The organism is Pseudoclavibacter endophyticus, assembly GCF_008831085.1.
Lineage (GTDB): Bacteria > Actinomycetota > Actinomycetes > Actinomycetales > Microbacteriaceae > Pseudoclavibacter > Pseudoclavibacter endophyticus.
In genome coordinates this window covers 286,094-343,764 of sequence record NZ_WBJY01000002.1, presented here as the reverse complement: position 1 = coordinate 343,764, position 57,671 = coordinate 286,094, and the positions used below count along the sequence as shown (strand labels likewise).

At 70.7% G+C, this 57,671-nt stretch carries 44 protein-coding genes and 3 tRNA genes (2 of these 47 running past the window's edge); 24 read left to right on the top strand and 23 right to left on the bottom strand.

Features of this window, described 5'->3' with window-relative positions; translation table 11 throughout:
* Positions 1–689: the 5' portion of a dihydropteroate synthase gene (gene folP / locus F8O04_RS11235; RefSeq protein WP_158029466.1), read on the bottom strand. 217 nt of this gene lie to the left of the window's left edge; the window shows 689 of its 906 coding nt (coding positions 1–689); it begins with the start codon at positions 687–689; its stop codon lies beyond the left edge, outside the window.
* Between the two features lie 79 nt (positions 690–768).
* Positions 769–4,344, bottom strand: coding sequence for a DUF7507 domain-containing protein (locus tag F8O04_RS11230; RefSeq protein WP_188726405.1), 3,576 nt, complete (start codon positions 4,342–4,344; stop codon positions 769–771).
* 193 nt (positions 4,345–4,537) lie between these two features.
* On the opposite strand from F8O04_RS11230, the gene F8O04_RS11225 reads away from it, so the two are divergent.
* Positions 4,538–5,788 (top strand): MFS transporter, encoded by a 1,251-nt coding sequence (locus F8O04_RS11225; protein WP_188726404.1) that lies wholly within the window; start codon positions 4,538–4,540, stop codon positions 5,786–5,788.
* Here the strand turns inward: F8O04_RS11225 and F8O04_RS11220 are convergent.
* From F8O04_RS11220 to F8O04_RS11205, 4 genes are all read right to left on the bottom strand, one after another.
* On the bottom strand, positions 5,692–8,046 hold the full coding sequence (locus F8O04_RS11220; protein ID WP_158029463.1) for a helix-turn-helix transcriptional regulator: 2,355 nt from the start codon (positions 8,044–8,046) through the stop codon (positions 5,692–5,694). The genes F8O04_RS11225 and F8O04_RS11220 overlap by 97 nt on opposite strands.
* Positions 8,047–8,060: 14 nt before the next feature.
* Positions 8,061–8,705, bottom strand: coding sequence for a GTP cyclohydrolase I (folE, locus tag F8O04_RS11215; RefSeq protein ID WP_158029462.1), 645 nt, complete (start codon positions 8,703–8,705; stop codon positions 8,061–8,063).
* 10 nt (positions 8,706–8,715) lie between these two features.
* Complete coding sequence (ftsH, locus tag F8O04_RS11210; protein WP_158029461.1) at positions 8,716–10,740, bottom strand: ATP-dependent zinc metalloprotease FtsH; 2,025 nt, start codon at positions 10,738–10,740, stop codon at positions 8,716–8,718.
* Positions 10,741–10,935: 195 nt separating this feature from the next.
* Positions 10,936–11,376, bottom strand: coding sequence for a VOC family protein (locus F8O04_RS11205; RefSeq protein WP_158029460.1), 441 nt, complete (start codon positions 11,374–11,376; stop codon positions 10,936–10,938).
* Positions 11,377–11,489: 113 nt separating this feature from the next.
* Here F8O04_RS11205 and F8O04_RS11200 point away from each other — a divergent pair, with 113 nt between their 5' ends.
* Positions 11,490–12,155, top strand: coding sequence for a TetR/AcrR family transcriptional regulator (locus F8O04_RS11200; RefSeq protein WP_158029459.1), 666 nt, complete (start codon positions 11,490–11,492; stop codon positions 12,153–12,155).
* A gap of 49 nt (positions 12,156–12,204) precedes the next feature.
* Here the strand turns inward: F8O04_RS11200 and hpt are convergent, their stop codons facing one another.
* The 3 genes from hpt to F8O04_RS11185 form a co-directional block, all read right to left on the bottom strand.
* A complete protein-coding gene (gene hpt / locus F8O04_RS11195; RefSeq protein ID WP_158029458.1) occupies positions 12,205–12,768 on the bottom strand; it encodes a hypoxanthine phosphoribosyltransferase in 564 nt (187 codons plus the stop codon).
* A 106-nt stretch (positions 12,769–12,874) separates the two neighbouring features.
* Positions 12,875–14,164 carry a tRNA lysidine(34) synthetase TilS gene (gene tilS / locus F8O04_RS11190; RefSeq protein ID WP_225735020.1) on the bottom strand — a complete coding sequence of 430 codons (1,290 nt, stop codon included), beginning with the start codon at positions 14,162–14,164 and terminating at the stop codon, positions 12,875–12,877.
* Between the two features lie 56 nt (positions 14,165–14,220).
* Positions 14,221–14,454 carry a PLDc N-terminal domain-containing protein gene (locus F8O04_RS11185; protein WP_158029457.1) on the bottom strand — a complete coding sequence of 78 codons (234 nt, stop codon included), beginning with the start codon at positions 14,452–14,454 and terminating at the stop codon, positions 14,221–14,223.
* Between the two features lie 118 nt (positions 14,455–14,572).
* On the opposite strand from F8O04_RS11185, the gene ppa reads away from it, so the two are divergent.
* A complete protein-coding gene (gene ppa, locus F8O04_RS11180) occupies positions 14,573–15,061 on the top strand; it encodes an inorganic diphosphatase (RefSeq protein WP_158029456.1) in 489 nt (162 codons plus the stop codon).
* A gap of 82 nt (positions 15,062–15,143) precedes the next feature.
* On the opposite strand, the gene F8O04_RS15165 is transcribed toward ppa, so the two are convergent.
* A complete protein-coding gene (locus tag F8O04_RS15165) occupies positions 15,144–16,979 on the bottom strand; it encodes a peptidoglycan DD-metalloendopeptidase family protein (RefSeq protein WP_158029455.1) in 1,836 nt (611 codons plus the stop codon).
* Positions 16,980–17,399: 420 nt separating this feature from the next.
* On the opposite strand from F8O04_RS15165, the gene F8O04_RS11170 reads away from it, so the two are divergent.
* The 5 genes from F8O04_RS11170 to F8O04_RS11150 all read left to right on the top strand — a co-directional run bounded on the left by F8O04_RS11170 (position 17,400) and on the right by F8O04_RS11150 (position 21,498).
* Positions 17,400–17,472, top strand: a tRNA-Glu gene (locus F8O04_RS11170).
* 84 nt (positions 17,473–17,556) lie between these two features.
* Positions 17,557–17,630 (top strand) — tRNA-Asp (locus tag F8O04_RS11165).
* A 127-nt stretch (positions 17,631–17,757) separates the two neighbouring features.
* Positions 17,758–17,830 (top strand) — tRNA-Phe (locus F8O04_RS11160).
* 630 nt (positions 17,831–18,460) lie between these two features.
* Positions 18,461–19,864: a purine-cytosine permease family protein gene (locus F8O04_RS11155; protein WP_158029454.1), complete on the top strand. Its 1,404-nt coding sequence runs from the start codon at positions 18,461–18,463 to the stop codon at positions 19,862–19,864.
* Positions 19,861–21,498: an amidohydrolase gene (locus F8O04_RS11150; protein ID WP_158029453.1), complete on the top strand. Its 1,638-nt coding sequence runs from the start codon at positions 19,861–19,863 to the stop codon at positions 21,496–21,498. The genes F8O04_RS11155 and F8O04_RS11150 overlap by 4 nt, the downstream gene beginning before the upstream one ends.
* 64 nt (positions 21,499–21,562) lie before the next feature.
* On the opposite strand, the gene F8O04_RS11145 is transcribed toward F8O04_RS11150, so the two are convergent.
* Complete coding sequence (locus F8O04_RS11145; protein ID WP_158029452.1) at positions 21,563–22,465, bottom strand: MBL fold metallo-hydrolase; 903 nt, start codon at positions 22,463–22,465, stop codon at positions 21,563–21,565.
* Positions 22,466–22,965: 500 nt separating this feature from the next.
* Here F8O04_RS11145 and F8O04_RS11140 point away from each other — a divergent pair, with 500 nt between their 5' ends.
* Positions 22,966–25,467, top strand: coding sequence for an Ig-like domain-containing protein (locus F8O04_RS11140; protein ID WP_158029451.1), 2,502 nt, complete (start codon positions 22,966–22,968; stop codon positions 25,465–25,467).
* A 292-nt stretch (positions 25,468–25,759) separates the two neighbouring features.
* Here F8O04_RS11140 and cutA read toward each other — a convergent pair whose 3' ends face one another.
* Entirely contained in the window at positions 25,760–26,089 is a 330-nt protein-coding gene (cutA, locus tag F8O04_RS11135) for a divalent-cation tolerance protein CutA (protein WP_225735019.1), read from the bottom strand.
* Between the two features lie 178 nt (positions 26,090–26,267).
* Here cutA and F8O04_RS11130 point away from each other — a divergent pair, with 178 nt between their 5' ends.
* The gene (locus F8O04_RS11130) at positions 26,268–27,707 is read left to right on the top strand and encodes an MFS transporter (RefSeq protein ID WP_225735018.1); all 1,440 of its coding nucleotides are present in this window, start codon (positions 26,268–26,270) and stop codon (positions 27,705–27,707) included.
* A gap of 23 nt (positions 27,708–27,730) precedes the next feature.
* On the opposite strand, the gene F8O04_RS11125 is transcribed toward F8O04_RS11130, so the two are convergent.
* The 4 genes from F8O04_RS11125 to F8O04_RS11110 form a co-directional block, all read right to left on the bottom strand.
* Positions 27,731–28,747 carry an aldo/keto reductase gene (locus F8O04_RS11125; RefSeq protein ID WP_158029448.1) on the bottom strand — a complete coding sequence of 339 codons (1,017 nt, stop codon included), beginning with the start codon at positions 28,745–28,747 and terminating at the stop codon, positions 27,731–27,733.
* Between the two features lie 34 nt (positions 28,748–28,781).
* On the bottom strand, positions 28,782–29,153 hold the full coding sequence (locus F8O04_RS11120) for a MerR family transcriptional regulator (RefSeq protein WP_158029447.1): 372 nt from the start codon (positions 29,151–29,153) through the stop codon (positions 28,782–28,784).
* A 124-nt stretch (positions 29,154–29,277) separates the two neighbouring features.
* Entirely contained in the window at positions 29,278–29,967 is a 690-nt protein-coding gene (locus F8O04_RS11115; RefSeq protein WP_225735017.1) for an alpha/beta fold hydrolase, read from the bottom strand.
* 10 nt (positions 29,968–29,977) lie between these two features.
* A complete protein-coding gene (locus F8O04_RS11110; protein ID WP_158029649.1) occupies positions 29,978–30,847 on the bottom strand; it encodes a DUF817 domain-containing protein in 870 nt (289 codons plus the stop codon).
* Between the two features lie 172 nt (positions 30,848–31,019).
* Between F8O04_RS11110 and F8O04_RS11105 the strand changes: the two genes are divergently transcribed.
* From F8O04_RS11105 to F8O04_RS11080, 6 genes are all read left to right on the top strand, one after another.
* Positions 31,020–31,745, top strand: coding sequence for a lysophospholipid acyltransferase family protein (locus tag F8O04_RS11105; protein ID WP_225735016.1), 726 nt, complete (start codon positions 31,020–31,022; stop codon positions 31,743–31,745).
* Positions 31,746–31,824: 79 nt separating this feature from the next.
* Positions 31,825–33,915 (top strand): sensor histidine kinase, encoded by a 2,091-nt coding sequence (locus F8O04_RS11100; RefSeq protein ID WP_158029446.1) that lies wholly within the window; start codon positions 31,825–31,827, stop codon positions 33,913–33,915.
* Positions 33,912–34,595 (top strand): response regulator, encoded by a 684-nt coding sequence (locus F8O04_RS11095; RefSeq protein WP_158029445.1) that lies wholly within the window; start codon positions 33,912–33,914, stop codon positions 34,593–34,595. The genes F8O04_RS11100 and F8O04_RS11095 overlap by 4 nt, the downstream gene beginning before the upstream one ends.
* A 157-nt stretch (positions 34,596–34,752) precedes the next feature.
* A complete protein-coding gene (locus F8O04_RS11090; protein WP_158029444.1) occupies positions 34,753–36,336 on the top strand; it encodes a hypothetical protein in 1,584 nt (527 codons plus the stop codon).
* 116 nt (positions 36,337–36,452) lie between these two features.
* Positions 36,453–37,388 carry a quinone oxidoreductase family protein gene (locus tag F8O04_RS11085; protein ID WP_158029443.1) on the top strand — a complete coding sequence of 312 codons (936 nt, stop codon included), beginning with the start codon at positions 36,453–36,455 and terminating at the stop codon, positions 37,386–37,388.
* Positions 37,389–37,537: 149 nt separating this feature from the next.
* The gene (locus tag F8O04_RS11080; RefSeq protein ID WP_158029442.1) at positions 37,538–37,888 is read left to right on the top strand and encodes a carboxymuconolactone decarboxylase family protein; all 351 of its coding nucleotides are present in this window, start codon (positions 37,538–37,540) and stop codon (positions 37,886–37,888) included.
* An 86-nt stretch (positions 37,889–37,974) separates the two neighbouring features.
* Here F8O04_RS11080 and F8O04_RS11075 read toward each other — a convergent pair whose 3' ends face one another.
* The 3 genes from F8O04_RS11075 to F8O04_RS11065 are packed head-to-tail and all read right to left on the bottom strand — an operon-like array spanning position 37,975 to position 41,461.
* Complete coding sequence (locus F8O04_RS11075; RefSeq protein WP_158029441.1) at positions 37,975–39,027, bottom strand: LLM class flavin-dependent oxidoreductase; 1,053 nt, start codon at positions 39,025–39,027, stop codon at positions 37,975–37,977.
* Positions 39,024–39,992, bottom strand: a complete 969-nt coding sequence (locus F8O04_RS11070) for a hypothetical protein (RefSeq protein WP_158029440.1) — start codon at positions 39,990–39,992, stop codon at positions 39,024–39,026. The genes F8O04_RS11075 and F8O04_RS11070 overlap by 4 nt, the downstream gene beginning before the upstream one ends.
* Positions 39,989–41,461 carry a CynX/NimT family MFS transporter gene (locus F8O04_RS11065; RefSeq protein WP_188726402.1) on the bottom strand — a complete coding sequence of 491 codons (1,473 nt, stop codon included), beginning with the start codon at positions 41,459–41,461 and terminating at the stop codon, positions 39,989–39,991. The genes F8O04_RS11070 and F8O04_RS11065 overlap by 4 nt, the downstream gene beginning before the upstream one ends.
* Before the next feature lie 109 nt (positions 41,462–41,570).
* Between F8O04_RS11065 and F8O04_RS11060 the strand changes: the two genes are divergently transcribed.
* From F8O04_RS11060 to recQ, 6 genes are all read left to right on the top strand, one after another.
* Positions 41,571–42,971: a M20/M25/M40 family metallo-hydrolase gene (locus tag F8O04_RS11060; protein ID WP_158029438.1), complete on the top strand. Its 1,401-nt coding sequence runs from the start codon at positions 41,571–41,573 to the stop codon at positions 42,969–42,971.
* A 195-nt stretch (positions 42,972–43,166) separates the two neighbouring features.
* Positions 43,167–44,660: an MFS transporter gene (locus F8O04_RS11055; protein WP_158029437.1), complete on the top strand. Its 1,494-nt coding sequence runs from the start codon at positions 43,167–43,169 to the stop codon at positions 44,658–44,660.
* Positions 44,661–44,771: 111 nt separating this feature from the next.
* Entirely contained in the window at positions 44,772–45,077 is a 306-nt protein-coding gene (locus tag F8O04_RS11050) for a rhodanese-like domain-containing protein (RefSeq protein WP_158029436.1), read from the top strand.
* A 116-nt stretch (positions 45,078–45,193) separates the two neighbouring features.
* Positions 45,194–45,847, top strand: a complete 654-nt coding sequence (locus F8O04_RS11045) for a TetR/AcrR family transcriptional regulator (RefSeq protein WP_158029435.1) — start codon at positions 45,194–45,196, stop codon at positions 45,845–45,847.
* Between the two features lie 256 nt (positions 45,848–46,103).
* Entirely contained in the window at positions 46,104–48,902 is a 2,799-nt protein-coding gene (locus tag F8O04_RS11040) for a hypothetical protein (protein ID WP_158029434.1), read from the top strand.
* A gap of 9 nt (positions 48,903–48,911) precedes the next feature.
* Positions 48,912–50,948: a DNA helicase RecQ gene (gene recQ / locus F8O04_RS11035; RefSeq protein WP_158029433.1), complete on the top strand. Its 2,037-nt coding sequence runs from the start codon at positions 48,912–48,914 to the stop codon at positions 50,946–50,948.
* Positions 50,949–50,960: 12 nt separating this feature from the next.
* Here recQ and ypfJ read toward each other — a convergent pair whose 3' ends face one another.
* On the bottom strand, positions 50,961–51,857 hold the full coding sequence (gene ypfJ / locus F8O04_RS11030; protein WP_158029432.1) for a KPN_02809 family neutral zinc metallopeptidase: 897 nt from the start codon (positions 51,855–51,857) through the stop codon (positions 50,961–50,963).
* A 284-nt stretch (positions 51,858–52,141) separates the two neighbouring features.
* Here ypfJ and F8O04_RS11025 point away from each other — a divergent pair, with 284 nt between their 5' ends.
* Positions 52,142–54,280: an acyl-CoA dehydrogenase family protein gene (locus F8O04_RS11025; RefSeq protein WP_158029431.1), complete on the top strand. Its 2,139-nt coding sequence runs from the start codon at positions 52,142–52,144 to the stop codon at positions 54,278–54,280.
* 31 nt (positions 54,281–54,311) lie between these two features.
* Here the strand turns inward: F8O04_RS11025 and F8O04_RS11020 are convergent, their stop codons facing one another.
* From F8O04_RS11020 to F8O04_RS11010, 3 genes are all read right to left on the bottom strand, one after another.
* On the bottom strand, positions 54,312–55,103 hold the full coding sequence (locus F8O04_RS11020; protein ID WP_188726401.1) for an alpha/beta hydrolase: 792 nt from the start codon (positions 55,101–55,103) through the stop codon (positions 54,312–54,314).
* Positions 55,104–55,224: 121 nt separating this feature from the next.
* Positions 55,225–56,331 carry a PucR family transcriptional regulator gene (locus F8O04_RS11015; RefSeq protein WP_158029429.1) on the bottom strand — a complete coding sequence of 369 codons (1,107 nt, stop codon included), beginning with the start codon at positions 56,329–56,331 and terminating at the stop codon, positions 55,225–55,227.
* Between the two features lie 49 nt (positions 56,332–56,380).
* Positions 56,381–57,307: a VOC family protein gene (locus F8O04_RS11010; RefSeq protein WP_158029428.1), complete on the bottom strand. Its 927-nt coding sequence runs from the start codon at positions 57,305–57,307 to the stop codon at positions 56,381–56,383.
* A gap of 159 nt (positions 57,308–57,466) precedes the next feature.
* Here F8O04_RS11010 and F8O04_RS11005 point away from each other — a divergent pair, with 159 nt between their 5' ends.
* On the top strand, positions 57,467–57,671 hold the 5' end (the start) of the coding sequence (locus F8O04_RS11005) for a glutamine synthetase family protein (RefSeq protein WP_158029427.1). It continues 1,196 nt past the right edge of the window; the window shows 205 of its 1,401 coding nt (coding positions 1–205); its start codon is at positions 57,467–57,469; the stop codon falls past the right edge of the window.

The window sequence follows — 57,671 nt, the reverse complement described above, 5'->3', positions numbered from 1 at the left end:
CCGGTGAAACGGTCGAGGTTGCGGAGCACCGCCCAGTTGTCGCCGGCGCCCTTGGCGAAGCCGAGGCCGGGGTCGAGAATGATCTGCTCGGGGGCGAGCCCGGCCTCCACGGCGCGGTCGCGCGCCCCGGCGAGCTCGTCGAGGATCTCGGTCGCCGGGTCGGCGTAGTCGGCGCGGCTGTTCATCGTGATCGAGTGGCCACGCCAGTGGCTGAGCACGAAGGTCGCGCCCGTCTCCGCGAGCAGCGGGAGCATGCCGTCGTCCGCCTGGCCACCCGAGACGTCGTTAACGATCGCGGCGCCGTCCGTAATGCGCAGGGCGTCGCGTGCCGTCTGCGCGTACATGGTGTCGATGCTGACGGGGATACCCGCGTCGGCGAGACGTTCGATCGCGGGGAGTACGCGACCGGCCTCCTCGGGCTGCCGAACGCGTTCCGCCCCGGGACGGGTCGACTCGCCGCCGACGTCGACCATGGCGGCGCCCTCGGCGACGAGCCGCTGCGCCTTGGAGACGGCCGCGTCGGTGCGCGCCTCCGCGGTCGCGCGCTCGACGTCGCCGCCGTCGCTGAACGAGTCGGGCGTGATGTTGAGGATGCCGACGAGGACGGGCCGGCGCCCGGCACGAGGCGATGCCTCGACGCCGCGGCCCGCGCTCGGGGACGGGGGTTTGCTCGGGGACTTGTACGTCATCGTGCCGTCAACCGTACCGGTCGCGACGGGCGATGGCCCCCGCGGGAAGCATCCTGCGAGGGCCATCGTGTCGTGTGCGCTACGCGCGTCGACGATGCAGGAGGAGTGCCCCTCCGCCGATCGTCGCCAGGACCAGCGTGATGACGAGCGCCATCAGCGTGAGCTGAGCATCGTCGCCCGTCTGGGCGAGATCGTCATCGGCCGCCGGGGGCGCCACCGTGGGTGCCGGCGTCACGGGTACCGGGGGCGTGTCGATGCGCACGGTGTCGACGTCCTCCACGCCCGGGCCGATGGGCGGAACACCCGTGGCCGTGGCCGTGTTGGTCACGGCGCCCGCGGTGAGGTCGGCCGCGGTCAGCGTGTAGCTGGCCGTCGCCGTCACCGACTCGCCCGGAGCGAGCACGCCCGCCTCGCCCGGCCACTGGCCGAACTCAAGGGCCGAGAGGCCAGCGAGCTCATCCGTGATCGAGACGCCGGTGAGGGTGACGTCGCCCGTGTTCGTCACGACGAACTGGTACGCAATGACGTCGCCGTCGAGCTGACCCGTCTTGTCGAGCTGGATGCCCGGGGCCTGCGGCACCGGCTGCTGGAAGTCGTCGTCGTCGCTCACCTCGGGGCCCGACGGAGGCGTGCCCGTTGCGGTGGCGGTGTTGACGACCGAGCCCGCGTCGCGATCAGCCTGCGTCAGCGCGTACGAGGCCGTCGCCGTCACCGACTCACCCGGCGCGAGCACGCCGGCCTCGCCCGGCCACTGGCCGAAGACGATGTCGGAGAGTCCATCGAGCTCGTCGCTCACCAACACGTCGGAGAGCGTCACGTCGCCCGTGTTCGTCACGGCGAAGGTGTACTCGACGGTGTCGACGTTCAGCACGCCGCTCTTGACGAGGTGGATGGCGGGCGACGGCACGAGCGGCTGCTCGAAGCTGTCCTCGTCGCTCACCTCCGGCCCCGACGGCGGGGTGCCCGTCGCGGTGGCGGTGTTGACGACCGAACCCGCGTCGCGGTCGGCCTGTGGGACCGCGTACGACGCGGTTGCCATCACCGACTGGCCAGGCGCGAGCACGCCCTCGGCGGCCGGCCACGAGCCGAACGCGATTTCCGAGAGACCTGCGAGCTCATCGCTCACCGACACGTTCGAGAGCGTCACGTTGCCCGTGTTCGTCACGAGGAACTCGTAGGCGATGCTCGAGCCGTCGAACGTGCCGGACTTTGCCAGATCGATGCCAGGGGCGGCCAGCAGCGGCTGCTCGAAGTCATCCTCATCGGTCACGTTGGGCCCCGACGGCGGCGTGCCCGTCGCCGTGGCGGTGTTCACGACACCGCCGGCGTCACGGTCAGCCTGCGTCAGCGTGTAGTCCGCGGTCGCCGTCACCGACTGACCGGGGGCGAGCACACCCGCCTCACCGGGCCACTCACCGAAAACGATCTCCGACAGCCCCGCGAGCTCATCGCTCAGCGAGACGCCGTTGAGCGTCACGTCGCCCGTGTTGGTGACGGTGAACTCGTAACCGATCACGTCGCCGTCGAGCTGGCCCGACTTCGCGAGCTCGATGCCAGGCGCCTGCGGCACCGGCTGCTCGAAGTCGTCGTCGTCGGTCACGTTGGGGCCCGACGGCGGCGTGCCCGTCGCGGTCGCCGTGTTCACGACCGAACCCGCGTCGTGGTCGGCCTGCGTCAGCGTGTAGTCCGCGGTCGCCGTCACCGACTGACCGGGGGCGAGCACACCCGCCTCACCAGGCCACTCACCGAACACGATCTCCGACAGACCCACGAGCTCATCGCTCAGCGAGACGCCCGAGAGCGTCACCTCGCCGGTATTCGTCACCGTGAAGGTGTAGGCGATCGCATCGCCGTCGAGCTGACCGATCTTGACGAGATCGATGCCGGGGGCCGAATCGAGCGGCTGCTCGAAGTCGTCGTCATCGGACACGTTGGGGCCCGACGGCGGCGTGCCCGTCGCCGTTGCCGTGTTCACGACCGAACCCGCGTCGTGGTCGGCCTGCGTCAGCGTGTAGTCCGCGGTCGCCGTCACCGACTGACCGGGGGCGAGCACACCCGCCTCACCGGGCCACTCACCGAAAACGATCTCCGACAGACCCGCGAGCTCATCGCTCAGCGAGACGCCGTTGAGCGTCACGTTGCCGGTGTTCATCACGAGGAACTGGTAGCCGATGGTGTCGTCCGTCAAGACGCCGGTCTTCTCGAGATCGATGCCAGGGGCGGCCAGCAGCGGCTGCTCGAAGTCGTCCTCATCGGACACGTCGGGGCCCGACGGCGGCGTGCCCGTCGCGGTCGCCGTGTTCACGACCGAACCCGCGTCGTGGTCGGCCTGCGTCAGCGTGTAGTCCGCGGTCGCCGTCACCGACTGACCGGGGGCGAGCACACCCGCCTCACCAGGCCACTCACCGAACACGATCTCCGACAGACCCACGAGCTCATCCGTGATCGAGACGCCAGAGAGTGCCACATCGCCCGTATTCGTCACCGTGAAGGTGTAGGCGATCGCATCGCCGTCGAGCTGACCCGTCTTCACGAGGTCGATGCCGGGCAGAAGCTCGGGGAGCACGACGTTCGCAGCCGACTCATCGGTCACGGGTTCGCCCGCGGGCGGCGTGCCCGAGGTACTCGCGAGGTTGTCGACCTGGCCCGCGGCGATGTCGTCGGCGGTAAGCGCGTACTGTGCCGTCGCGGTGACCGACTCGCCGGGGGCGAGCACGCCCGCCTCCACCGGCCAGGGGCCGAACACGATATCGGAGAGCCCGGCCTTCGAGTCGCTGAGGGTCACGTCAGTGAGCGTGACGCTGCCCGTGTTGGTGACCGTGAAGCCGTAGTCGACGAGATCGCCGGCGACGCCCGTGGCCCCCGGAGCGAGCTGCCCCGTCTTCTCGAGATCGATCGTGGCGCAATTCACGTTGACGATGTTCTGCATCGCGGCCTGCAGCCCGGCGAAGCCGGCGAGGAAGTAATCGCTGCCCTCCTCGGTGCCCGAGACCTGCTCGATGTGCTCGCGGAACTGCTGCAGCATGTCGCCCTGCAGGTTGTCGCTCACACCGATGGGCATCACGCGGGTGCCCTTGGCCTTCAGCGCGTTGGCGCTTGTCACGGACGCATCGATCGTCGCGCGGTCGGTCGAGTTGCCTGGGCCTTGTGCCGGGCTGCCGTACTGGGTCGGGTTGCCGTCCGTCAGGAAGACGAGGGCGTCGTACGACTCGGCCGAGGCCGTGACCGCCGCGAAGGCGCGATCCCAGTTCGTGCCGCCCTGCTGGCTCGCCGGGCGCTGGATGCCGTTCAAGTACGACTCGATGGTGGCGACGCCGCTGGCGTCGGACAGCGAGGTGAGCGGCAGCGGCGCGTTGGCGGCCGACGAGGTCGCGGGCGCGTTCGACGCGAAGGTGTGCACGGCGATCCTCACCGGGTACCCCTCGAGCGACCCGGCGAGCGCCGTCAGCTGGGCGCGGGTCTGCGCGAGCTGCGGATCGGTCACCGAGTTCGACAGGTCGACGCTGATCGCGAGGTCGACCTCGCAACGGTCGGGCATGGTCGGGTTCGGCGCAGCAGGGATGTCGGATTGGACAGCCTGCGCCGCGCTCGCGCCCGAGAGGGCGAATACGGTACCGACCGCCGCCGCGAGCACGCCGGCGACGAGAGTCCTCACCCGCCCTCGGCGCAAGGAACGTTGCGGGAAAGAACTCACGGGGGGAAACTCCTCGGGTAGCGGCGCGTGCGAGTGGATGCACACAGCTATGGACCAGACTTCGCGACGGTACCCATGCGTCACTGCGCCCCGTCGGGCTTCGCCCGACGTTCACCCTGAGTTTCATCCCAAAGCCTGCTGGGAGAATGCCGGGGTGTCTCGGATCCGGTCGCTGTGGCCTCTGCTCATCGCCAGTCTCGTCCTCAACGCCATGTACGGAGCGTTCGCGGGAGTGCTCGTCCCCGCTCAGGTCGCCATCGCCGAACCCGCGAACAAGGAGCTCGTGCTCGCCGCGATCATGACCGCGTCGTCGTTGCTGACGATCGCCGCGCATCCCATTGCCGGTGCGCTCTCCGACCGCACCCGCAGCAGGTGGGGACGCCGCAAGCCCTGGGTCGTGGGAGCCTCGCTCGCGAGCGCTCTCGTGATGGTCTGGCTCGGCGAGGCCGATGCCGTCTGGGCGATCGCACTCGGATGGCTCGTGCTGCAGCCACTGCTCAACGCCGTCGAGGCGCCGCTCGACGCGGTCGTCGCCGATCGCGTCGAGCGGCGCGATCGCCCTCGCGCCGCCGCCTCCTACGGCGCCTCGGCCGCCGTCGGTCTCGCGCTCGGTGCAGCGGTCGCCGGCGTCTGGGCCGCGACACCGGCGGGGCTCTCCCCCTGGCTCGCTGCGGCGCTGCTCGCGGCCGCCATCGTGTTCGCCGTGGCCATGCCGCAGCGGGCGCCCCACCCGGCCGGCCGTAGCGCACATCCGCATCCACTCCCACGGCCGACCGCGCCGATCCCCGCGCGCAGGGCCACGCAGCCCCTGCTCGCAACGCTGCGCATCCCCCGGTTCCGGCTCGTCTTCATCGCTCGGTTCCTCCTCGTCCTCGGCCAGCACCTCGTCATGGGCTACCTGCTCTACGCCGTCATCGCGATGACCGGCGCCTCGGTGGGCGAAGCCGGAGGCGCGGTCAGCCTGCTCATCGGCAGCCACATCGCCGCTGTCGTGCTCGGTGCCCTCGTGGGCTCCCGCTTCATCGGCTCCCGCCGCGTGCCGTGGGTGATCGGCGGCTCGGTGACCATCGCCGCCGCCCTCCTCGTGCCGATCGCGCTGCCCAACCTCTGGGGGCTCGCGGTCTTCGCCGTCGTCGGGGGCATCGGCCGCGGCGTCTACCTCAGCGCCGACCTCGCGCTCATGATCGATGTGCTGCCGTCGCCGGGTGACCACGGGCGCGATCTCGGCGTGTTCGGCCTCGCCACGATCGTGCCCCAGGTGCTGGCGCCCGCGCTGGCGGGGGTCGTGCTCACCGTCTCGGGCGGGGCCTACGCGGTCCTGTTCGGCCTCGCGTCGCTGTGCGTGCTCGCATCGGTGCCGGTGATCGCGCGCATCGGCCGCTCCGGCGCGTCGAGCAGTCCGTAGGCGATCGCGCGGGCGATCGCCTCCTCTCGCGAGCGTGCTTCGAGCTTGCGGTAGAGGGCCCGGCACTGGCTCTTGACCGTGTTCACCGAGACATGCAGGCGAGCCGCGATGTCGTCGATCCGCGAGCCCGTGACGAGCTCGCGCAACACCACTCGCTCCCGCTCCGTCAGCCTGGGAACCACGGGCGTCTCGGCCACCGACGGCAGCGGCGCGGCCTCGATGCCGAAGAGCGTCGCATCGGCGCCGCGCAGCAGGTCGAACGAGGTGCTCAAGCCCGCGCTGTTGGCGAGCGCCCGCGCACGGGCCGCGACGATCTCCGCTTCGCGCGGCGATCCCATGCGGGCGAGCAGCACACTCTCGATCACGCAACGCTCGAGCCGGTCGCGCGGGGTGCAGGTCTCGACACCGCCGACCAGCTGCAGCGCGCGCTCGTTCTCGCCGCCCGCGAGCGCGACTCGCGCGGCGAGCAAGCGCGTCCACGAGCCGTCCGTCGGCCGGGCGCGCAGCGAGCGCGCGGCCACGACGTCGCCGGAGGCGAGCTCGAGCGTGATCGCCGACAGGTCGAGCGCGCGCGCCGCGAGCGTGGTCTGACGCGGGCCCGTCCCGCGCCGCCGCCTCAGCAGCCGCAGACGCTCGAGCCCCTCGGCTGCCTCGCCGCGGCGCAGGTCGATGAGCGCGTCCACCCACGCCAGCAGCGGCCAATGCTCGATCGTGTCGATGTGCGCTCGAACCGGTTCGATCGCTTCTTCGGCCCTCGCGATGTCGCCCCCCTCGATGGCGACGAGCGCATCGGCGATTCGGAGCATGCTGCCGGCGTAGTCATCGGCCAGCTCGCTCGGCCAGTTGCGCTCCCACGTCGCATCGACGAGGCGCCCCGCCTCGTGCATGTCTCCCTCGACGGCGAGCAACAGCGCCTCGCAGCCCGCCGCCATGAGCTCGACCCCACCTCGGGATGCACGGGAGCGCGCCCATTCGAACTGCGCCCGCGCGTCGGCGAAATGACCGCCGTAGAAGAGGCTGATGCCCGCGTGCACGTGCAGGTCGCCGATCAGCCCGCCGATGCTCTCGAGCTCGGCCGGCGGCAGCTCGTCGAGCATCCGGGCCGCGGCCGTCGCGGCGGCGACGCCCCCGTCGCCGATGCCGATGAGACGCCTCGCGACACTCTCGATCGTGCGCAGGATGGGCCGGTCCGGGGATGCCTTTCGCGCCGTGCCGATGCCCACCAGCGCGACGCCCATGAGCTCCGCCGCTCGCAGCGAGTGCCCGCGATGGGCGTTGAGCACGAGCGCCTTCGCCATCGCGATCACTGGCCAGCGCGCCAGCGAGGGCGCCGAGGTACCGTGCAGCGCCCACACGATCGCGGTCCCGTGGGCGCGAAGGAACGGCATGCCTCCGTTCTTCAGCGCGCGATCAACGAGGTCGAGCCGCCCCGCTGCGACCGCCTCGATGACCGCTTCGAGCCAGGCCCCCTCGTCGAGCAGCGACAGTGCGACGCGCTCGCGAATTGCCCGCCGCTCGTCCGCGGTGCGGGGAAACGCGGCCCGCGTCGCGGCGCGGAGCGGGGGCGGGATCATCAGCACCGACTGCGGCGCCCCGGCCACGCGCGCGAGCGCACCGTCGCGGACGGCGCGATCGAAGGCCTCGCCGTCGCCCCCGAGCTCGACGAGGAGCTCGCGAGTGATCACCTCTGGAACCGCCGCGTCGGCCCACGAGGCATCGAGCACGTCACGATCGAGCTCCGCCAGCACCCCGTCGAAGCGCTCGATCCTCGTCACGCCGCTCTCGAGGATCGCGCGCACCGAGCGCGCATGGCCGCGCGTCGCGATGAACAGCGCGGCCACGTCGGTGCGGGAACCGGAGGTCGCAACGTGCTGTCGCAGCTCGCTCGCCGTGAACGAGAGCTCGCGCACCACCTCCACGTGCCAGCTCGAGGGCAGCGACGCCTCGCTCACGAGACCGAGCCGCAACCGCAGCTCCGACCCCACTCCGAGGTGCGCACCGAGCCGATCCCAGTCCTGCGGCTCAAGGCGCTCGGCGTCGTCGATGACGAGCGTTCCGCGCAGCGCTTCATCGGGGAGCGTCGCCACCTTCCAGGACGGAATCCCGACCGCATCGTCGTGCGCCGTGAGCCACTCCCGCAGCAGCGGCGTCACTCCGGAGCCGCGGGGGCCCACGACCGCGACGACCTCGGCGGGGCTCGAGAGCTCGGCGAGCAGCCGCGGCGGCGGGAATGCCGGCGAGCCCTGCATCGGAGCCATCGGTGGCGCGCCCTCTATATTCCGACGGGGGTCGCGCTTGACCCGCCCGTCGTGATCCCCTTGCCGAGCAGCGCCATGACCTCGGCCCGGCCCGCGGGGTCGGCGAGCGTGCCGCGGCCCGACACCGTGATGGTCTCACCGCGTTCCTGCCGGGAACCCCGCAGGCCGACGCACCCGTGGGTTGCGACGATGACGGCGAGCGCGCCGCGAGCATCCAACCCCTCCATGAGCGCGTCGACGAGGTCGTCGCCGATCCGCTCCTGCAGCGTGAGGCGAGTCGACACGATGTCGACGAGGTCGTAGATGCGGCTCAGCCCGATGATCGATTCGGAGGGCACGTAGGCGACGTGCACGGTTCCCGTGAACGGCAGCAGATGGTGCTCGCAGGTCGACCGGAATGCTGCGCCGCGCACGAGGACAGGCTGGTCGCTCGCACCGGCGGCCTCGCTCGCCGGATCGTCGAGCGGGATGCGCCCGGCCGTCAGCATGGGCACGGGGTCGACGCCGATGCCGCCGAGCAGTTCGAGCGCCGCTTCGGTCACGCGCTCGGGCGTGCGGCGCAATGGCCCCCGCCTCGGATCGTCACCGGTCGCCGCGAGAAACTCGGCGATGGCGTTCGCCATACGCTCGCGATCGAGACGCGGGGCCCTGGCAGTCATGGCCGCGAGCCTACCGCCCCTCGCGGCCGTAGCCGTCGGACGAGCCCGGCGAACCCCGGTAGCTCGAGTAGCCGGAGCCCTCGCCACTCGACGTGCCGCCGCCGGCACCGATCTCGTCGACCGCGTGGCTGGGCTGCAGCGACACCGGCGGGCGGGAGCTCACGGGGCGGTCCGGGCTCGAGAGCCACTGCGGCCGCTCGGGCAGCTTGCGTACCGGGGCGAAGATCTGCTCGAGCCGCACGTGGTCGATCGTCTCTTTCTCGAGCAGTTCGGCGGCGAGGTTGTCGAGAATGTCGCGGTTGTCGTTGAGCACCTGCCACGCCTCGGTGTGCGCGTTGTCGATCAGCTGTCGCACCTCGCGGTCGATCGACTCGGCGACGGTCTCGGAGTAGTTGCGCGCCGACCCGGTGTCGCGGCCGTAGACCTGCTCGCTCGACGAGTCACCGAGCTTGACCGAGCCGACCTTCGTCGACATGCCGTACTCGGTCACCATCTTCCTGGCCGTCTTGGTGGCCTTCTCGATGTCGTTGGATGCTCCGGTGGTCGGGTCGTGGAACACGATTTCCTCGGCCACTCGCCCGCCCATTGCGTACGCGAGCTGGTCGAGCAGCTCGTTGCGCGTGACCGAGTACTTGTCTTCGAGCGGCAGCACCATCGTGTACCCGAGCGCCTTGCCGCGGGGAAGGATCGTGATCTTGGTGACCGGGTCGGTGTTGCGCATCGCGGCGGCGGCGAGCGCGTGCCCGCCCTCGTGGTACGCCGTGATGAGCTTCTCCTGGTCGTTCATGACGCGGCTTCGGCGCTGGGGCCCGGCGATGACGCGGTCGACGGCCTCGTCGAGGGCGCGGTTGTCGATGATCTGCGCGTCGGAACGGGCCGTGAGGAGCGCAGCCTCATTGAGCACGTTCGCGAGGTCGGCACCCGTGAAGCCGGGCGTCTTGCGCGCGATGACGGCGAGGTCGACCTCATCGGCGAGGGGCTTGCCCTTCGCGTGCACCTGGAGGATCTGCTTGCGGCCCACGAGGTCGGGCGCGTCGACGCCGATCTGCCGGTCGAAGCGGCCAGGGCGAAGGAGCGCGGGGTCGAGCACATCAGGGCGGTTCGTTGCGGCGATCAGGATGACGTTGGTGGTCGAGTCGAACCCGTCCATCTCGACGAGCAGCTGGTTGAGCGTCTGCTCGCGCTCGTCATTGCCGCCGCCGACGCCGACGCCGCGATGGCGGCCGACAGCGTCGATCTCGTCGATGAAGATGATGGCGGGAGCATTCGTCTTCGCCTGCTCGAAGAGATCGCGCACGCGGCTCGCGCCCACGCCGACGAACATCTCGACGAAGTCGGAGCCCGAGATCGAGTAGAACGGGGCACCCGCCTCGCCCGCAACGGCCTTCGCGAGCAGCGTCTTCCCGGTGCCGGGAGGGCCGTAGAGGAGCACGCCCTTCGGGATCTTGGCGCCGACCGCGAGGAACTTCTGCGGCTCCTTGAGGAACTCCTTGATCTCCTCAAGCTCCTCGAGGGCCTCGTCGGAGCCGGCGACGTCGGCGAAGGTGACCTTGGAGTCTTCCTTCGAGACCATCTTGGCCTTCGACTTGCCGAACTGCATGACGCGCCCACCGCCACCGCCGAGCATGCCCGAGAACATGATCCAGATGAAGAAGCCGATCAGCATGAGCGGCAGCAGGATCGACAGCGCGCTCGAGAACCAGCTCGGCTGCGGCACCTCGTCATCGAAGCCACCACCGGGCGCCGCCGTGTTGACGGCGTCGACGACGGCGTCGGCACGCGCCTCCACGAAATAGAACTGCACCCGCTCGCCGTACTCCGGGTCGGGTTCAGTGAGCTCGACGTCGACGCGGTTCTCGCCGTCGGTGATCTTGATCGTCTCGGCCTTGCCGTCCTCGATCAGCTCGAGGCCCTGCTGCGTCGTGATGCGCGAGGCGCCCTGCCCATTGAAGAGGGCGAAGCCGATGCCGATGAGGATCACCGCGAGCGCGACGATGACGAGGGGATTCTTAAGCAGCTTGACGATGGTCTTCATGAACGGGCGGGCTCGAGCCTTCCAAATACGGCCGCGCGCCGGATGCGCGGACAGCGACCGCGCGGCGCTCCCGGCCCGCGTGGACTGCGACCGAGCGTACCGGAGGGTGGGCGGGGGTGAGCTGGCTGTTCGCTCACGGCGCGGTGCGGCACCGCGGGGCATCCGCGGGCCGCACCGCGGCGTGGATGCTCGTGGCTAGTCGCCAGCGCCAGCGCCCTCGGCGCTCTGCACCTCGATGTTGACCATCCACGGCACCCCGAACTTGTCGGTGAACGAGCCGTACCTGTCGCCCCACACCTGCTGCTCGAGCGGCATCTCGACCGTGCCGCCCTCCGACAGCCTGTTGAAGATCTCGGTGAGCTGCTCCTCCTCAGGGCCGACGAGCGAGACGGCGTAGTTGTTGCCGTAGGTGACGGGAGGACCGAAGCCCTCCACGACGTCGGACGCCATGAGGCGAAGCGTGTCGTTGACGAGCTGCGCGTGCATGATCTTGTCGAACGCGGGGCTGCCCTCGGGAGCAGCGCCGAACTCGCCGTAGGTCGAGAACCCGACCTCGCCGCCAAGCGCCTCGTGATAGAAGGTCATGGCCTCGCGGGTGGTGCCGGGAAAGTTCAGGTAGGGCATGAGGTTGGTCATGGTCGGTCCTTTCGTCTGCGCGCACGAGCACCGCACGGCGAGTGCGATCCCCTTCGATCGCCGCGATGTCCACGGCGTGGACTTCTCGGCGACGTCCAGCGTAGGCTCGTCGCATGAGCGAGGCAAGAGATCACGGCGAGTCCTCGCGCCCAGCGCGGGCCTACCACCACGGCAACCTCCGCGAGGCCCTCGTCGCCTGCGGCATCGACCTCGCTCGCGCAGGCGGTCCCGACGCACTGGTCCTGCGCGAGGTCACGCGGCGCATCGGCGTGACCCCCCGCGCCGCCTACCGTCATTTCGCCGACCGCGATGCCCTGGTCACCGAGATCGCCCGGGTCGCCCTCTCCGAGATGGCGACACTCGTCGGCGAACGAATGACGAGCATCCGCGCCGATGACGCGCTCGAGCACGCGTGCGCCTCGCTGCGAACGCTCGGGATCGGCTACATCGACTATGCCCTGGACGAGCCCGGCCTGTTCGCCGTCGCGATGTACGGCCTCGATCGCATGGTCCTCGCCAAGCCCTCGGAGGAGGGGCACGCGGCCACGTCGCCGTACGCGGTCCTCGAGCAGATCGTAAGCGCATTCGTCGCCGAGGGCGTGCTGGCGGCCGAACGCATGCCCGCCGCCGTCACGATGTGCTGGTCGTCGGTGCACGGCTTCGCGACGCTCGCGACGCAGGGGCCGCTGCGTGAGGTGCGGCGCGCGCGGGCGAGGGAAATGGCGGAGGAGATGGTGACGCTCGTCGTCGACGGTCTGGCCGCCGGACGACGGCCGTGAACCGTAGAGCGGTGCAACACGGCGGCGGAGCGCAGGGAGACGCTGCTGCCTAAGCTTCGGCCGGGGCGTACACGTGGGGCTGCAGCACCACGAGGTCGCGGAGGTTGCGATACCGCTCGTCGTAGTCGAGCCCGTACCCCACCACGAACTCGTCGGGAACGTCGAAACCGACGAACTTCAACTCGATGTCCGACTTCAGCCGAGCCGGCTTCCTGAACAGCGTGCAGATGTCGACAGACGCCGGGCCGCGCGACTCGAGGTTCGCCTTCAGCCACGACAGCGTCAGGCCGGAGTCGATGATGTCCTCGACGATGAGCACGCGCCGACCGGTGATGTCGGCATCGAGGTCCTTCAGGATGCGCACGACGCCCGACGAGGTCGTCCCCGACCCGTACGACGACACCGCCATCCAGTCCATGTGCACGGGGAGGCGCAGCTCGCGAGCGAGGTCGCTCACGACCACGACGGCACCCTTGAGCACTCCGACGAGCAGGGGCGGCTCGTCGGCGTACTCCGCTTCGATCTCACGCGCGATCTCGGCGAGGCGTTCGCGCAGCTGCTGCTCGGTGAAGAGCACCTCGCGCACGTCGTCGCGGATGTCATCGGTCTGCACAGGAACTCCCTCTTCGTCGTGCGTCGTCGGCTTGCGTTCGTCCTGTCGCCCGTCTCGGCCGCGGCGCTGCGGGCCCGCGCGGACTCGCGGCTCGCGGTGTTGCTCGCTAGCCGGTCGCGCCGGCATCCACGACGTCGTCGCCGCCGTCGCCCGCGGCCGCCTCGGTCGCGCCGAAGAAGATCTGGTCGCGCTCGCGCTCGACGCGGATGCCGGGCAGATCGATCGCGCCCTGCCCGCGGTACTCGGTGGCGAGTGCCGTGACGGCCATCGTGTGGCGCCGGGAGAGCGACACGCCGAAGCCCTGCTCGGCGACGATGCGGCAGATGCGCTGGCGCAGCGCTGGCGGCTGCGTCACGATGCCGCCCACGTCGAGCGCGATGCGCCCGTCGGCGTCGGTCGACACGACCTCGCGCGCCCACTCGTGGGCGAGGTCGTCGAGGGTCTCAGAGTCTTCGCGCAGCGTCGTCGCGGTGCGAGCGAGCGCCTCGGAGATACCGGGACCGAGCTCGCGCTCGAGCATGGGGAGCACCGCGTGGCGCACCCGCGAGCGGGTGTACTTGGGGTCGTCGTTGTGCGGGTCGTTCCACGGCTCGAGTCCCTGGTCGAGGCACGCCTGCAAGGTGTCGGCGCGACGGATGCCGAGCAGCGGACGAAGCAGCGACCCCGTCTCGGCGGCCATGCCATGCAGGCTCTTGCCGCCCGAGCCCCGGGCGAGCCCGAGCAGCACGGTCTCGGCCTGGTCGTCGAGCGTGTGACCGAGCAGCACCGCATCGGCGCCGAGCTGCTGCCGCGTGGCCTCGATCGCTTCGTAGCGGGTGACGCGCGCCGCGGCCTCGGGGCCGTCGCCCGTCTCGTCGACCGACACGCGCACGACCATGACCGGCTCGAGCCCCAGCTCGCGCGCCTGCCCGGCCGCGCGGGCCGCGATCTCGTCCGAGCCGTCCTGCAAGCCGTGGTCGATGATGACGGCGCCCGCGCGCATGCCCGCGCGCGGCGCCTCGAAGGCGGTGCCCGCCGCGAGGGCCAGCGAGTCAGGCCCGCCACTGAGTGCGATCAGGACGAGTGGGCCGGATGCTTCGGCCGCCCCCGCGTCCGTGTCCGGGCCCGTATCCGCGCCCGTCGCATCGGCCGGGGTCGTGACCTCGGCCGCCCCCGGAGCCACGCCGGCGTTCTCGCTGACGCCCGCGACCCGGAGCGCGTCCGATGCCGCGTGCAAGGGTCGCCGCTGCGGGTCCGCCTGCGTGGCCTCGTGCGCCGCCACACCCTCCCGGGGCCGCGACGTGACCGCAGTGCCGCCCCGGGCATCCCCCGATTTTCGCGCGACGCTCGCCAGCGCGGCGCGAACGGCGCGGCGGATGTCGGCGACGGGCGGGGTCAGGCGCGGGCGATTGGTCACGGGTCCACTTTAGGCGCTCGGGCGCTCGCTGTCGGGCGCCGGTTTGCGGCCGGCGGTCACCGCGTGATCTTGCGCCCGCCGAGGAGATACGCCGCCGGGCCGACATAGTTCACGAAGCTCGCGAGGAACCAGAACCACTTCGGCCCGTTGAGGTGTTCGGGCCGGCGACGAACGAGGCTCGCCCAGGTCGCGGCCTGCAGAGCGAACTGCACGAGCGAGAGGATGACGAGGCAGGCACGCTTGGCCCGTGACGGCGCGTGGCGATCGATCTGACGGTTGCGAAGGCTCATGCTCTCAGCGTGCCAGGTGCGGGGCGCCAGCGGAACCAGCCGGGCCGCGGCGGCTCCCCCCGCCGCGTGTGGCCTACTCTGGGCTGGAATTCTCCGACTTCACACTGCAAGGAGCAGCATGGGCACGTACGACGTCGTCATCGAGATCCCCCGCGGCAGCAAGAACAAGTACGAGGTCGACCACGAGACCGGTCGGGTGTACCTCGACCGTGTGCTGTTCACCCCGTTCGTCTACCCCGTCGACTACGGGTACTTCGAGCACACGCTCGCCGACGACGGCGACCCGCTCGACGCGCTCGTGCTGCTCGAGTACCCGCTGTTCCCGGGGGTCGGCATCAAGGTCCGCCCGGTCGGCGTGCTGCGCATGTCGGACGACGGCGGCGGCGACGACAAGATCCTGTGCGTGCCCCACAAGGACCCGCGCTGGGCGCACATTCAAGACCTGGGCGACGTCGACCAGTCGACGAAGGACCAGCTGCAGCACTTCTTCGAGCACTACAAGGACCTCGAGCCCGGCAAGTGGGTCAAGATCGACGCCTGGGGCGGCGCGGCCGAGGCCGAGGAGATCATCGAGCACTCGCTCGCGGCCTACACGCCCGCGGGCTGACGCCGCGCACCGCAGACGGGAGGGGCGCCGAGTCGATCGACTCGGCGCCCCTCCCGTTTCCGTGCGCTGGATGCTCGGTGCGTCAGGTGTAGACGGTGCCGATCTTGGCGAGCCAGGGCTGCGGGTCGAGCAGCTGCCCGAAGTACTTCACCTCGAAGTGCAGGTGGCAGCCGGTTGAGGTCCCGGTCGTTCCCGCAAAGGCGATCACGTCGCCGGCCTTGACCTGCTGACCGACGTAGACGTTGAGGCCGCCCTCCATGATGTGCGAGTAGCTCACGACGACGCCGCCGCCGATGTCGAGCACGACGTGGTTGCCAAAGCCGCCGTTGTAGCCGGAGTAGGTGACGGTACCGGCGTGCAGGGCATAGAGCGGGGCGCCGCAGGTACCGCCGGGCACGACCAGGTCGAGACCGTTGTGCATGCGGTAGCCGCCCATCACTGGGTGCCAGCGCATGCCGAAGGGGCTCGTCACGACGCCGGCGCTCACGATCGGGTGGTAGCCGGGAAGGATGCCGGGAGAACCCGGTTCCGGTTGCGGCTCGGGCTGCGGCTCAGGCTCCGGTTCGGGCTCCGGAACGACCTCGATGTCGGGGCGCTCCGGCGGCACGTATGGGTCGATGATCGGCTTGCCCGGGTCGACCGGTGTCGGGTTGACGGGCGGTGTCGGGTTGACGGGCGGTGTCGGGTTGACGGGCGGTGCCGGGTTGACGGGCGGAGCCGGATCGACGGGCGGAGCCGGATCGACGGGCGGAGCCGGGTCGACGGGCGGAGCCGGATCGACGGGCGGTGCCGGCGACGGCTCAGGGTTCTGCGTGGCGTCCGGGTCCTGCGAGGGCTCGGGCGCGTCGGGCTGCGGTGAGCCGGGATCGGCGGGCGCCGTCGGGGTCGTCGTCGGCGTGGGACCGGGCACGGCCGCGCCGCCCGCGCCGTCGCCGGTGTCGAGCGTGCCATCGGGCTTCGTGGGCACGTTTTGGGGCACCACGACGGGTGGCGCTTCAGCGGGGATTTCGGGGGCCGGAGGGGGCGTGACTCCCGCGGCCTCGGCGGCCGCGACAGCTTCGTCATGCGCCTGCTGCTGGGCGGCGGCCGCTGCGGCGGCGCGCTCGGCAGCCTCCTGCTCGAGTTGATCGGCCCAGTACTGCTCGGCCGCGGCGTAATCGGCGGCGAGCACGTCACGCTGGTCGATCAGGGGCGCAAGCATCGCCTGAAGCTCGGCGCGGCGCTTGTCCGCCTGGACCTTCTGCGTCTGCAGGGAGATCTGGGCGATCTGCGCACTGTCGAACTCGGCCTCGGCATCGGCTTCGAGTTTCTGGAGTTCCGTCAGTGCCTTCTCGGCCTGCTCACCGAGGGCGGCCGCGTTGTTCTGCTCGGCGACAGCCTGGTTGTAGATGCCGTTCGTCTGTTCCGAGAGCTTCGAGATCGTTCCGAGCTGGTAGAGCAGGGTGTCGGCGTTCTCGGGGTCGGTGAAGAGCGCGAGCGACGGGTCGCCGCCTCCTCGGCTGGCCATGGCGGCGGCGAGCTGGCCCGCGTGTTCGCGCGACTCGTCGGCGGCCTGCTGCGCCGCGGTGGCCTGCTCCTGCAGCGCCGAGACCTCGGCCTGCTTCTGGTTCGACGCGCGCTGGGCCTCGGCGTAGGTCGAGCCCGCGGCGTTGGCGGTCGAAGTCGCCGTGGCGAGACCCGCGTCGAGCGCCGCGATCTCGGTCTGGATGTCGGCGATGAGCTGTTGCTGTCGATCGATGCTGTCCTGCGCCGCGACGACGTCGTCCCACGTGATCGATTGATCGAACTCGGCGATCGCGGGTGCCGCGACGCCGCCGATCACCAGTGCGCCGGCGATCGTGAGGCCGAGCGTGTGGCGCCACGAGCCGAGACGTCGCCGGAGGGCGCCCCCGGGGCGTGCCGTCGAATCGGCGCTCATGCGTCCTCCTTATGCGTGCCGGCCCTGTTCCACATGCACAACTTCGGGGCACATGCACCCCGCGAAGCGCACGGAACCCTTCCGTTCACTTAGATCACAGCAACAACTCAAGTCACAGTAACAACTTGGTCGCGGATTGCCTAGCGCCGGCCGCGAATTGCCCCACCCCTGACCTGCCCTTCGGGGCGCAGCAGCGACCACCCACCTCAACACGACCATCCACCATCGACACACAGCCGCACCCCTTCGAGCCCACACCCCAAGGCACACCCCGTGAGGCGCGCGACATCACTCACCGTGGAGCGGAGCTTCCGGGCCCGGCCACGCGGTGCGCGACCACCACACCCGACCGCGCGCGCCTTTGCGCAACCCCGCCCATACCTCTATGCTTACTTCTCGGCAGTCAGGCCGTTTGCGGCTGGCCCCATCGTCTAGTGGCCTAGGACGTCGCCCTTTCACGGCGGTAACACGGGTTCGAATCCCGTTGGGGTCACGACCGAAGACGGTGCACCGGGCAACAAACCTGGTGTAGACTCGCCGGGTTGCCGAAACGGCAGCAAGCACAATTCAACAGTTTGGCCCTGTGGCGCAGTTGGTTAGCGTGCCGCCCTGTCACGGCGGAGGTCGCGGGTTCAAGTCCCGTCAGGGTCGCGATGCGACGCCCTTTCTTCGGAAGGGGCGTTCTGCATCCGGCGGTTCGCGAGAGCCGTCGGGTTCACGTCGCCGTGCTTCACCTCGGAACTGCGGTTGGCGAGTACCACCGGAGCTCCGCGCTCCCGGCTCTGTAGCTCAGTTGGTAGAGCGTTCGACTGAAAATCGAAAGGTCACCGGATCGATGCCGGTCGGAGCCACAACAGCCCCGGATTTCCACGGAAGTCCGGGGCTTCTTCGTCGCTCCCCGTCGGCGCCCGCCGCCACCGGCTTGCCCCCCGGCAAGCGCGGCCAGGCTGCGGTCATGTTCGCCGTCACGTAGAAACGGATCGCAGTCACGATCCTTCGCCCTTCTGGCCCAGCGCCGAGGAGCACGCTTGCGCCGACGAGGGTCGCATCACCGGCGGCAACGGGCATGTCTGCCGAAGCGCCGAGCAAGACGGCCGAGGCGCTCGCTCCCGTGCCCGCTGCATGCCGGTCTCTGTGCCAGCAGAGGACACGGCCACGGTCTTGCCTCTGAGGGGAGGAGACTCGCCCGACTCCACACAGCACCGGTGCTGTCCCGCTCGTCGGGACGAGGTCCATGCAGGAAGCATGCGGTTCACGACCGAGTGCCCCAACGGCGATGCCGACGATCAAGGGGTCATCTCTTAAGTTGATGCAACGCATATGGAATATCTGCGTAACAAATATGCAACAGGCGTCGCGCAAGCTGGCAGCCCTTGCGACCATCGAGCATCCGATGCCCCACCGCCGGTAGCCGACCTGGCGTGAGGGCCTGAACGGGCCGTCCGCAGCCACGATGGCCAACGTCATACGAAGGAGTAGTGATGAGCGCATCTCCCCGGCTCGCGACGAGCACGAACAGAATCGTCACGTTCGAGCGACGCCACATCCGTCCCATTCCCTCGACCGAGCGCCACGGCTCGCCACGCGGCCTCTTCTTCATCTGGCTCGGCATCAACATGCTGCCGCTGACGGTCGTGACCGGCGCGCTCGGCACGACCGTCTTCGCGCTCCCGCTCGGGTGGACCATCCTCGCCATTGTGCTCGGCAACGTGATCGGGGGGCTTGGCGCCGCACTGCACGCGTCGCAGGGACCGCAGCTGGGTGTGCCGCAGATGCTGCAGGCGCGGGCGCAGTTCGGCTATCACGGCGGAAGCCTGCTCGCCTTCCTCGCGCTGCTGATGTTCCTCGGGTTCTTCGCCTCGAACCTGGTCGTGGCCTCCCAGAGCTTCGCGGCCGTGATCCCAGGGCTGTCGCTCGACGTGGGCATCGTCGTCTGCGCGGCGATTGCGCTCGTGGTCGCGATCTTCGGGTACGACCTGGTGCGCAAGGCAATGGCGGTCTTCTCGATCGTCATCGGCGTCATCGTGGTCGTCTCACTGATCATGGTCGCGGCGACGCCGGCGACATTCGAGATCTCCCGGGAGCTGTCGTTCACCCCGGCGGGCTTCTTCGGAGTGCTCGCGATCGGCGTGACCTGGCAGCTCGCCTATGCCCCGTATGTGTCCGACTACTCGCGTTATCTCCCCGAGGGCAGCGGCGCCAAGCAGGCCTTCTGGGCGACCTACCTCGGCCTCGTCCTGGGCACCGTGCTCGTCATGATCCTCGGCGCGGTCGTGGGCCTCACCACCGGGGAGGACGGCAACGCGATGGCCGCCCTGGGGACGCTGCTGGGCGGGTTCGGTCCGTTCGTCCTCCTCGCGTTCGGCGTTGCGTCCGCCGTGATGAACTCGTCCAACATCTACTCGGGCGTGATGTGCTCGCTCACCGTCGTCGAGACGCTGTGGGCGCGGATCCGGGTGAACACCGGGTTGCGCGTGGGCATGACGGTGTTCTACGCGGTCCTCGCCGGCGCCGCGGCGGTGTTCGGGAAGGACGACTTCCTCCTCGTGTTCAAGGACTTCGTGACGCTGCTGCTGTACGTGCTGATCCCCTGGTCGGCGATCAACCTCGCGGACTACTTCATCCTGCGCAAGGGGCACTACGCCGTCGACGAGATGTTCGTCCGAAAAGGCGGGCTGTACGGGGAGTGGAACCGGGTGGGACTGCTCTGCTACCTGATCGGCCTGGTCGTCCAGATCCCGTTCATGGTGACGACGCTCTACACGGGTCCGCTCGCCGCCCCGCTCGGCTTCGTCGACGTGGCGTGGATGGTCGGCTTCATCGTGCCCGCGGCGGTCTATATCGTGTGGGAACGCTCGCGACGCGGGCAGGAGGCGCTGGCATGACCCCCTTCCCCGATCTCGTCGTCACGGGCGGGCAGGTTTGGGATCCCGAACGCACCGATGCGACGGCGGTCGCGATCCGTGACGGCCGTATCGCTGCCGTCGGCCCCGACGCAGAGATCTTGGCGGCGGCGTCGCCCTCGACCCGGCGCCTGGACGCCGAAGGGGGCGCGATCGTGCCCGGGTTCCACGACGCGCACGTGCATGCCGTCGCGGCGGGGCTCGCCCTGCTCGGATGCGACCTGTCGGACGCGCACGACGTGGACGGGTACGCGCACATCATCCGCCGGTTCGCAGCCGGCACCGACGATGAGTGGATCGTCGGTGCCGGCTGGTTCGGCGACGCGTTTCCCGGGGGCCTGCCGCATCGCCGGCTCCTCGACGAGCTCGTCCCCGACCGGCCCGCCGTGCTCACCAGTCACGACGCGCATGGCGTGTGGGTGAACTCGCGAGCGCTCGAGCGCGCCCGAATCACGGACGACACCGCGGATCCGCCGGCGGGGCGCGTCGTGCGCGACGCCTCGGGGCGGGCGACCGGCGTGCTGTTCGACGCCGCGGGGGAGCTGGTGACGCGGCTCATCCCCCGGCCGGACGCGCAACGGCATCGTGACGCGCTCCTCGCCGCGCAGGAACGGCTTCTCTCGTTCGGCATCACGTCGTGGCACGACGCGATCGTCGGCGAGTACCTGACGATCGCGGACCCGCTGCCGACCTACCTCGAGGCCCTCGCCGACGGCTCGCTTCGTGCACGCGTGACGGGGTCGATATGGTGGCCCGCCGACCGCGGAGCAGCTGACGCCCCGGAGATCCTCGAGCGCGTCCACTCTGCGCGTGCGGCCGGCTTCGAGGCCACGGGCGTGAAGATCATGCAGGACGGCATCTGCGAGAACTGCACGGCCGCCCTCCTTGAGCCGTACCGCGACGTCCATCCGCTCACATCCGGCGACTCCGTCATCGCGCCGGGAGAGCTCGCGGAGATCGTGACGGCCGTCGACAACGCCGGCCTCCGCGTCCACTTCCACGGCGTCGGGGACCGCGCCGTCCGAGAGTGCCTCGACGCGGTCGAGACCGCTCGCCAACGGAACGGGCAGGGGCAGCGCCACCAGATCGCTCACCTCGACCTCGTCTCCCCCGAAGACATCCCGCGTTTCGCGGAGCTCGGAGTCACGGCGAACCTGCAGCCGCTCTGGGCGCGCGCGGATCAAGAGATCCTCGAGCGCAAGCTGCCCTTGATCGGCGAAGACCGCGCGCGCTGGCACTTCCCGTTCGGCTCGCTGCGCGCCGCGAGGGCGCACCTCGCCATGGGCAGCGACTGGCCTGTGACGAGCCCGGATCCACTGTGGGGCCTGTACACCGCGTGCACCCGCACTGCACCGCCCGACGACGTCCACGCCCTCAACACCGAGTCGCGGGAGACCATGAACGTGGCCGAGCGCCTGGACCTGGCGACCGCCCTGCGCGCCTACACGCAGGGCTCGGCGGAGGTCATCGGCGCTCAGGACTCGGTGGGCCGCCTCACGCCCGGCCACCTCGCCGATATCGCGATCCTCACCGGCCCGCTCTCGGACGCCGGGTCGCTCGCCGAGGTTCGCGTCGCCCACACCCTGGTGGGCGGAGATGTGCTCTACTCGCGCTGAACACGACGGGTCTCGGCGACGAACCCGACGGCCGACACCGGGAAGTACGTTTGCTGTGGCCCTGTCAGGCCATGTCCATCGTCCAGGTGAGCTCGGGGTGCACGCCGCGGTCGCGGAAGGTGGCCGCGGCGTTGAGCAGACGAGGGGCGAGCATCTCAATGTCGGGCGCGCACGGGCGCGGGACCGGGACCGACTCCACGGCGAGGTGCCACTCGCGCGGGCTCAGGCCGGCACGGTGCGCCTCGTCGGCCACGCGCTCGACCTCCTCGAAGTACGCGAGGTCGGCCTCGCCGACCTCGCTCGCCTCGTCCGCGGACAGGAGCGGTCCGTGACCCGGCACGACGCGCTCCGGCTGGAAGCTCTCGATGGCCTCGAGCAGTCTCTCGGTGGAGCGGCGGGCCTCGGACAGCGACCACCACACCATGGGGTGCTGCGACTTCATCAGGTAGTCGCCGACCGCGAACAGGCCTTCCTCCTCGATGAACAGACCGAGCCCGTCGTACGCGTGACCCCTCGCGGCGACCGTGCGTACGTGCAGGCCGCCGACCATGAACCGCTCGGCGGGGCCGACGATCTGGTCCACCCGGAGCCGTGGCTTGAGATCGAGATTCCATTTGGCGCTCTCGGCCGCGAGGTCGTGCTCCGCCGATCCGTTGGCGAGGCGCTCGGCACCTTCCGGGCTCAGCACCACCCGGGCATCGGGGAAGAATCCGACGCTGCAGATGTGGTCGATGTCGGCGTGCGTGACGAGGAGCGTCGTCGGGACATCCCCGGCCCGGTCACGCATGACTTGCACGTCGTGGTCGTTCCAGCACGAGTCGATGAGCACGGCATGGTCGCCGCGATGGATCAGGATGCAGTTGCATTGCCAAACGGTGCCCTGCAGGTGGGTCACCGTGGGGCTCAACTCGCTCAGGATGCCGGGAGCGCCGGCCTTCGCAAGCGGGTGCGGACTCGTCGACCTCATCTTCCCCTCCTCCTGTCCAAGGACCTCGCCGAGCGGCTGCTCACGCAGAGGCAGGGTGTGAGTCCGGTCGGCACGCTGTCGTGGCGAAACGCAAGCGGCACCCCGATGTCGCCGACCAGATCGTACCGACGCTGACACGGCGCGGGCTGACCGTCGGGACGATCGTGGCCCACTTCGACGAGGTCTACGGGGCCGCCATGATGCTACGGCAGCCCCGCCGCCGCGGCATCACGTCGCGCGCGGCTCGCGCGTGCTCTCGAGCACCCACGCGTGATACCCCGGGGCTGACCGCCGGGGGCGCTGCTGGCGGCAGGATCGGCGACGCTCCTGCCGCCGCGCCGATGCGCGGAGCGCTCGTCCCGGCGCGACCCCTGGAAGCGAGCGGTCACCTTCGCGGGTGGCCGTCCGCTTTCCGCTTCCGGCGCGCCGCGACTCGGGCGCAAAGCGCGTGTGTCGATACGCTGTCACAGACAACGTTCAGCTTCCAGATTTGGGATCCCATGAACCGCACCCTTGCGACTCACCCATCGCGCGACCGAGGGCACAACGCCTCTCGTCTCGCCTTCACCGTGCTCGCCACCGTCGCCGCCGCGACGGTGGGCGTGAGCGGCTTCGCGCCTGCCGCCAACGCCGCCCCCACTGTCATCTCTGCACCGATGCAGGTGGTACAGCCCGTGCCTGCGGCGACCTGCCCGGCCGACCTGACCCGCTCTACCGAGCGCTTCTGGTTCTTCGGCGACGGCGGCGCGATCGATTTCGGGACCTCCGGCACGACAGCCACGCTGCTGCCGGACACCGGCAACCTCTCCCACGAGGGCACCACGGTCGTCACCGACTCGTTGGGCCAGCTCCAGTTCTGGAGCAACGGACAGCAGGTCTTCGATCGCGACAACAATCCCATGCCGAATGGCTCGGGCCTGCTCGGCAACCCCTCGGCGACGCAGACGGTTGCCGCGTTTAGCGCCCCCGGCCAGCCCGGCGTGTTCTTCATCGTCACCACCTCGACAGATGTGGCGCACCCCGCGAAGAACACCCAGCTCACCTACTCGGTCGTCGACATGAGCCTCAACGACGGGCTCGGCGACGTGACCGCGACCAAGAACGTGCCCCTGGGTGCGCCCGCCACCGCCTCCGAGGCGATCACCGCGGTGCCGAACGCCGACGGCACCGGCTTCTGGGTGCTGACGTACACGAACGGCTCGGCGAACATGCTGGCCTACGAGTTCGACGCGGACGGCCCGGTCACGGGCGAGGCCGTGGTCAGCACGATGCCCACGACGAACGGCAACCACTTCGGCTCGATCGCGGTGAGCCCCGACGGCTCGCGCCTCGTGGCCGTCTCCGGCGGATACGGCGCCCAGGTGTCGAGCGTCGTGCGCGTGCTCGACTTCGATGCCGCCAGCGGCGCGATGACCCAGACTCACGAGTGGAGCTTGCCAACGGGCGCCGGCACCGGCGAGAGCATTTACGGCGTCGACTTCTCGCCCTCGGGCCGCTACATCTACGCCACCAAGATCTTTGGCAACGGACAGCTCTACCGCTACGACCTGCAGCCCGGCGGGGAGGACGCCGCTGACGGCGCCGCGGTGAAAGCCACCGAGGAGAGGCTCGGCACGATCGGCGTCAGCGGCGGCCAGGTGCGCCGCGCGCCCGACGGCAAGATGTACGTCGCCAACGCCGGCGGCACGAGCCTCAGCGTCGTGAACACCCCCGACGAGGTCGACCCCGGCTTCGACAGCCTCGGCTTCCCCCTGGCGGACGGCACGAGCAGCCGCTTTGGCCTGCCGCAGATGGTCATTGGCTGCCCGCCCCCCGTGTCGGGGCCGCCGACGGTAGTGGACGACGAGTTCGAGGTGGAATACGGTGTCCCGGCGACGCTGAACCCTCTGGAGAACGACCAGGCGATCGGCGAGGGTGTGACGCTCACGGGCCTCGAGCTTGAAGGCGCGGTCGACGGCGTGCTGACGACCGACGCGGGAACCTTCGAGGTCCAGGACGACCTCACCGTGGTGTTCACCCCCGCCGAAGGCTTCTCCGGCGAGGTGCCCCCGGTGACCTACACGGTGACCGACAGCAACGGGCAGTCATCGATCGGCACCTTCGTGGTGACGGTAAACGATCCCGCCTTCGAGGCCCCGATCGTGGTGGACGACACCTTCACGGTCGAGCCCGGCACCCCGGCAACACTCGACCCGCTGGCCAACGACAGCACGGTCGGCGAGGGAGTCACCTTCGAGCAGCTCGTGCTCGAAGGCGCCGACCCCGAAACCGGCGTGCTGACGACCGACGCGGGAACCTTCGAGGTCCAGGACGACCTCACCGTGGTGTTCACCCCCGCCGAAGGCTTCTCCGGCGAAGTGCCCCCGGTGACCTACACGGTGACCGACAGCAACGGGCAATCATCGACCGGCACCTTCGTGGTGACGGTAAACGATCCCGCCTTCGAGGCCCCGATCGTGGTGGACGACACCTTCACGGTCGAGCCCGGCACCCCGGCAACGCTCGACCCGCTGGCCAACGACAGCACGGTCGGCGAGGGCGTCACCTTCGAGCAGCTCGTGCTCGAAGGCGCCGACCCCGAAACCGGCGTGCTGACGACCGACGCGGGAACCTTCGAGGTCCAGGACGACCTCACCGTGGTGTTCACCCCCGCCGAAGGCTTCTCCGGCGAGGTGCCCCCGGTGACCTACACGGTGACCGACAGCAACGGGCAATCATCGACCGGCACCTTCGTGGTGACGGTGGAGGCGGCTGCGGGCGGCGAGACGCCCGCTCCCACCGAGACACCCGCCCCCACCGAGACACCCGCTCCCACCGGGACGCCCGCTCCGACCGAGACGCTGGTTCCGACCGAGACGCCCGCCGCCAACGACCAGGACGGCAGCGGCCTGGCGAACACCGGCCAAGAGAGCGCCTTCGCAGGCCTGCTCGCGGCCGGGGCGGCGATCATGGCGGGTGCCGCGGCGCTCCTGATGTCGCGCCGCCGCCGCTCGGAGAGCTAGGCAGCGCAGCGCCGAACGGGCGGTCACCTTCACGGGTGGCCGCCCGTTCGGCGTTGCTCAAGGGCGCGCGACCGATACGCTGATCTCCGCCTGGCTGGGCCGACTACGGGCCGGGAAACTCACGAGGAAGCGTGCGCGTTGCGCACCGAGACCACGCTCGAGATCCACCGGTCCTCGCCACCCACACTCTGGCCACCGAGCTCACCCTCAGCACATCCCCCGCGACTCGCTGCCGCCCGGTTGCGGGCCGAACGACAGGAACACGGCGGCGACGAAGCCAGCGCCTGAGCACTCACGTCGCGCGCGGCTCGCGCGTGCTCTCGAGCACCCACGCGTGATACCCCGGCGCCGCCGCCAGCACCGGGATGGCCACGATCTGCGGCTCGTCGTAGGGATGCAGCACGGTGACGCGCTCGATCAGGTCGGGCACGAGCGACGCGCGAGTGTGGAGCACGACGAGCGTCTCGGGCTCGTCGGCGACATCGCCCTCCCACCGGTAGATCGAGTGAACGGCGGCGATGTTGCCGCACGCCACCAGGCGGTCGTCCACGAGCTGCCGGGTGAGCGTCTCGGCTTCGGCGCGCGTCGCGGTGGTGACGGTGACATCGGCGAGTTGGTCCACGGCTGGCTCCATCGGGTTCGGCGACGGCGTCATCCGTCTGCCGCTGAAACGATCCTTCCCTCGTGGCGAGGGAATCGCCACCTGTGCGAGGTTCGACCGCAGGAAAGCCTCGAAGCTTCCTTCCACCTGCGCCGTCACTGTGTCGGACCACTTCTCACGCAGGGGTAATGTGAAGCGAGTGGGTGACGAGGCGAACAGGCGGAGGCTCACGTACTCGGTCCCCAAATGGCTGACGGTGCTCGCGCTCGCGTTCACCGGCCTCACGTCGGCCTACATGTTCACGCTCGTCGTGCCGATTCAGTCGGAGCTCCCCCACCTGCTGGACGCGCCCCGCGAAGACACGGCGTGGGTCGTGACCATCACACTGCTCGTCGCCGCATGCGCGACGCCCATCTCGGGCCGACTCGGTGACATGTACGGCAAGCGCCGCATCGTGCTGATCCTGATCGGGTTCCTGCTCCTCGGCTCCGTCGTCGCCGCGCTCTCGACGAACATCGCAGGGGTCATCGTGGGCCGCGGGCTCCAGGGCGCCACGACCGGCGTCGTGCCGCTCGGTATCGCCATCATGCGAGACGTGCTGCCGCGCAAGCGGCTCGGCAGCGCCGTCGCGCTCATGAGCGCCACAATGGGCGTCGGCGGCTCGGTCGGCATGCCCGTCAGTGCCTTCATCGTCGAGAACTTCGACTGGCATGCGTTGTTCTGGGTGGCCGCAGGTCTCGGGGTCATCTCGCTGGTGCTCGTCATCGCCCTCGTCCCCGAGAGCGTGCTTCGGACCGCCGGACGTTTCGATTTCCTCGGCGTCGTGGGTCTCAGCATCGGCCTCGCCGGCATCCTGCTGGCGATCTCGCGCGGCGCGGACTGGGGCTGGTTTTCACCCGCAACACTCGGTTCCGGCCTCGGGGGCGTCGTCGTGCTCCTGATTTGGGGCTGGTACCAGCTGCGAGCATCCGCCCCGCTCATCGACCTGCGCGTCGCCGCGCGCCCGGCGGTGCTGTTCACCAATCTCACCGCGATCTGCATGGGCTTCGCCCTCTTCGGCAACAACGTGCTGCTGCCGCAGTTGCTCGAGCTGCCGACCGAGTCGGGTGCGGGCTTCGGCCTCGGCATGTTCGAGACGGCGCTGCTCGTCATGCCTGCGGGGCTGCTGATGATGCTGATTTCACCGATCTCTGGCTGGCTCGAGGGCAAGATCGGCGCCCGGGCCATGCTGGCCATCGGCTCGGGCGCCGTCGCACTCTCGTACGTGTATCTGCTGATCTGGTCGGACGAGATCTTCCATCTGTTCATCGCGAACCTTATCGTCGGCGTCGGCATCGGCCTCAGCTTCGCCGCCATGCCGATGCTCATCATGCGGTCGGTGCCCGCAGAGGAGACGGGCGTTTCCAACGGCATCAACGCGCTCGCCCGCTCGCTCGGCACCTCGACGGCCTCGGCGGTCATGGCCGCCGTGCTCGCCGCCGTGTCGATCGACTACAACGGGGTTGCCGTGCCGACGGCGACGGCATTCAACATCAGCTTCTGGATCGGCGCGATCGTCGGCATTGGCGCAATGGTGCTGTCGCTCCTCATTCCCCTGCGTCCGTTCCAGCAGCACCACCCTTCGGTCCCCCGCGACTAGGCGACCAGTCGGCGAGCCGGCGGTTACCGGTCGATCGTCGACATGTCGCCGTACCGGTCGCCTACGACCGCCTCGCGCGGAACGGCCCGCTCGAGTTCGGCGACGACCTCCGGCGCAAGCGTGATGCCGGCCGCCGCCGCGTTCTGCTCGAGGTACTCGACCCGCTTCGTGCCGGGGATCGGCACGACCGTCACGCCGTCCCGGCCCGAGTGGCTCATGACCCACGCGAGCGCGAGCTGGCCCGGCGTGCATCCGAGGCGGTCGGCGATCTCGCGCACCCTGGTGACGAGGGCGAGGTTGGCCTCGAGCGCGTCGCCTTGGAACCGCGGAAAGTACGCCGACGAGCGCGCGTCGCCGTCGGGCAGGTCGGTCGGTGCGGCGATCGAGCCCGTCAGCAGGCCGCGCCCGAGCGGCGAATACGGCACGAGGCCGATTCCGAGCTCGGCCAGCACGGGCCACACGGCGTCTTCGACGTCGCGCGAGAACAGCGAGTACTCGGTCTGCACCGCCGTGATCGGATGCACGGCGTTGGCGCGTCGAATCGTCTCCGGACCCGCCTCAGACAGGCCGAGGTGCCTCACCTTCCCCGCCGCGACGAGCTCGCTCATGGCACCGACGGTGTCTTCGATCGGCACGTCGAAGTCGACGCGGTGCTGGTAGTAGAGGTCGATGACGTCGACGCCGAGGCGCTGCAGCGACGCGTCGCATGCAGCCAGCACGTACTCGGGCTTGCCGTTGACGCCGAGCATCGTCCCGTCGGGTAGACGCTCGTTTCCGAACTTCGTCGCCAGCTGCACGCCGTCGCGACCCTGGCGGCTCGAGGCGATCGCGCGCCCGACGAGTTGCTCATTCGTGAAGGGCCCGTACATGTCGGCCGTGTCGAGCAGCGTGACGCCGAGGTCGAGTGCCCGGTGGATCGTGCGCATCGCGGAGGCTTCGTCGCGATCGCCGTAGAAGTCGGACATGCCCATGCAGCCGAGCCCGAGTTGCGAGACGGTGAGTGAAGAGGCGGTACCAAGCGTGGTGTGCTGAATGCTCATGGACCCGAGTCAATCGTTTCGAGTGCGCTCGAGGTCAAGCGGTCACGGAAACCCGTTCGGCATAGATCGCGATCTTGCCCTCGATCGCTCCGAGGTGCTCGGTCACCTCGGCGAGCCGGCCCAGTACGACCTTCCGGTGGGCGGTTAGCAGCGCGAGCCGTTCCGCCTCGTTGCCGTCGCCCGCGCGCACGAGCTCTGCGTACTGACGGATGCTCGAGATCGGCATCCCCGTCGCGCGAAGGCGCGTGAGCATCACGATCCAGCGCAGGTCACCGTCGTCGTAAACGCGGCGCCCGCCCGTGTCGCGGGCGACGGGCGTGAGGAGCAGGTCGTCGCGTTCGTAGTAGCGGAGCGTGTGGGCCGTGAGCCCGGTCGTCTCGGCGACCTCGGCGATGGAGTAGGCCATGCCACATTGTTGCGCTTCGAGCGCACTCAAGGTCAAGCACGGGCAGGAACGGTCAGTGCAGCCGCCGAACAGCGATCGGCGGAGCGGGGAGCGGGGAGCGATGGTCAGCCAAACTGCTGGTCGGTCAGCGGGATGCCAAGACGGAGGCGTAGTCAGCCGCGACCGCACCAAGGCGACCGTCGAAGGAGTGCCCACCGGCCGGATGCTCGACCACACGCGCCCGCGGAAGCCGCGCCGCGAGCAGGGCCATGTGCGCGAACGGCACGATCTCGTCGTCGGTGCAGTGGTGGAGCGTGATCGAAACAAGCGGTTCTGGCCCGTCGAAGGCGTAGTCGGCGACGTTCCACCCGTCGGGCGTCCACTCGGGCGGGGCGAGCAGCGCGATCGGCGGAACAGCGCGGATGCGTTCCTCGGACACGAGCTTCAGAAGCGTGGACGCACTGAACGAGTGCGCGAAGACGGCATCGCGCTCGCCGAGTCGTCCGAGCTCCGCGCGGGCAACGGCGGCCCAGGCGCCGTAGGACATGTCGTCCGCCGGGAACCGCGGAACGACGGGCTCGACGCCCACCGTCGCGCCGGTCACGGCCCCGACGGCAGGCGACCGGCCGGCGGCGGCCGCGGAAAGCTCTCGAGCGAGCTCGGCGGCCATCCGCACGCCCTCGTCGTACCCGTCGGCCCCGTGCAGGAAGAGCAGCTTCACGTGCGTCACGGTACTCGCGGCACGCGGTGAGGCGGTGAGCGAGGCGGACTCTTGCCGCAGCGCGAGCGCATCCTGCGGGTCGGCCGTGGCCGTGACCATGTGCCGGCCGTTCATGCGGGATTCCTCATTCGTGATCGCGGCGGTCGGCGGCCGTTGACGCCAGTGGTCTCGGCGGATACACGAACGTCACGAGCACAACGCTGATCAGCATGAGCAGGAACCACGAGACGAGCTTCGCCCACGAGACCGGGTGCCAGCCGTCGACCTGGTCGGGGTAGGCCCAGGCGCCCGCCCACGTGGCGATGTTCTCGGCGAACCAGATGAACAGCGCGACGAGCCCGAACGCCAGTAGGACCGGCATTCGCAGCGTGTGCCGGAACACGCGGTAGTGCATCCACGTGCGGCAGTAGACGACGGCGACGGCGGCGAGGAGCAGCCAGCGCGCATCCAACACGTAATGGTGGGCGAAGAAGTTGGCGTAGGCGGCCAGCGCGAGCAGGGCCGTGATCCACAACCGCGGATAGCGATCGAACCGCAGGTCGAACAGGCGGTACACACGCACCATGTACGAGCCCACGGCCGCGTACATGAACCCCGTGAAGAGCGGAACGCCGCCCAGGCGCAGCAGGCCGCCGTCGTCGTAGAGCCACGAGCCGACCTGGGTCTTGAAGAGCTCCATGACCGTGCCGACGAGGTGGAACAGCACGATCACCCACAGCTCTCGGCCGCCCTCGAGGCGCGTCACGAGCATGAGCACCTGGATCGCCACGGCCGCGATCACGAGCAGGTCGTTGCGCGCGAGGCCGGCGTCGTCGGGCCACCACAGGCGGGCCGCGACGATCGCGACGAGCATGAGCGCCCCGAACAGGCACGCCCACGCCTGCTTGAGGCCGAACACGAGGAACTCCACGAGCCAGGCTCGCCAACCGGTCGCCGGGCTGCGCTCGAGGAGACGGTTGGCCAGGCGATCGACTCGGCGCTCGGTGCCGGTCAGGGTGCGTGGGGACCGGTTGCTCGACGCGCGACGATCTGCGGCAGCGTCGTCTGGATCAGGACGGTTCACGCCCGCGATCGTGGCACGGTCCCGGTGCAGGGAGGCGGGGAGTCCGCGCCGGCCGACGTACCGCTCAACCGCGCGATATGACGCCCCTCGCTACCCTCGGAGCGTGACCTCGAACGACGCAGTGCCCGTCGGCAGCACCCCGCTCCCCCGTCCCGGCGCGGTTTACTTCATCGGCCGCGCGGTGCTGCGACCCCTATTCTGGATGCTGTACCGACCCCGCGTCGTGGGCCGCCGCAACGTGCCCGCGGCCGGCCCCGTGCTGCTCGCGAGCAATCATCTGTCGTCCTGGGACACCGTGCTGATCCCCGTGACGGCGCCGCGGCCCGTGCAGTTCCTCACCAAATCGTCGTACTTCACGCGAAGCGGCCGGCTCGGTGCGCTCATGAAGTGGTTCTTCCAGTCGATCGGCGGCGTTCCCGTGCTCCGCGCCGCCGGGCGCGACGCGAGGAGCGCACTCGACGCGGGCAGCAGCATCCTGCGAGCCGGCAGCGCCTTCGGCGTGTTCCCGGAAGGCACCCGCTCCCGCGACGGCAAGCTCCACAGGGGCCACCCCGGCGCCGCGTGGATGGCCCTCGACACGGGCGCGACCGTCGTGCCCGTCGGGCTCATCGGCACCGACGCCATGCGCGCGTTCCGGCACCTGCTGCCCCGCCGGGCGGGTGGCATGCGGGCGGAGGTGCGCTACGGGACGCCGATCGACCTCAGTGACCTCGCCGCGCTCCCGGGCGGCAGGGCACGCGCGATCGCGACGGAGCGCATCATGGCGGCCATCGCCGCCCTCACCGGCCAACAGGGCTCTGGCGAGGTCAACGCGAGCTCGCGCGACTGAACGGCACCGTACCGAAGACCCACCAGCGAACCGCAGAACCACCGCTGACGCGAGGCCAGCACGTCTCTAGAGTGAGGTCATGACACCGTCGGAGACCCCGGCGCCCCGGCCCCCTCGCGGCGTGCAACCGGGCACGGGGTCGATGAACGGTGCCTCGACCATGTTCCCGAACCGGTGGATCACCGCGGGCGCGACAGCGGCGTGGATGGCGTTCTTCCTCCTCCCGGAGCCCCGGCTCGCGTGGCTCGCCGTGCCCGCGTGCGTGCTGGCCATGCTCGTCATGCCCGAGCGGCCGATCGTCGCGACGGCGATCGTGCTCGCGTCGAGCGGGCTCATGGCGATCGACGGGCGGCCGTTCGGCGACGTCGAGCTCCTCCTGCCGACGTTCGCCTCGCTCAACTGGCTCGGCCGGTCGGGGCGGCCGATTCCCATCGGCATCGTCGCCGTCGCCGGCTTCACGCTCACCTCGATGCTGCGGCCATCACTGTGGCTGTCCGCCCTGCTCTCCGCCGGAACCGTCTACGGCATCGCTTGGGGCTTCGGCGTGCTCGTGCACCGGCGCGCGGTGGCGGCCGCGGCCGCCGTGCGCGTCGCGGAACAGGCCGCGGCCGTCGACATCGAAGAGCTCGCCACCGCCTCCGCCGCCGGCGAACGGCGCCGGCTCGCGAAGAGCACCGTCGGCGATCTCCAGGCATCACTCGCGTCCATCGCCCGGCTCGCCAGGAGCGCTCGCGAGTGGCCCGAGCTCGAGTGGCTCTCGGCGATCCGACGGGCGGCCGACGAGGCACTCGTCGCGCTGCACGCCGACCTCGCCACCCTGACCGGCGACCGTGCGCGGCGCTCGAGCGTCGCGGCGGCACCGACAGGCTCCGCCGCGCCGACACACGAGGACGCACCGCCGACAGCACCGTCACCCGCCGGCGCCACCGCAGCTCGCCGAGCACGAGCACTGCACCGCGCAGCGCCCCTCGCCCGGCGCGTCGCGGTCGGCGCCGCATTCGCGCTCGGTGGGAGTGTGGCGATGCTCGTCGGCACGGAACTCCTCGGGGGCGACTGGACGCGCTTCGCCTACGCGCTGCTTGCCGCCCTCCTCCCGCTCGCCGCCGTTGCGGCACGCCGGACACCGCTGGTGGCTGCCGGCCTCGCGGCGACCGCGTTCATCGGCGCCGCCCTCGACATGCCGCACGCACCCGAGGCGCTCGTGCCGACCGGCGTCGCCCTCCTCACGCTGTGCTGGCGTCTGGCGAGCGCCATCGATCCGCGTCGTCCATGGCGCGACGGCTGGCGCACGTACCTCGCCCTCGGCGTGACCGTCGCCTCCGGCGTCGTCCTCGGCGTACAGCACGGGCGATCGAGCGCCGGCTTCATCGTGCTCGCCGCCCTGCTCACCCTGTTCGGGGCGCACGCGTGGGCGGAGCGGGACCACGTGACCCAGGCGGAGGAGGCCAGGGCGGCGCGCCTCCTCGCCCATGCGGCGACCGCCCGGCTCGAGGCCGAGCGGAACGAACGGCGCGGCATGGCGCGCGAGCTTCACGACGTGGTGAGCCACGCGATCGTAGGAATCAGCCTGCAGGCCCAGGCCGCAGCAGGTGCCAGCCGCGCGGGCAGGCGAGCAGCGCTCGACGCCATCGCCGACGTCGCGGCCGCGTCCTCACGCGAGCTCGGCGGGTTCGCCGAGCAGCTCCGCCCGGACACATCGGCGCGATCCATCGCCGAGCTCGCCCGCACGGGTCGCTCGCTGGGCCTCGAGATGAGGATCGACGAAGGGAGGATCGCCCCGGACCCGCTCGCCGTCCGGATCGTGCGTGAGTGCCTCACGAACGCCGCAAGGTACGCGGCGGGAGCGACGGTCGACGTGCGCGTCGCCGCGAGCGACGGGATGCTCGAAGTCTCAGTGCGGAACGGTCCCGCCTCCTCCACCGCCCTCATCCCCCTCCGGCCCGGCCGCGGATCCGGACTGGCCGGGCTCCGTGACGAGGTCACCGGGCGCGGAGGCACCTTCGAGGCCGGACCGGACGCATCCGGGTTCCTCGTCGTGGCGCGCTATCCTGCCCTCGACACCCCGGCACCGCCGCCGGCCGAGCCGCCCCCGCCTCCCCGCTTCCCCGCGTCACCCGGCCCGATCCCCGCATCCCCCGCATCCCCCGCATCCCCCGAGGAGGACGCATGATACGCGTCGCCATCGCCGACGACCACAAGCTCGTGCGGACGGGGCTCGGCGCCCTCCTGGACGCTGAGCCCGACGTCGAGGTGCGCGCGCTCTTTGCCAACGGGCAGGAGGCCGTCGACTATGTCGCCGAGCACGACGTCGACGTGCTGCTCATGGACATCGAGATGCCCGTGCTCGACGGCGTCGAAGCGACGAGGCGGGTGCTCGAGCTACGCCCGGAGACGGCGGTGATCGTGCTGACGACGTTCCACGACGACGCGTACCTCGCCGGCGCGTTGCGGGCGGGCGCGTTCGGCTACCTCCTGAAGACGGGGTCGACCGAGGAGCTGAGTCAGGGGGTGCGGGACGCGCACGAAGGCAGGAGGGCGTTCGCCCCGGAGGTGCTCGATCGGCTCGCGAAGCAGTTCGCCGACGGCGACGCGGCCGGGCGCCGCGGCGGACCCCCGGCACGCGGCGAAGTTCCGGCACCACTCGCCGCGCTGACGCGACGCGAGCTCGACGTCTTCGTCGAGGTGGGGAGAGGGCGCTCGAATCGTGAGATCGCAGAAGCGCTGCACCTCAGCGAGGCGACCGTGAAGACGTATGTCACGCGCATCCTGGCCAAACTCGACGTCCGCAGCCGCGTGCAGCTCGTCGTGCTCGCATTCGAGACGGGAATCGTGACGCGCGCGGTCGGCTGACCGACGCTTCGGACGCTCGCCCCGACCGCACCATCACCAAAAGTCGTACCGACTGTCTGCCTGCGGTGATTCCCGGGTCCGCGCGCCCCTGTGAAGGTGGTGTGCGGGCATCCAGGCGGCACACGGCTGTCGGTCAGTCAGGTACAGGGAGTGCGACGTGACGGAGACGACGACGAGCAGGTGGACGAGATGGCGCGGCACGGTCGCGTTGAGCGCCGCGACCGCGATCGCCGGGGGAGGGATGCTCGCCGTCGCATTCGCAGCGCCGGCCACGGCCGCGGAAGGCGACGCATTCATCTACCAGATGTTCGCCTTCGATGAGAGCGACCCCGACAACCCCATCGTCAACCCCCCGGGGTACGCGTGGGATGTCGTCGCGACAGGACCGGCGACGTACACGAACGACGAATCCCCAACCGCGCTCGTCGTCGAAAACGTCGCCGGCGGCACCTACACCGTCACCGCGACGCCGAACGCGGAAGCCGAGGCCGGTTCCTCCTTTGACGAGATCTGGTGCCAGCGGTGGCGCTCGGACATCCCGGCCGACGAGCTCGACGAGTCGGACTACGAGTACTTCACGCCGGCGAACACCGGCGGGGGCTTCCAGGTGCCCGTACTCGACGGCTACTCGACCGCCTGCGCCGAGATCTGGAGCATCGGGGAGGACGTTCCCGCGCCCAACGGCAGCGTGACCGGAGCCTTCGACGTCCGCCCGAGCCCGGACCTCGTCGGCGCCAAGAGCGACTTCGACATCGTCCTGCAGGATGCATCGGGCATATCCCTCGGCTCGTTCAACGAGACCGAACTCGTCGTCCCGCCTGGCACCTACACCCCTCTCGTCGTGGCGTCAGCAACCGCGCAGGCGGGCTTCGACATCGACGCCTGGGACCGGAGCTCGTGGAGGTGTTCGAGTGTTCAGACCGGCCCGTTCGAGGTGACGTACGGCGCCTCGTTCACGGTGCCGTCCGGCGCAATGGTGCAGTGCTCCATCGAGATCGCGGAGCACTTCGGCGATATCCAGCTGTTTCCACCAGGCGGCACTGTCGAGGGTGACGTCAACTACGAGTGGGGCGGCGTCTACGGAGAGTCGGGCACGCCCTATTCCTTCGGGTACGAGGTGCGCCTGCCCGAGCCGGCGGGCGGCGGGCCGGACCCGATCAGGGTGGTCGTGACCGTGCGCCTCGCCGACAACAGCATGCCTGACGAGTCGTTCCCTGGCGCCCCCGGCTGGATGGACGCCTCCGTCGACCCCGAGCCTGGCCTCTTCGCCTTCCAGGCCGACGCGCCGATGTCCGCCGGCGAGGTGCGCGAGTTCCGCTTCGGCGCGATCCTGACGAGCGATAAGCGGCCCTCGAGCCCGACCGAGGTCTGCGCGACCGCGTACTACGAGGGCTACGAGCGCACCGATTGCGACCTGGTCGAGCCGGTCGGCGACGGCTGCGGCGACGGGGAGGACTGCGGCGGCACCACGCCGCCAACGACACCAGCTCCCACCGCGTCCGTCCCGCCGACGACGAGCCAACCCTCGGGCCCTGGCGGCACGACGCCCGCCGGCACGTCGTCTCCCGCGGCACCGTCGCCCGGTGATGGTTCGGCCGGGAACGACGCGCTCGCCGTGACGGACGGTGGCGGCATGGCGCCGGGCATCGCGCTCGGCGTCGTCGCCCTCGCCGCAGGCCTCGGCCTGCTCGCCCAGCTCCGCCGGCCGGCCACCCCCCGCCGCGGCGAGCCGACGCGCTGACCCGGACACACCACCCGCCACCGCCGCTCAGCGAGCTGCCTGCTCGCCTGATCCCTCGTGCGCGCCGCCACCCGCACCGGTTGACCCCGCGCGCGCCGTGGCACAAGACTCGTCGCATGGACAAGCGCTGGGTTGCCACCTCTCAGGAAGGGCTCGACGCCCTCGAGCTGCAGGACATCGAGTTGCCACCGCCGGGCCCCGGCGAGGTCGCGATCGACGTGCGCGCGGCCGGCGTCAACCCCGTCGATCTCAAGGCCGTCGGCCGCCTCGCCGCCGACGCCCCGCTGCCGTTCCCGCTCGGCTACGAGCTCTCGGGCGTCGTCGCCGACCTGGGTCCGGATGCCGAGCTCGCCTCGGGCGGCGGAGCGATCGGCGACGAGGTGCTCGCCTTTCGCGTGCGCGGCTCGCACGCCACCCGCGCGAACGTGCCCGGGCGCGACGTCTTCGCGAAGCCGGCGAGCATCCCGTTCGACGAGGCGGCCGGCCTGCTGCTCGTCGGCACGACGGCGGCCGAGATGCTGCACCGCGTCGACGCAGCCACCGGCGAGACCGTGCTGCTGCACGGCGCCTCCGGCGCGGTCGGCGTCAGCTTCCTGCAGCAGGCGGCCCGGCTCGGGGTGCGAGTGATCGGCACGTGCTCGGAGCGCGGGGCGGACGAGGTGCGCCGATTCGGCGGCGTGCCGACGCCGTACGGACCCGGCCTTGAAGCGCGCGTTCGCGAGCTCGCGCCGGAGGGCGTCGCGGCAGCTCTCGACGCCGCGGGCACTGATGAGGCGATCGAGGTCTCCCTCGCGCTCGTCTCGGATCGCGCCCGGATCCTCACCATCGTCCGCGCCGACGCCGCCGAGCGCGAGGGCCTGCTGCACATCGGCGGGGCCAAGCCCGCGAGCGCGGCCTTTCGCGATTCCGCCCGGCAGGGGCTCATCGCGCTCGCCGCCGCACGTGAGCTCGTCGTGCCGATCGCGCGCGCGTATCCGCTCGCGGACGGACGCGACGCCATGGAGCTCGTGTCGAGCGGCAAGGCCGGCGGCAAGGTCGTGCTGCGACCGTAGCGGGCTCGCGGAATGTGCGTCGATGGCGCGACGTTCGACGTGAGCGGCACGCAGCATCCGATTCCAGCGCGGCACGAGCCCTTCGGCACCGCGGCACGAGGGATGGGAGTGACCGCGCGCGCCACGACATTCAACACGAAAGGCTGACCATGGCTGACTACTTCGACCGCGAGCACGACGGCACCTACACGAGGGTCTACAAGAACGAGACGCCCGACATCCTGAAGTCATTCGTCGCCTTCGACCAGAGCGTCTTCGCGGAGGAGGGCCGCGAGATTCCGCTCAAGTACCGTGAGCTCATCGCCGTTGCGGTCGGCACCACGACGCAGTGCGTCTACTGCATCGACGCCCACTCGAAGCGAGCCGTCGCCGCGGGCGCGACCGAGACCGAGCTCGCCGAGGCCGCCTGGGTCGCCACCGCCATCCGCGCCGGCGGCGGCTTCGCGCACGGCCGCCTCGCGTTCAAATTCGGGGAAGAGGCGGCGGGCCACACCCACTGACACGCGGACCGCGCGCACGCGCCCGGGGCGAGCATCCATGACCGATGCCCGCCCCGGCCGTTTCGCGTTCGTCGCGTGACAGGGGCCTACCCGTCGGCGGCCCGCAACAGCGGCAGCACCTCGGTGCCGAACACCGGCAGGTCGCGCAGGTAGTCGGGGAAGATGAGCATGATGCCGTCGAGTTCCGCCCCGTCGAGCACCCGGTGCACGCGCTCCGCGATCGTGGTGGGCGAGCCCGTGATGTACGGCGTCTGGAACGCCTCGTCGCCTGGCGCATCCTCCGCCCACGAGAGCGCCTTCTCCTGCGCCCATCCCCACGAGCTGCGCATGTTCGCGAGCGCGACCCGGTCGATGCCCTGCGCATAGGCGGCCGCGGCGCGCTCGGCCGCCGCGTCGGTCTCACCGATCACGAGGGTGAGCATGGCGTAGGTGCCACAGGTGCGCCCGTGTGCGGCAGCCTGATCGTGCACGTCGCGCGCGAACTCGCGCATCTCGGCCATGCTGTCGGAGCCGAGGAACGCGGCATCCGCGTACTTCGCTTGGAACTTGCGGCCGAGCGCCGACCTCCCCGCGCTCACCACCGTCGGGCGCGTCACCGGGTGCGGCCGCGACTGGCAGCGGTCGAGCACGAAGAAGTCGGTCTTCATCGTCACCTCGGGCTCGGTCCAGAGGCGGTCGACGGCCGTCATCCAGGCCTCGGTCATGCGGTACCGGTCGGCGTGCGACATCGAGTCGTTCCACAGCCCCATCTGGCGGAACTCATCGGCATACGAGCCGTTGACGATGTTCATGCCACCCCGGCCGTGACTGATCTGCTGCAGCGTCGTGAAGATCTTGGCCGCGAAGGCCGGATGCTGCACGTTGCAGTGGATCGTGCCCCAGACGCCGACGTGCGTGGTCGCCTCGGCGAGCGCCGCGATGAGGCTGAGCGAGTCGATCGTCTCGCCCCAGTGATCGGTCGCCCCGCCGAAGCCGAGCCACTTCGACATGGCCATGACGAAGTCGAGGCCGTACCCGTCGGCCGCGAGCGCGACCTGGCGGTTGTAGTCGTAGTCGGCCGGCGGGTAGGGCGCCGTCGACGAGATCATCCAGCCGCCCGCCGCGTTCGGCAGGAACACGCCGTAGTCCTTGCGGGTCACACGCTCTCCTCAGGGTCGCGGCGGCTCCGCTCGCGCGGTGCCGCGTGGGGGCTCGCCGGGTTCGGACGCGTGCCCGCTGCGGGGGCGCCCGAATCGCTGAGGGCACCGAACGACCACACGTCTCCCTCAAGCATCGCGTACTCCCCCGGTTGCGCGCGCGCCGCGAACCCGCGCAGGCTGGGCACGCCGACGACGATCTCGGCCAGTGCGATCGCCGTGAAGTTCTCGGGGTCGGCGAGGTACTCGGCCGACTCGGTCAACGAGATCGCGAGGTAACGCCCGTCAGCGTCACGCTGCATCCAGCGCACGCCCCGCTCGAGGGCGTCGAGCGTCACCAGGCACGGCTCTCGCGGTACGGGCGCCGGCGGCTCGACCATGTCGTCGCGCAACACGTCGAACCGGGCTGCCGGCGCTGCCGCCGCAGCCTCGATCAACGGCACGATCCCGTCGACCGCGACGCGCTTCCCCTCGTTCCTGGTGAGCATGACGACCTCGTTCACCCAGCCGACCACCGCTCCGTTCTCGTCGTGCACGTTCTGGTCTCGTCCGCTCCACTGCGCGTCGACGCCGACGATGGCCTGGATGCGCGTGCCGGCGAGGAACGGGACATCGTTGATCCACACGTCGCCGGGCTGGAACGGCCCTCTGGCGGCGTCCCCGAGCGCGCCCATCACCCGCTGGAGCGCGATGCGCACGGTGACCTCGGCCGCCGCCTTCTGCGTCTCGACCACCTCGCAGAGGAGTTCGATGCGGGCGCCGCCGGGCAGCGACACGCGCTCGAGGCCGAGGGTGACGACCGAGGCGATGCCGTTGTGGACGTACCTGGCGATGGCGACGTGGCCACCGCCGGGCACGTCGACGGGATCGCCGAGGAACTGGGGCGCACACGAGAACAGCCGCGCGAAGTGCCGGGCGAAGCTCACATCGCCGTGCCTGGCCCGGCCGTCGCCCGGCGCGCTCGTCATGGCTGGCCCTTCTCCGTCCTGCGCGATGTCCGCCCATCGCGGGCAGCCCCGCCCGCGTCCCCCGTGGCGAAGGCATCGTCGGCTGCGCCCCCGGCGGTGGCCGCGCCGCCTCGCTCGAGCGTACCGGGCGTGTCACCCGCTCCGACACGGGGTTTCGCCGTGGCGGGAGACGCCCCGATCGTGACGTCGCGGCCAGCGCCATAGCCCGAGATTCCCTGGAGCGCGGCGGCGCCGCCGATGAGGGCGATGACCGGCAACCACGAACCGGTGAGGTCGTTCAGGGCGCCGGCGAGGAACGGGCCGACCGCCGCGAGCCCGTAGCCGATGCTCTGCGCCATCGACGACAGGCGAGTCGTCCAGGCCGGCGTCGCCGTGCGCAGTGCGATGAGGGCCATGGCCACAAGGAGCGACGAGCCTTGGCCGGCCCCGAGCAGCGCCGCCCAGAGCGCGGGCACGGCGCCCGGGGCCAGCCACAGGCCGATGCAGCCGGCGATGACCGGGACCGCGGTCAGCATCCCCACCACGCGCTGATCCTGCCGCCGCCCCATGAGCGCGGTGCACAGTATGCCGACGAGCATGCCGACGACCTGACTGAGCGACAGGTGCCATCCCGACGCCGCGTCGGACACTCCGGCGACGCGCTCGATCGACGGCAACCACGTGACCGTCACGTAGAAGTGAAACGACTGCAAGCCCATGAAGGCCGTCACGAACCAGGCTGTCGGCGACTTCCACAGGCGGGCTTCGCGTGGCGGGGTCGACGTCGGGGCGGGGTTGGTCACCGGATGCCCCTGTGCCGTCGCCGCTGTCGCGGCAGCCGCGGCTGCCGCGGACGAACGAGCGATGCGCACCGCCCACCACACGACGCCGACCAGCACGAGGGGCAATGAGGCGCCGAGCGCGAGCCGCCAATTCCCGCCCGCGGCCTCGGCGATCGGCACCGAGAGGCCCGAGCCGAGCGCTGCGAAGGCGACGAGCACCGAGGTGTAGACGCCCGAGGCGAGCGAGACCCGCGAGGGGAACCACAGCTTCACCGCGCTCGGCAGCAGCACGTTGCCGACCGCGATGCCGATCCCGACCAGGGCGGTGCCGATCCAGAGCGGCGCCTGGCCCGGCAGGAAGCGCACGGCGAGCCCCACCGCGAGAACCACGAGCGCCACGAGCACGACGCGGTCGATTCCGAATCGGCGCGCCGGGACCTGGGCCCCGGCCGACACGACGGCGAAGCACACGATCGGCAGTGACCCGAGTACGCCGAGCGCGGTCGACCCGATGCCGAGCTCGGCGTCGATGCGCTCGACGACCGGGCCGAACGACGTCAGCGCGGGGCGGAGCACGGCGGCCACGAGCACGATCGAGACGAGCGCGCTCATCGTCGCCGCGGTCATCACGGGCGCGCGTGAGCCGCGCTGGGGCGACGGGGCGCCGCGGGCTCCTGCGCCCGGCGCGGGCTTCGATGCAGAGGTCATGTGAATCGTGCTCACCATAGCCGCCCTCTGCCTTCACGGAGCCGACGGAGGAGGCCTCCAAGCGTCGGGCACCGGAGCCCGCCCCATCACGCCCGACTAAGCTGTCCACATGAACAGGGACGTTCGGCCGATCGACCCCGCGGTGGCCGCCGAGCGCCTCGCCCGACTGATCCGCATCGACACCGTGTCCTCGGGCGACGAAGAGACCGACGCCGAGACGTTCGCCGCCGTCGGGCGCGAGCTCGAGCGCCTGTACCCGCGATCCACCGAACGCTGCACCGTCACGCACGTCGGCCGACGCTGCCTCCAGTACCGCTGGGACCCGGCGCATGAGTCGGAGCCCCCGGCGACGTCGCCTCGCGCAACGGGCCCGCTCGTTCTCATGGCGCACGCCGACGTCGTGCCGGCAGACGCCGCCGACGGCTGGCAGCATCCGCCGTTCGAGGGCGTCATCGCCGCCGGCAGCGTGCACGGGCGCGGCGCGCTCGACGATAAGGGCCCTCTCGTGGCGATCTTCGAGGCAGTCGAGTCGCTCGCGGCCGAGGGATTCGAACCGACCCGGCCACTCATCATCAGCATCGGCGGCGACGAAGAGACACTCGGGTCGGGCGGAGCCGACGCGGCGCAGGCGATCGACGACGCGGGCGACACGCCATGGCTCGTGCTCGACGAGGGCGGCGCAGTGGTCGACCCGCCACTGCCCTTCGTCCACGGCGACAACGCCATGATCGGCATCTGCGAGAAGGGCTACGCCAGTCTGCGCCTGCGCGCCGTCGCAGCGCCGGGCCACTCATCGACCCCCACCGGCCCATCGGCCCCCGATCGACTCGCTCGCGCGATCACCCGCCTGCAACGCCGGCCGTTCCCGGCGCACCTCAGCCGCCCCGTCCGCGCCATGCTCGAGTGCCTCGCCGACGGCGAGCGCGGGGCGAGCCGGCACGTCATCCGGGCCCTCGCCGCGGCCGGTCCCGTCACGGCCCGCATCTTCGCGGCCATCGGGGGCGAGCCCGCCGCCCTCGTTCGCACGACGTGCGCCGTCACGATGCTGCGCGCGGGCACTGCCGCCAACGTGAGCGCGCCCGACGCGACCGCCACGCTCAATCTGCGCATCGCGACCGGCGAGTCCATTGCCCGGACAGTACGGCGCGTGCGCCGCGTCATCCGCGACCGCACGATCTCGATCGACGTCGTCACCGCGAGCGAGCCGACGCCCGTGGCTCCGCACGACGGCGGGCAGTTCGCCGCCATCGGCGCTGCTGTTGCCGCGAGCCATCCGGGCGCGCGACCCGTGCCGTACCCGGTGATGGCTACGACCGACAGCCGCCACTTTCACCGCCGCTGGCCGCACGTCTACCGATTGGCCCCGGTGACCATGACCGCGGGGCAACGCGCGAGCATCCACGGCATCGACGAGCACATCACGATCGACGCCCTCGGCCGCGCCATCGCGTTCCACCGTGCGCTCATCCGCCGTTCGCTCGGCTCGCCCGGCAGCGACCCGGACGAGTGACCGGACGCCGGCACGGGCCACCGGGCACGGGCGGCCCGGGCGGCACCCTCAAAGCGCTCGGCGAAATCGGGGCGACCGCGCGTCGCCATGCGCGCGAGTAAAGTGCGGCTTGTCGGCACCCCGCGAGGCACCTCCCCGGTGCGACACCCCCCTCGACGACCGCACCCCCTGGGCGCGGAGGGAAGGACCTCTGCCATGCCCCGATTTAGCCCGGTCTCGATGGGCGCCATCATCGGCGCCTTCGCGCTGGTCGAGTTCACGAGCGGCATCCTCCAGGGCTACTACACGCCGATGCTCACCGACATCGCTCGGCACCTCGACGTGCACGATGCCGACGTCAACTGGCTCGAGGGGTCGCAGCTCATGCTGTCCGCCATCACCGTGCCCCTGCTGTCACGGCTCGGCGACGCGATCGGGCACAAGCGCATCCTGCTTGTCTCGACATTCGTCGTGATGGTCGCGACCTTCGGGCTCGTGGTGGCTCCGAACTTCGCCGTGTTCCTCGTGGCGTGGGCCGTGCAGGGCGTCTATACGGTGTGGCTGCCGCTCGAGATCGCGCTCATCTGGATTCGCGCGGAGCGGGCCGCCGGGCGCGTGCCGGGCACGCGGCCGGCTGCGCTGACGCGTCGGGCGGCCGGCATGCTCGTCGCCGCGCTCGAACTCGGCGTCATCGGCGGCGCGCTCGCCGGCGGCGCCCTCGTCACCGCGCTCCCGCTCGACGCCGTGCTGCTCGTGCCGGGGATCGCAGTGGCGCTGTGCCTCATCGCCATCTGGGTCTGGGTCGACGAGACCCCGAGCGTCACTGGTGGCGGGGTCGACGGCATCGGCACCACCCTGCTGACGCTCTCCCTGCTCGCCGCGACGGGCGGTCTCAGCCTGATGCGCATGCTCGGCCCCGAGCACCCAATCCCCTGGCTCGTCATCGCCGCCGGGCTGCTGCTCCTGTGGCCATTCGCGCGGCACGAACTGCGGGTCGAGCGCCCCCTCATCGACGTGCGCATGTTCGTCGATCCGGCACTGTGGCCCGTGTTCGTCACCTCGGGGCTGTTCGGCATGAGCGTGCTCGGTGCGCAGGCGCCACTCTCAACGTTCGCGCGCACCGATCCCGCCGTGACCGGCTACGGACTCGGGATCTCCGGGTTCGAGACATCGATCATCATCGGCGCGTACGTACTCAGCCTTGTCGCCGGCGCCATGCTCTACCCCCTGGTGACGCGGACCATCACGCCCCGGATCACGCTCCTCTGCGCGACCCTGCTCGTCGCGATCGGCTACCTGCTGTTCGTGCCGTTCCACGACACGTACGCGCAGGTGCTCGGCAACATGCTCATCGCAGGCGCGGGCTCCGGGGCCCTCGTCGCGGCCCTGCCCGCTTCTGCAGCGGCGGCCGCGCCGGCGGACGCGACGGGCGTTGCGACCGGCCTGACCAACGCGGTGCGCATGGTTGGCGGAGCCGTCGCCTCGTGCGTGTTCGGCCTGGCACTCGCGAACGGTGTCGCCGCCGCGAGCGGGGCGACCGCACCCCTCGGCGACGACGCGGTCACTGCCGGCAGCCTCACGGGGTACATGACGGTCTGGATCGTCTGCGGCGCCAGCGCCCTCGCGGCGGCGGCCACGCTGCTGATCGTGCCGAAACGCGCGTTCGTCGACGCGCCGGAGCCGGTCAGCCCGGCGGGGCTCGTCACGTAGCGGCGGCCAGGGGCCGTTCCGGGTGACCATTGCACAGCCGGCCGCTCCTCGGCGCCGGCGGTCCGATGTCCACTGAGAACGGCCGCGTACGCTGCTCGAGGAGGTACCCACATGCAGACGATCACCACCGCCGAACTCGCCGCGCTCGGCGACAACGTCACGCTCATCGACGTGCGCGAACCGCATGAGTACGCCGAGGCCCGCATTCCGCACGCCGTCAGCGTTCCGATGAGCGAGCTCGGCGAGCGGCTCGCCGAGGTGCCGGACGACCGCGCGGCCTACGTCGTGTGCCAGGGCGGCGTGCGCAGCGCCCGCGTGATCGAGGCCCTCGAGCCCCACGGGTGGGGGCACCTCGTGAACGTCGAGGGCGGCACGGGCCAATGGATCGCCGAGGGCCGCCCGGTCGCACACGACTGACCGCGCGTCGAGGCCGGGCCCGACCGCGTCCCGCGGCATCCCGACCACGCGCGCAACGCGGGTCCTTCAGGTGAAACGGCGCTTACCATTGCGACGAAACGCCCCGGGAGGCCGCCGTGTCAGAGCAGACACCCTTCGAACTCGCCAAAGCTTCGCCCGACGAAACGACGCCGGATGCGCCACCCGCCGGACAGGGACGCGCGGCGCTCCTCCGGGCCACCATCGCGGTCGGCCTCGCCGACGGCATCAGCGGCATCACCTCACGCTCGGTCGCCGAGGCGGCCGGAGTGGCGCACAGCCTCGTGCGGTACCACTTCGGCACGATCGACGCGCTCATCACCGAAGCCCTCGGCCTCGCCATCGACGAGGGGCTCGAGCTCGGGTGCGACCTCGCGTCGGCGGCAACGCTCAGCGAGTTCACCGAGCGGCTCGTCGCGTCGGTGATCGAGCACCAGGACACGCAGGCGTTCCTCTTCGAGGCGCTGCTCGAGTCGCGGCGCCGGCCCGACCTCTTCGGCCAGGTCGAGCGGTACTACCGTGACTATCGCGAGGCGTTCTCGTCGCATTTCCAGCGCCTCGGCGTCACCGATCAGGGGCTCATCGACGTGATCTTCTTCGCGTTCAAGGGCATGGTCATGAAGGAGGTCGCGTACCCAGACCAGGACGGCACGCGCGGCGCGATCGTGTGGCTCCAGAACCTCGTGCTCCAGCACACCGGCGTTCCGCTCGGCGGCGCCGCACCCGCGGGCGTCGACCGGCTGACGACCTGAACCGCAGCGACGGGGAGGCGGCCCCAACGGCGATCGCGAGGCACACCCAGAACGTGGTGTCAATGGGGAGAGCTGCAAGTCCTCCCAGGCGGTGAAATCCGGTGGTGAGGGCTAGCGTTTTGGGAAGCGCCGTGGCGATTGCGCACGAGCGTCGACGCGGTCGGGTGCGCCGAGGAGGCGTGCCAGCCGGCGGCGACCAGCGTGGTGCCTGTGCTCCGCGGCGGCTGACGAGTCGACACGAGCCGAGTGGTGGTGCATGAGCGAGAGCGGGAACTCGGGAACGCCCCCCGTGTACGGCGGTCGCCGCCGTACACGCGGTGTGCTCGCGCGCACCACCGAGCGCACGACGGTCGACGAGGCGCATCCGACCGTCCCGGATGCCGTGCGTTACTTCCCCGCTACCGGCCAGATCCCGATCGTAGGCGGGACGGGGGCGGGTGACGAGTTCGACCAGACGAGCCCCAAGCTCGGCGCCGGCCCCAGCGCGGGCCCGCGAGTCGCTGATACCCCCGCGCCGCCCGCCGCATCGCCCTCCGACGCCTATCTCTCGGAGGAGACGACGCCGCGCATGGCGAGCAGCCGCGCCCACAGCCTTCGGCGCACCGGCCGGACGGCGGCGGACGGGCAGGTGCAGATCACACCCCCGGCCCAGCAGGCTCCAAGCCCTCCGCCCCCCCGGCCGGCTCGCGGCGCCGACACCGAGAGCGTTCACGGTTCACCCGCACCGGTGACCGGACCGCGCATCACCATCGATGGGGTCGCCCTGCGAACGGCGCCGACCGCCTCGCCGCGCAGGGAGTCGGAATCGGCCGCGGCGCCGATCGGGCCGGACACGTGGCGCGTGCCAGCCGACGAACCACCCCCGGGCGGGCTGGCGCGCCGAGCGATGATCGAACCGTTGCGCCCCTGGTCGGACGAGGCGACGGGCACGCGCGGCGACGCGGGCCCGGCCCCGACCGGCCCCATCGCGACGCTCCCGCCCTCGGGCCGGACCGCGCCGCACCACGCCGGCGCCTCCTCACCCTCCGCGCCGTCGCGGTCGCCATCACCATCGCCATCGCCATCGCTTGGGACGGTCACCCGCGAACGCGAGCGCACGGGAGCCATCGAGCTCCCGGCGTTCCCCGAGGGAGAGCCGCGCACCGCGGCCGGCGCGGGCGAGGCGCCCGCGTTCACGCCCGCCGGCGACCGCGCGACAGGTGCGGGCCGGGCCGTTGCCGCCGCGCCGGCGCGCGCCGGCAGTCGCGGGAGAGACGGGAACGCCCCGCGCACAACCGCCGGCTCCCGCATCCGCGCCGCAGTGACCGCACCCGCCCTGTGGCTCGGAGTCGCCGCCACGATCGTGTGCTTCATCGCCAGCTGGTCGCCGGCGTTCTCGGCCGACGAGGCCTTCACGATCGAGGCGGCCACGCGCGACTGGGCGGGCATGTGGGCACTCATCACCGAGGCGCACGCGGCCAACGGCGTGTGGATGGCGATCACGCACCTCTGGATCGGCGCGTTCGGCGCGAGCGAGCTGGCGCTTCGCCTCCTGCCCGCCGTCGCGGCCGGCGCGACGGTCGCGGGCACGACCCTCATCGGCACGAGGCTGGCCGGCGCGCGGACCGGCGTCATCGCGGGATCGATCGCGGTGCTGCTGCCCCGGCTGACGCTGCAGGGCACCGAGGCGAGCAGCCTGGCCGCCGCCATTGCGCTGGCGACCTGGTCGACCGTCGCCGTGACGTGGGCCGTTGGCGTCGACGACCCGATTCCTCGATTCGACGTGCCATCACGCCTCGTCTCGCGCCGAGACCGCGCGCGCCGCGCCGCCGCGCGGTGGCGTCACATCGGCCGGTGGACGGTCGTCGCCCTGCTCGTCGCCGCCGGTGCCTGGGTGTTCGCACCGGTCGTGCTGATGGCCCTCGTGCATCCCCTGTTCGTCATGATCTCGACCCCGCGCCGCGGCGTGCTGCGCGGATCGTCCCTCGCCTCGCTCGGCGCGATCGTGCTCGCCTCGCCCCTGCTCGTCGTCGTCGCGCAGCAGCAGTTCGTGCTCCTCGGCCGCGCCGACGGCCTGCCCGCCACGGCATGGGACTGGATCGGCGTTCCGACCATGACCGACGCCGTCTGGGCCGTGCCAGTTTTCGTCATGACGGTGGTGACGCTCGGGATCGCCGCGTTTCGCATCCGAAAGGTCGTCGACGCCGCGGGAACGGCGGCGGCACTGCTCGGCATTCTGTGGCTCGTCGTCCCCGCGGCCGGCTTGGGGCTCCTGCAGCTGTTCGCCCCCGGCGCCTTCGCGCCCGACTACCTCGCCTTCACGGCGCCGGGGCTCGCGCTGCTGCTGGGCGCGGCGATGTCGGCAAGGCCGATCTGGCTCGCGCTCGTGCTGCTGCTCCTCACGCTGCACTCGTGCCTGCCCCCGCTCGTGATGCAGAAGCTCCCGACCGCGAAGGGCGGCAGCGACGACCGCGCGACGGCCGAGTACATCGCAACGAACGCGGCCGACGGTGACGGAATCGTGTTCTCGGATGCCGAGACCGATCCGAAGAGCAGTCGCGTCATGCTCAGCACGTATCCGCGCGCCTTCGAAGGCCTGCTCGATCTCACGCTCTCCCAGTCGGGTGAGGCGTCAGGCACGCTGTGGGACACCTCGGTCGACATCGCGACGGTGCCGTCGCGGCTCGACGAGGTGGACCGTGTGTGGGTGCTTCGGCCCGACAGCGACCCCATGACTTCGACGACGCCCGAGTACGGGGTCTACACGGGCGAGGGCTTCGCGGTCATGTCGTCGGCCGTGTTCAACGAGTTCATCGTGTACGAGCTCGTGCGCACCGACGCGTTCGGCCTCGACGAGGACGGCCAGCCCCCCGCGCCCGATCCGCTTCCGGAGCTGCCACAGCCGATCCCGACGAACTACGACGGCAGCGACACCGGAACCGGGAACCCCGAGGACACGACCGACGGCACCGGGACCGGCGCGGAGAGCGGCACGGAGACGGATGCCGGAGTCGGGCCGAGCGGGAACGCCACGACGACCGCCGGCGACGCGTCGGAGGGCGGTGACGGCGCCTAGGCTGGTGCCATGCTCGAAACCCTCGACGCCCGTGCCATCGACGAGCGAGCGCTCGAGATTCTCCGCCGCACGTTCGGGTACGACGAGTTCCGGGGCGAGCAGGCCGACATCATCCGTCAGGTCGCCGGTGGCGGCGAGGCGGTCGTGCTCATGCCGACTGGCGGCGGCAAGAGCCTCTGCTACCAGATCCCGTCGCTGCTTCGCGAGGGCACCGGCATCGTCATCTCGCCGCTCATCGCGCTCATGCACGATCAGGTCCAGGCGCTCGGCCAGCTCGGGGTGCGCGCGGCCTACCTCAACTCCACGCTCTCGCTCGAAGAGCGTCGATCGGTCGAGCAGGCCTACGTCGCCGGCGAGCTCGACCTGCTCTACCTCGCTCCCGAGCGACTGGCCGGCGCGGCCGAGCTGCTCGACCGCGGCGACATCGCCCTGATCGCGATCGACGAGGCCCACTGCGTGAGCCAGTGGGGCCACGACTTCCGCCCCGACTACCTGCAGCTCGGCATGCTGCGCGAGCGCTGGCCGCGCGTTCCCCGCATCGCCCTGACGGCAACGGCAACGCTGCAGACGCGCGCGGAGATCGCCGAGCGCCTCCACCTGACCGACGCGCCGATGTTCGTGTCGAGCTTCGACCGCCCCAACATCCAGTACCGCATCGCGCCGAAGCAGGATGCTCGAGGCCAGCTGCTGCGCATCCTGCGCTCCGAGCACGATGGCGACGCGGGCATCATCTACTGCCTGTCTCGGGCCTCCGTCGAGAAGACCGCCGCCTGGCTGCAGGGCGAGGGCATCACCGCGCTGCCGTACCACGCCGGACTCGACGCCGCGACGCGCTCGCGCAACCAGGCGCGGTTCCTGCGCGAGGAGGGGATCGTGATGACGGCGACGATCGCCTTTGGCATGGGCATCGACAAGCCGGATGTGCGGTTCGTGGCGCACCTCGACCTGCCAAAGTCGGTCGAGGGCTACTACCAGGAGACAGGGCGCGCGGGCCGCGACGGGCTCCCGGCAACGGCGTGGCTCGCCTACGGGCTGCAGGACGTCGTGCAGCAGCGGCGCATGATCGACGACGGCGAGGGCGACGCGCAGCGCAAGCGCGTTCAGGGGCAGCACCTCGATGCCATGCTCGCCCTGTGCGAGACCGTCTCATGCCGCAGACAGCAGTTACTGCGCTACTTCGGACAGGAGTCCGAGCCGTGCGGCAACTGCGATACCTGCATCACCCCGCCGGCGTCGTGGGACGGCACGATCGCGGCCCAGAAGCTCCTCTCGACCATCGTCCGCCTGGGCCAGCGCGGGCAGTCGTTCGGCTCCGGCCACGTCATCGACATCCTGCGCGGGAAGCAGACCGACCGGGTGCAGCAGCGCGGGCATGAGTCGCTGTCGACGTTCGGCATCGGCGCCGATCTCTCCGAGCAGGCGTGGCGAGGCGTCGTGCGGCAATTGCTCGCCCAGCGGATGCTCGCGACGGTCGGCGAGTACGGGGTGCTCGCCCTCACCGATGAGAGCCGGGAGGTGCTGCGCGGCGAGCGCACCGTGAAGTTCCGCACCGAGCTCGAGCGCACGCGGGGCTCGTCTTCGCGCTCCCGCGGCGGAGCGGAGGCCGACGCGCTCGCGCCGGCCGCCCGCGAACGCTTCGAGAAGCTGCGCGCGTGGCGGCTCGAGACGGCGCGTGCGCAAGACGCGCCCGCCTACGTTGTGTTCACGAACGCGACGCTCACCGAGATCGCGCGCGACAACCCCCAGCACCTGAGCGAGCTCGGCTCGGTGTCAGGGGTTGGCGAGTCGAAGCTGGAGCGATACGGGGACGAGGTGCTCGCCGTGCTGCAGGGGCTCGGTGACGCGGCACCCGGCGGCTCGGCCGCGCCGGCGCCGGCGACGTCGCGACCCGCTCCGACCCGCTCACCCCGGCCCCGTCGTGCGGGGTCGCCGGGCGTGAGTTTCGACGAGCCGCCGATCATCGACCCGCCCCCGCCGGACGACGAGTACTTGACGCCGCCGGAGGAGGAGTTCCTGGCGCCCCCACCTCCCGACGACTGGCGTTAGCGGCCGGTAGGTCTACAGCTCGCTCGCGCTCGCCGAGAACGTGTCGCAGGCCTCCCACCCCTGCTCGTAGCCGGTGATGAACCAGCGCTGGCGCTGCTCCGACGACCCGTGGCTGAACGCCTCGGGGTTCACCTCCTGACCCGACGATTCCTGGATGTGATCGTCGCCAACCGAGGCGGCCGCGCCGAGCGCCTGGGCAATCTCGTCGCGCGTCGGCGGCTGCAGCAGCTGGTTGCCCTCGGCGTCGGTCGTGTTGGCGGCCTCGCCGACCCAGTCGCCGGCGTAGCAGTCGGCCTGTAGCTCGACGCGCACTCCGTCCGATGCCGGCCCGCGATCCTGCGTATTCGCCTGGCCGAGCACGCCCGTGAGGTGCTGGATGTGGTGACCGTACTCGTGCGCGACGACGTACATCTCGGCCAGCGGGCCACCAGACGACCCGTAGCTCTGCTCGAGGATCTCGAAGAACGACGTGTCGATGTACATCGACTCGTCGCCCGGGCAGTAGAACGGCCCGACGGCGTTCGACGCGGTGCCGCACCCCGACGTCGTCTGCCCGCTGTAGAGCACGAAGCCCGGCGTGCGGTAGTCAATGCCCATCGACGGGCCCTGGCCCGACCAGTAGCTCTCGAGCGAGTTCTGCGCGCCGACCATGCGGCACTCGACGTAGGCGTTCGCGTCGGCCCCGGTCTGGCAGTGGTCGAGGTCGACATCGCCCTCCTGCCCCTGGCTCTGCTCGGTGTCCGTCCCGCCGACCAGGCCTGTCAAGTCCACGCCGAGGAACTGCGAAGCGAGCAACGCGATGACGAGCACGACGAGCCCGCCGCCTCCGATCGCGACGCCCGTTCCGGCGCGCCCGCCGCGCCGACGCACGCCCGACGTGTCGAGCTTCGACTGCTCATTGAAGGTCATGCTTCTCAAGCTAGCGACGAGAAGCCGCCGGCGGGAGAACCAACCGGACACGCTCGGTGGCGCGGCGGCTATGCGCGTGTCGCAACCGGATGCTCCCTGCGCGATTGGAGCATCCGGCCAAGTCACGCGCCGTGCCGGGGTGCGTCGCGTTGGCGGCAACCGCAAGCAACGTCGCCGCCCGCGCGAGGGCCGGATAGCGTGACGGCGAAGGGCGGACGAGCGACTCGAGCGCGCCGCCCGGCCGAACGGGATGCACCCCCGCATCCGCGCACCGAGGAGGACCGGTGAACAACACCACGCGCACGACCACTGACGACGCCGAGCTGCACGACGCGGAACTCGACAGCCCCGAGCCCGGCGACCGAGCCGTCGACCAGGCGCGCATCGACGTGGCCGACCTCGGCGAGCGCCTGCTGGGCGCGTGGAAGGACGAGCGGCTCGCGGCCCGCGCGAAGGTCGCGAACCCGGAGTACCACAAGGTGCCGGACCTCACGATGGCCGAGCACCGCGAGCGCACGCTCAGGCAGATGCAGATGCTGGCGGACGATGGGGCGGTCAATCTCGCCTTCCCGCGCAGCGTCGGCGGCCACGAGAACCACGGCGGCAACATCGCCGGCTTCGAGGAGCTCGTGCTGGCCGACCCGAGCCTGCAGATCAAGGCCGGTGTGCAGTGGGGCCTGTTCGGCGCCGCGGTCATGCACCTCGGCACCGACGAACACCACCGCCGGTTCTTGCCCGACATCATGTCGATGAAGGTGCCGGGCGTCTACGCGATGACCGAGACGGGGCACGGCTCCGACGTCGCTTCGCTCGCGACGACCGCGACCTATGACGAGTCCACCGAGGAATGGGTCATCAACACGCCGTTCCGCGGCGCGTGGAAGGACTACGGCGGCAACGCGGCTCTGCACGGCACGGCGGCCGTGGTGTTCGCGCAACTGATCACGAAGGGCGTGAACCACGGCGTACACGCGTTCTACGTGCCCATTCGCGGTGACAACGGCGACTACCTCGACGGCGTCGGCGGCGACGACGACGGCGTCAAGGGCGGCCTCAACGGCATCGACAACGGTCGCCTGCACTTCACGAACGTGCACGTGCCCCGCAGCAATCTGCTCAACCGCTACGGCGACGTGACGGCCGACGGCACGTACTCGTCGCCCATCGAGAGCCCCGGACGCCGCTTCTTCACGATGCTCGGCACCCTCGTGCAGGGCCGGGTCTCGCTCGACGGCTCGGCCAACGCCGCCGCGAAGGCCGCGCTCGCGATCGCCATCCGCTACGGCGACGAGCGCCGCCAGTTCGCCGGCCCGGACGGCGACGAGACGGTGCTGCTCGACTACCAGCTGCACCAGCGACGACTGTTGACGCGCCTCGCGACGAGCTACGCGGTCGGGTTCTCGCACGAGAGCCTGCTGCGTCAGTTCCACGGCGTGTTCTCTGGCGAGCTCGACACGCCCGAACAGCGGGAAGACCTCGAGACACTCGCGGCCGCCCTCAAGTCGCTGTCGACGTGGCACGCGCTCGACACGCTCCAGGAGTGCCGCGAGGCATGCGGCGGCGCCGGGTACCTCGCCGAGAACCGGTTCACGCAGCTGTACGGCGACCTCGATATCTACACCACGTTCGAGGGCGATAACCACGTGCTGCTCCAGCTCGTGGGCAAGCGGCTGCTCACCGACTACAGCGAGCAGTTCCGTGGCGCCGACGCGCGCAAGACCGTGCAGATCATGGTCGGCAAGGTGGCCCTCCGCATCCTCGCCGGGTCGGGGCTCCGACAGGCCGGCCAGGCGTTCGCCGATTTCGGCTCGATCGCTCGCTCAGCGGGACGGCTGCGCCGGCCCGATGAGCAGTATGAGCTGCTGAGTGATCGCGTGCGCACGATGGTCGAAGACATCGCCATGAGCATCGGGCGGGCGCGTGGCAAGTCGAAGGCCGAGCAGGCCGACGTGCTGGCCCGCCACCAGCACCGTCTCATCGAGACGGCGAAGGCGCACGGCGAGCTGCTGCAGTGGGAGGCGTTCACCAACGCACTTGCCGACATGCCCGACGACACCACCAAGCGCGTGCTCACGTGGGTGCGCGACTTGTTCGGCCTTGGCCTCATCGAGCAGCACCTCGACTGGTACCTGCTGAACGGGCGGCTGTCGGCCCAGCGGGCCGCGACCGTCTCGCGGTACATCGACCGCCTCGTGGCTCGGCTGCGCCCGCACGCACAGGACCTCGTGGATGCGTTCGGGTACGGCCCCGAGCATCTCCGCGCGGCCATCGCCACCGGCGCCGAGGCCGAGCGGCAAGACGAGGCGCGAGCCTACGTTGAGGCGCAGCGCCGAGCGGGCACGCTGCCCGTCACCGAGAAGGAGCTCCGCAGGCGCGCCGAGGCCGAGACGAAGCGCGCCAAGGAGGCCGCCGTCACCGCCTAGTGCCGCGGTGAGGCCCGCGGCGAGGCCCGGCTCAGCCGAGCCGCGAGCGGAAGAGTGAGGCGATGAAGTCGAGGATCGGGCCGTCCTGGAACGCCTCGTCTTCGTGGCCGGCGCCGCCGACGACGAGCATGGACGAGCGAGCACCGGCGAGCACGAGCACGTCGTGGAAGCGCCGGCTCTCCTCCGCGCTGACGACGCGGTCGCGATCACCCGTGACGACGAGGAACTCGGCCGCGCCGGCCGACACGTTCTCGAGCGGGTCGATCGCGAGGTGGGCCGGGTTGCCCGCGTCGTACGGCTCGGCGAACATGCCGGTCGACGCGTCGATCGGGTACAGCCTCCGCTCGAGCGCGGTGCCGCTGCCGTGCAGCCTCCCGTCGAGCACGGCGTACCAGGGCACGGCCACGTCGACGGCCCGCGCGAGGCCCTCGCGCGGGTTGCCGAGCCCGAGCATGGCTGCGAGGTAGCCCCCGGCCGACGCGCCCATCGAGCCGATGCGCTCGGTCGCCACGCCGTGTTCGGCGCCGTGTTCGCGCAACCACGCCACCGCCGTGCGCGCGTCGTCGAGGGCCGCGGGGAACGGCGCGATCGACAGCAGCCGGTATGAGACCGTCGCGACGGCGATGCCCCGCGCCGCCAGCTGCGCCGCGCGCGCCTCCTCGTGGTCGGTGCGGGTGCCGACCTGAAACGCGCCGCCGTGGAAGTACACGACGAGCGGCGATGGGCGGGATGCCTCGGGCGGCAGGTGCAGATCGAGGGCGAGATCGTACCCGTCCCGGGTGGCGTAGACGAGGTCGCGGACGGTGCGGACGGCTGCGGTCACGAATGAACTCCTTGGTTCGCTGGGCTTTGCGTTGTCGGTCGGTCCACAAACGAACGTACTCGGCAGAGATCACTCGCAGCAGCACGACGACGATGGAAGGTCGAAGTCGCGCGACGACCTCTCACGAGACGCGCCTCACCGGCTGCCGAATCTCGTCGAGCGCGCGCAAGGCGAACCAGAAGTTGGCGATCTCGCGCGATGATTTGAGGTCGATCCCGAGCAGCTCCTCGATCTTCTGCAGCCGGTTTCGAAGCGTGTTGCGGTGAATATGAAGGCGTGCCGTCACGGCGACGATGTCGCGGTCCTCTTCGAGGTAGCCGCGGAGCGTTGCCACGAGCTCGCTCCCGGTTGCCGCGTCGTACTCGGCGAGCGGCTGCAGCACCTGGCCCGCGATCTCGACGATCGGCACCTCGTTCGACGTGAACAGCAGCAGATCGCCGAGGTTGACCCGCCCGGGGTGGTGCACGCCGGCACCACTCTCCAGCGCAGTCACGGCTTCGTAATACGAGGCGCGGAGATTGCCGGCGCCTCCGCGCGGGCGGCTCACGCCGACGCGGGCCCCTGTACCGAGGGCCTGCAGTTGGCGAAGGAACATCGCGGCGATGCGCTCGGTCATCGAGTCGTCCGGAACGACGAGCAGCTCGAATTCTCCGTGCCGCACCCGGAGGAACGGGTCCGGGGCGAGCTGACGCAACCGGAGCGCGAGCTGCGCGCCCCTGCTTTCCGTAGGCTGCACCGACCCGACCAGCACACGGTGCGGCGACCGGGCGTCGACACCGAGCGCCTCGAGGCGGCTCGTGGCGTCGCCGTCGGACAGCCGCCGCTGCAGGATGTCCTCGATCAGTCCGAGGGCGATCTCGCGACGCACCTCCACGGCTTCGAGCATCCTTCGCAGTTCCACGCCCGCGAGCTCGGCCACGAGTTCGACGAGCCGTTCGGCATCCGCCGGAAGACGCGCCGCGACGCGCCCCGCGTGCTCGCCGCCGACGAAGATGTCGCGCACCGTGAGCCCGTGGTGCTTGGTGCCGCTGCGGATCAACTCGAGGTCCCACATTTCGCGCGGCGGGATGCTCGCGAGGGTGTTGCCAGTGACGTCGATGATGACCGCGTCGGCGCCGACCGACGTGTGCAGGGCGCGCAGGAGACCGGCCAGTCCGCCTGCGCCGACGCCGCGCACCAGGGCGCGCGTCGCGGCGATGTCGTCGACCGCGCGGTCGTCGTCTGCCATGGTGACCTTCCCGACCGAAGCGGGGCGTGTGCGGCGCCCTGATCGAAACCTACTGCCAGATCGAGCGAAGGCTCTCCTGCTCCGCGGCGATCGCCTCGTCGTCGAATCGGAAGTACGAGCGCGGCGGAAGCATGCCCCACGCGTTCGATGAGCGACGGTCGTCGGGGAAGTCGCGCGGCTGGTGGAACTCGTCGATCTGCTCCATGTCGCAGTACAGCTCGATGAAGCAGTCGTTCTCGGGCGTGCGCACGTAGCCGGCGAGGTTGCCACCGATGCCGTGGCGCACGGGGCCCCACGGGAAAACGCGACCGTGCTGCGCGAGATGGTCGAACGTCGAGCGGATCATGCCCCAGTCGCCGAGGTCGAAGGCCACGTGGTGGAAGTGCGGTGTACCCGTGTTGACGAAGGCGTTGACGTGGTGGTCAGCGTTGACGCGCAGGAACGCACCAGCGTCGCCACCGAGCCGATCGGTGAGTTCCTGACCGACGACGTTGACGTAGAAGTCGACCATCTCGTGGATGTTGGCCGTGAGGTAGTTGACGTGCCCGAGGCGGCGGTAGCGGCCCGCTCGCATCGCGCCGGCGTACGACGCCTCGCCTGCGGAGCGCGACGCGAGCGGGTAGACGTCTTGGCCGGTACGAGGACGGAACGGCACGAACGCGACCCCATTGTTCTCGGGATCGACGAAGTGCACGGCGTCGTCCGTGCGCGTGTAGTCGACGCCGACGCCCTTGAGGTGCACCTCGGCGTCATCGAGCGAAAAGTCCGGGTGCAGATTGTAGGCGGCGTACTGAATGCCGACCTCGTTTGAACGCTCGAGCACGATCGAGTGGGGTTCGTAGTTGCACGCGAGATAGGCCGTGCTCTGATCGCGTCGCCGCTCGATGAGCGCGAACTCGGTCTGCCAGCTTTCGCTCGAGGCGTCGAGGTCTTTGACGCCGAACTTCACGTGATCGATGTCGTGGAGCTTGATCATGTCGGTTCCCTTGGTGGCTCGTGGGTCAACGGTTGGGGAGCTGCGGCACTACCGTGCCGCCGGCGCGCCGGCGCCCGGCACTGCCATGTTTCCTTTGCTGAACAGTCATAGTACTGTAGTGAACAACATTTGCCCAGAGCACACGCACCGGAGGTCTCCATGACCCTTCCCCAGCCACCCGCGCAGGTGGATGCGCGCACCCCCGCCATCGACACCTCGCGGCGATCGTCGACGGTCGTTCCAACGACGGAGCCGGACCCTGCAGCCGCCGGCGACCGCCTCGACCGCCTGGTCACCGCTGGAGCCAAGGTCATTCGGGTGGTGCACGCCGATCTCTTCGGCCGCCAGCGCGCGAAGGCGTTCC

Coding starts and splice junctions, on each gene's coding strand:
- ftsH (WP_158029461.1), bottom strand. CDS start 10,740: ATGAAGACCATCGTCAAGCTGCTTAAGAATCCCCTCGTCATCGTCGCG.
- F8O04_RS11040 (WP_158029434.1), top strand. CDS start 46,104: ATGAGCGAGAGCGGGAACTCGGGAACGCCCCCCGTGTACGGCGGTCGC.
- F8O04_RS15165 (WP_158029455.1), bottom strand. CDS start 16,979: ATGAGCGCCGATTCGACGGCACGCCCCGGGGGCGCCCTCCGGCGACGT.
- recQ (WP_158029433.1), top strand. CDS start 48,912: ATGCTCGAAACCCTCGACGCCCGTGCCATCGACGAGCGAGCGCTCGAG.
- F8O04_RS11080 (WP_158029442.1), top strand. CDS start 37,538: ATGGCTGACTACTTCGACCGCGAGCACGACGGCACCTACACGAGGGTC.
- folE (WP_158029462.1), bottom strand. CDS start 8,705: ATGACTGCCAGGGCCCCGCGTCTCGATCGCGAGCGTATGGCGAACGCC.
- F8O04_RS11115 (WP_225735017.1), bottom strand. CDS start 29,967: ATGAACGGCCGGCACATGGTCACGGCCACGGCCGACCCGCAGGATGCG.
- F8O04_RS11140 (WP_158029451.1), top strand. CDS start 22,966: ATGAACCGCACCCTTGCGACTCACCCATCGCGCGACCGAGGGCACAAC.
- ypfJ (WP_158029432.1), bottom strand. CDS start 51,857: ATGACCTTCAATGAGCAGTCGAAGCTCGACACGTCGGGCGTGCGTCGG.
- F8O04_RS11155 (WP_158029454.1), top strand. CDS start 18,461: ATGAGCGCATCTCCCCGGCTCGCGACGAGCACGAACAGAATCGTCACG.
- F8O04_RS11010 (WP_158029428.1), bottom strand. CDS start 57,307: ATGATCAAGCTCCACGACATCGATCACGTGAAGTTCGGCGTCAAAGAC.
- F8O04_RS11055 (WP_158029437.1), top strand. CDS start 43,167: ATGCCCCGATTTAGCCCGGTCTCGATGGGCGCCATCATCGGCGCCTTC.
- F8O04_RS11145 (WP_158029452.1), bottom strand. CDS start 22,465: ATGAGGTCGACGAGTCCGCACCCGCTTGCGAAGGCCGGCGCTCCCGGC.
- ppa (WP_158029456.1), top strand. CDS start 14,573: ATGGGCACGTACGACGTCGTCATCGAGATCCCCCGCGGCAGCAAGAAC.
- F8O04_RS11065 (WP_188726402.1), bottom strand. CDS start 41,461: ATGACCTCTGCATCGAAGCCCGCGCCGGGCGCAGGAGCCCGCGGCGCC.
- F8O04_RS11060 (WP_158029438.1), top strand. CDS start 41,571: ATGAACAGGGACGTTCGGCCGATCGACCCCGCGGTGGCCGCCGAGCGC.
- F8O04_RS11120 (WP_158029447.1), bottom strand. CDS start 29,153: ATGGCCTACTCCATCGCCGAGGTCGCCGAGACGACCGGGCTCACGGCC.
- F8O04_RS11125 (WP_158029448.1), bottom strand. CDS start 28,747: ATGAGCATTCAGCACACCACGCTTGGTACCGCCTCTTCACTCACCGTC.
- F8O04_RS11015 (WP_158029429.1), bottom strand. CDS start 56,331: ATGGCAGACGACGACCGCGCGGTCGACGACATCGCCGCGACGCGCGCC.
- F8O04_RS11085 (WP_158029443.1), top strand. CDS start 36,453: ATGGACAAGCGCTGGGTTGCCACCTCTCAGGAAGGGCTCGACGCCCTC.
- F8O04_RS11205 (WP_158029460.1), bottom strand. CDS start 11,376: ATGACCAACCTCATGCCCTACCTGAACTTTCCCGGCACCACCCGCGAG.
- F8O04_RS11150 (WP_158029453.1), top strand. CDS start 19,861: ATGACCCCCTTCCCCGATCTCGTCGTCACGGGCGGGCAGGTTTGGGAT.
- F8O04_RS11200 (WP_158029459.1), top strand. CDS start 11,490: ATGAGCGAGGCAAGAGATCACGGCGAGTCCTCGCGCCCAGCGCGGGCC.
- F8O04_RS11070 (WP_158029440.1), bottom strand. CDS start 39,992: ATGACGAGCGCGCCGGGCGACGGCCGGGCCAGGCACGGCGATGTGAGC.
- F8O04_RS11050 (WP_158029436.1), top strand. CDS start 44,772: ATGCAGACGATCACCACCGCCGAACTCGCCGCGCTCGGCGACAACGTC.
- F8O04_RS11185 (WP_158029457.1), bottom strand. CDS start 14,454: ATGAGCCTTCGCAACCGTCAGATCGATCGCCACGCGCCGTCACGGGCC.
- F8O04_RS11100 (WP_158029446.1), top strand. CDS start 31,825: ATGACACCGTCGGAGACCCCGGCGCCCCGGCCCCCTCGCGGCGTGCAA.
- F8O04_RS11220 (WP_158029463.1), bottom strand. CDS start 8,046: ATGGCTCCGATGCAGGGCTCGCCGGCATTCCCGCCGCCGCGGCTGCTC.
- F8O04_RS11095 (WP_158029445.1), top strand. CDS start 33,912: ATGATACGCGTCGCCATCGCCGACGACCACAAGCTCGTGCGGACGGGG.